The organism is Frankia sp. QA3 (genome assembly GCF_000262465.1).
Taxonomy (GTDB): domain Bacteria; phylum Actinomycetota; class Actinomycetes; order Frankiales; family Frankiaceae; genus Frankia.
This window is the reverse complement of the sequence record NZ_CM001489.1, coordinates 6449222-6505098: the sequence shown is the minus strand read 5'-3', so window position 1 is coordinate 6505098 and position 55877 is coordinate 6449222. Positions and strand designations below refer to the sequence as shown.

The window sequence follows — 55877 nt, the reverse complement described above, 5'->3', positions numbered from 1 at the left end:
GCCACCGGCAGGCACAGGATCTGGACGACGAGCGTGGGCGACCGGTAGGACGCGCCGCGCCGCAGCACTCCCGCGGCCAGCACCGCCACGCCCGCGGCACCGAGGATCGCGAGCACCCCGCCGGTCTCGGCGCGCCCGACGTCATCGATGTCGGAGCCGAATCCGCGCAGCACCTGCAGGACGCCCAGCGCCAGCAGGACGAGCGCCTCGGCGGCGAGCAGGACGCTGGCCACCCAGGCCGGCACGGACGCCGTGCGCGCGGCCTCGCGCAGCCCGTCGAACCGGCCGCCGGCCGGCCGCTCGGGACGGCTCGTGGATCCCATGGTCCTGACACTACGTCCCCGAAAGGTCAGACCGGTCTCCCGAAAGGTCAGACCGGTCCCCCTAAGCGCCAGAACGGTCCCCCTAAGCGCCAGACCGGTCCCCCTAAGCGCCAGACCGGTCCCTCCAAGGCCGGCGGGCGGGGCACCTCGCCGTTCGCGTCACGCGACTCCCCCGCACGCCCGATCAGGACGATTGATACCGATCGGTGGCCGGGACCGGGATCCGGCGGTCGCGATGGCGCGGGCGCCCAGACCCCCCGGTTTCACCGATGTGAGAGTTTTCCCAGCCGCCGCCCGGGATGGGCGGGCGGACTACGGTAGAGGCATGCGAGGGCTGCTGGTCGTCAACCCCGTCGCCACCACCACAACCGAACGTGTTCGTGACGTCCTCGCCAGCGCGCTTGCGGCGGACGTTGCCATGGAGACCGTGTTCACCAAGGGCCGGGGCCACGGGGTCGAGCTGGGGGCGCGGGCCGTCGAACTCGGCGTCGACGTGGTGATCGCGCTCGGCGGGGACGGCACCGTCAATGAGATCACCAACGGGCTGCTCCAGAACGGCCCGCTCCAGGACGGGCCGGCGCTCGCGGTGGTGCCGGGCGGCAGCACGAACGTGTTCGCCCGCGCCCTGGGATATTCGGCCTCGCCGGTCGAGGCAACCGGCGAGCTGCTGGACGCGCTGCGCGAGGGGCGCAGCCGTCGGATCAGCCTCGGCCAGGCCGAGTACGGCGGCGAGAGCCGCTGGTTCACGTTCTGCTTCGGCATCGGCCTGGACGCGCGGGTGGTCGCGCGGGCCGAGGAGAAGCGGCGCAAGGGCCGGCGTAACACCGCCGGTCTGTTCCTGCGGACGGCGGCGGGCCAGGTGACCCGCGGCGCCGACCGGGGCGCCTCGCCCATCACCTTGGAGACGACCGACGCCCACAGCCTTCCCACCGGGGCCGTGGCTGGCGGGAATGCGGCTGACGGCGAGGCAGCCGAGAGCGCCGAGGAGCGCATCGCCCTCGGCATCGTCTGCAACACCCGCCCGTGGACCTACCTGAACTCCCGCCCCGTGCTGGCCTGCCCGGAGGCGTCGTTCGACACCGGGCTGGACCTGCTGGCGCTGCGCCGGGTGCGGCTGTCCAGCGTGCTGCGCACGGCCTCGCAGATCCTGGGGGACGGGCGCGGCCCGCGCGGGCGCAACGTCGTGCGCCGCCACGACGCGGCCACGATGCGGTTCCTCGCGGATCACCCGCTGCCGCTGCAGATGGACGGCGAGTATCTCGGCGAATACGCCGAGGTCGCGCTCACCCACCACCCGCACGCCCTGCGCGTCATCGCCTGACCGCCCGGCTTTCCGCCTGACCGCTCGGCTCCGGCCCACCGTGGGTCGGCCGTACCCGGTCCACCGCGTTCCTCCCGTGATCGTTCGTGTACGGAGTCGTGCCGAGATCCGGGTACGGCTTGTGCCCGAAATGCTGTATTTATCCCTCTGCACGATCTGCGCGCTGCCTGGCCGGCGGCGGCCCGTCTCGACTCAGCCGTCCTGCGTCGCACCCGCGCCGGGCGAGGCGTCCGGGGCACCGAGGGCTCGGCGGACCTCGGCCGGGTCGTCGCAGATCGCCCCGGCAACCCCTGCGTCCCGTAGCTGGCGCGCGGCGTCGACGGCGGTGACCGTCCACGTCACCAGGCGCACGCCGGCCTGCCGGGCGCGGGCGCCCGCGTCCGGCGAGCCGAGCACGGCGCTGGTGTGGGCGTGCAGCTCGGCGTGGCCCGCGGACCGGGCGTAGGCGAGGCCGCCGCTGACGGACATCCGCGGCATCGTCAGGAACGCCGTCGTGACCGCCAGCTCCGCGTCGCGCAGGGCCTCGATGGCGAACCAGTCGAACGACGACACGGTGATGCCGCCGGCGCCGGCGTCGAGGTCGGCCACGGTGGGCCGAGGGCCCGTCCAGCCCCGGGCACGCAGCCGCTCGGCGAGGGCCCGCGCCGTGCGCTCCCGCGGGGCGTCGAAGTCGGGCTGGCCGGGCTGGTTCTTGATCTCGCAGATCAGCCGGCCGCGACCGGCCCAGACCTCGAGGATCTCGTCGAGCAGCGGGATGCCCCGGGCGCGCAGCGCCTCGGTGGATTGGCGGACGACCGCCCGCCCGGCGGGCCGGGACAGCCGGGCGTCGTGCACGCACATCAGGTCCCCGTCGGCGCTGCGGCGGACGTCGATCTCGACGCCGTCCGCGCCGGCCCGCAGCGCCGCGTCCACCGCCTCGACCGTGTTCTCCGGGCCGGGGATCCTGCTACCGCGATGACCGAGAACCTCCATGACCCAACCCTGCCATCTCCGGCGGGCCGAGCGTGTCATGGCAGGCGGGGAGGACGCCGCCCAGCGCGGCCGGAGTAACCCGGATGCGCGCAGAGGAACACCGATGCCCAGATGGCATGACCCCGGTCGCTTGATCGGGAAGAACCCGCCGTGCGCCTTGCGGACGGCCCCGACGGCGGTCGGGTCATGCCACCGCATCCCCTGTCAACCAGGACTTCTGTGGCGCTTCAGCAACCGTCGGAGACGGTCGCACCCCGTGGCCCATCTGTGTCCCTGCCGGACAAGTGCAGGCCAGACAGGGTGTGAAGACGGTTGCAGGTTCTTGCGCCCCTGCCCGTTCCGGTGGGAGGGTGGCGAATGTCCGAGGTGGATGCACGTGCACCCGGGCTCACCGACAGCCAGGAACCCGCTCCACGGCCCGCCGCCGGGGCCGAGCAGACATCCTGCTCATTTAATTTTCATCCGCGGCACAACCGTAGCGGCTCGCAAAGCGTCTCATGTGCAGTGTGGCCCGAGACGAGAGAGGGAGTTGGACGCATGGACTGGCGCCACAGAGCGCTCTGCCGTGACGAGGATCCCGAGCTCTTCTTCCCGATCGGTACTACCGGTCCGGCGGAACGCCAGGTCGAAGAGGCAAAGGCCGTTTGCGCGCGGTGCGCAGTCACTAGTGACTGCCTGAACTGGGCACTGGACACCGGGCAGGACTCCGGCGTCTGGGGCGGATTGAGCGAGGACGAACGCCGGGCGCTCAAGCGCCAGGTCCGTCTGCGGGTGCGAACCGCCTGAGTGCTCGACCCCCGGTGGCCGAGCGCCAAGGACCGGGGAGCACGAAGGACGTGCCACGTCCGCATCACCACAACCACCCGCGGTAGATCCTGCCCGCCGGACCTCGCACCATCGGCGGACCACAGCGGTCCCCGCACGACGCCACGCCATGACCCGTGCCCTGGCACGGGGGTGGCGGGCAGCAGCATCGGCCGTTCTGTCCGCGCGTCCGCCGCAGCGATGCGGCGCGACGCGGACGGGGCGGCCGTAATGTTTTCGGCCCCCGCCGCGGCGCCCGGGCGGCCGGCCGCGAGCCCCACCCACGGGCGCGGCGCATCGCCACACCGACCGCGAACGAGGGACACATCCTGGGGGATACCCCCGCGCGCGCACCTTAAACACTCAACTTTCAGAAAGTGGGATGGACAGGAGCGCCTCGGTCCCTCGCTCCGGACCGGCCTGCAACCGGATGGTGCCGTGCATCTCACCGAGCACGAGCTGGCGGACGATCTGCAGCCCCAGCCGGGGCGAGTGCTCGAGCTGGAAGTCCTCCGGCAGGCCGGCCCCGTCGTCGGCGACGACGACGTCGAGCCGGTCCACCGCACGCTGCACGCGGATCTCGATCGAGCCCGCCGAGCCATCGAACGCATGTTCTACAGCATTCTGCAGAAGCTCCGAAAGCACAAGGGCCAGCGGGGTGGCGAGTTCGCCGGGCAGCCGCCCGAAGGACCCCGACCGGCGGGTGTTCGCCCGCGCGCCGGTGGACGCCAGGTCGACGGTCACCGACGTGATCTGGTCGGCGATCTCGTCGAACGGCACGCTCTCTCCCAGGCTCTGCGACAGCGTCTCGTGCACGACCGCGATCGAGGTCACCCGCCGCACCGACTCCCGCAGGGCCGACCGCGCCTCGTCGACCTTGGTACGGCGCATCTGCAGCCGCAGCAGGGCGGCCACCGTCTGGAGATTGTTCTTGACCCTGTGATGGATCTCACGGATCGTGGCATCCTTGCTCAGCAGCAGCGCCTCCCGCCGGCGCAGGTCCGAGACGTCCCGGACGAGGACGAGCACCTCCCGCGTGGCGCCGGGGAACAGCGGGATCGCCCGCAGCATCACCACCGTGCTGCCGACCGCGGCCTCGACCTCCACCGGTCGGCGCCGGCCGATCGCGTGCCAGACGGCGGGCGTGGTCGCGGGCAGGTTCAGCGCCCGGTGCACCGTGCGCAGGTCCTCACCGGTGACGTTGCCGGTGTATCCGAGCCGGCGGTACGCCGACAGCGCGTTCGGGCTGGCGAAGATCACTTTGCCGGCGCCGTCCAGCCGCATCATCCCGTCGCCGACCCGGGGCGACTCGGGCAGCTCGGCCGAGCTCCCGCGGAACGGGAAGGCGCCCTCGGCGACCATCAGGGCCAGGTTGTTCGCGCCCTGTAGGTAGGAGGACTCCAGGTCGCTGGGGGTGCGAGGATTGACCAGGTTGGTGTCCCGGGCGAGCACGGCGATGACCTCGTCACCGTGGCGGACCGGGATCGCCTCCGTGCGCACCGGCACCCCGCCGTCCCACTCGGGTTCGCCCTCGCGGGCGATGCGGTGTTCCCGCCAGGCGTTCTGGACCACCCACCGGTTGATGACGACGCTGCCGACCTCGTCGTTGTGGTACGCGGTCGGGCCGGTCGTGGGTCGGACCTGGGCCACGACGAGGAACTCGGTCCCGCTGGTATGGCCCCGGCCCGAGCCCGAACCGGAACGGACGGGCACGAGGAGCAGCAGGTCAGCGAAGGAGAGGTCGGCGAGCAGAGCCCAGTCCGCGACGAGCGCGTGCAGGTGGTCGATGTCGTCGTCGCTGAGATCCGTGCTCGCGCGCAGCATGTCGGCGAGGGTTCCCACGGGTCGCAGACTGCCAGACGGACCGGGGCTGTGAGCTGGCGGGCACCCCCGCGGTACCGTCCGGACCCGTACGCTCGCCGTCGTGACCGTCGACAACGCCACCGCGGCCGTGGTTCCCGATACGCGCATGGAGTCGCAAACCGCCACGAGCGTAGCGAATACCACCACGGAGCCCACCGGCGGGCCGCCCACCGCCGATCCGCTCGCCTGGCTCGCCGATCATGCCCGGGCCCGGGAGGACGCCGGCCTGCGCCGCCGGCTGCACCCACGCACCCTGGCGCCGGCCGCGGGCGACTCCCGGCTACGCGTCGACCTCGCCGGCAACGACTACCTCGGTCTCGGCGGCCATCCCGCGGTCGTCGAGGGGGCTGCGCGCGCCCTGCGGGCGTGGGGCACGGGGTCCACCGGCAGCCGGCTGGTGACCGGGTCGACCGCCCTGCACGGCGAGCTGGAGGCGGCCCTCGCCGAGCACGTGGGCTTTGCCGAGGCGCTGGTCTTCTCCTCCGGCTACACGGCGAACCTGGGCTGCCTGACCGGGCTGGCCGGCCCCGGTGACCTGATCGTCTCTGACGCGCTCAACCACGCCTCGATCGTCGACGCCTGCCGGCTGTCCCGGGCGCGGGTGGCCGTCACCCCGCACGGCGACGTCGCCGCCGTGGCCGCCGCCCTCGCCGCCGGCGGCTGGCGCCGCGCGCTCGTGGTGACCGAGTCGGTGTTCTCCGCCGACGGCGACGCCGCCCCCCTGGCCGAGCTGCACGCCACGGCCCGCGCGCACGGCGCGGTCCTCGTCGTCGACGAGGCGCACGGGCTCGGCGTGGTCGGCCCGGGCGGGCGCGGCGCGCTGGCCGCCGCCGGGCTCGCCGGCCAGCCGGACGTGGTGGCCACGGTCACCCTGTCGAAGGCGCTCGGCGGACAGGGTGGCGCGGTTCTCGGCACGACGGCCGTCCGCGAGCATCTCATCGACACGGCCCGCACCTTCATCTTCGACACCGGCCTCGCCCCGGCGAGCGCCGGCGGGGCGCTGGCGGCGCTGGTGCACCTGCGGGCCCATCCGGAGCTGCCCGCCGCGGTCCGGCGCCGGGCCGGCGAGCTCGCCGCGCTCACCGGGGCACCGCGCCCGGCCGGCGCGGTCGTCTCGGTCGTCGTCGGCGAGCCGGAGCCCGCGGTGGCCGCGGCGGCGACCTGCCTGGCGCACGGGGTGGCCGTCGGCTGCTTCCGGCCGCCGACGGTGCCCGCGGGCACGAGCCGGCTGCGGCTGGCCGCCCGCGCCGACCTCAGCGACGCCGACCTGGCAGTCGCGACCGAGGCGTTCGCCGCCGCCGGGGTGCTCGCCCGATGACGCTGCTGGTGGTCACCGGCACCGGCACCGAGGTCGGCAAGACGGTGGTGACCGCGGCGCTCGCCGCGCTCGCCCACGACCGGGGCCACGCCGTCGCGGTGGTCAAGCCGGCGCAGACCGGGGTGCGGCCGGACGAGCTGGGAGACGTCGATCTGGTCGCCAGCCTTGCCGGGATCAGCGACGTCCACGAGCTGGCCCGCTACCCCGACCCGCTCGCCCCGGCGGCCGCCGCCCGCCGAGCCGGGCGGCCCGCCGTCGACCTCGGCGATCTGGCGGCCCGGATCGGCAAGCTCGCCACCGACCACGACCTCGTCCTCGTCGAGGGGGCCGGCGGGCTGCTGGTGCGCTACGACGACAACGGCGCCACCCTGGCCGATCTCGCCCGGCTGCTCTCGGCGCCGGTGCTCGTCGTGACGACGGCGGGTCTCGGCGCGCTGAACGCGACCGCGCTGACCCTGGAGGCGCTGGCCCACCGCGGCCTCGACCTCGCCGGCGTCGTGATCGGATCCTGGCCGCGCGAGCCGGATCTGGCCTGCCGCAGCAACCTGGCCGACCTGGCCGAGCTGGCCGGCCGGCCGCTGGCCGGGGCCCTGCCGGCGGGCGCCGCCCTGCTGGGCCGGCCCGAGTTCCTCGCGACGGCCCGGCAGTCACTCGAACCCGCCCTCGGCGGTACCTTCCGTGCACAGCAGTTCCGTGAACGCCACCCCGTGTGAGGCCGTTTCCTTGCCTTTCCACAGCCCTGCGCGCCCGAATTGTCCCTATGGAAAGGCGAGGGAGTCGGGGCGGCGGCGGGAGACGGTGGCCGGTGACGGGGCGGCGCAGGGCGGCCTGCTCAGCGCGCCAGGGGCCGGACGGGTGACGAACGTGCCCGACGTCGCGCGGGAAAACAAGGCGGCGGAACGGGCCCGGGTTCGACAATGGATGCGCACTCCGACCGATCTGACGACACGCTGACCCGAGAAGACCCGACAAGCCGACCCGAGAAGACCCGACAAGCCGACCCGAGAAGACCCGACAAGCCGACCCGAGAGGCTGGTTCGACCAGCCCACCCGACGACGAGTCAACCCCGCACCGAGCGCATTTCCCCTGCCGACGTCCCGCCTGGAGGCCCCCTGTGACCGCACCCGTGACCGCGCACCCCGTTTCGGCGACGGTGTCCCCGCAGGCGCCGGCCGCCGCCGGGCCGGACCCGGCCGCCCTGCTCGCCCACGCCCGGCGTGAGGTGCTCGAGGGCGGGCGGGGACTCGACGAGGCGGGCGTGCTCGCCGTCCTGCGGCTGCCGGACGAGTACCTCAACGAGGCGCTGGCGCTCGCGCACGAGGTCCGGATGCGCTGGTGCGGGCCGGAGGTCGAGGTCGAGGGCATCATCAGCCTGAAGACGGGCGGCTGCCCGGAGGACTGCCACTTCTGCTCGCAGTCGGGCAAGTTCGACTCGCCGGTGCGCTCGGCGTGGCTCGACGTGCCCTCGCTGGTCGAGGCGGCCCGCCAGACCGCGGCGACCGGCGCCACCGAGTTCTGCATCGTCGCGGCCGTTCGCGGGCCCGACGCCCGGCTCATGTCCCAGGTCCGCGAGGGGGTCGCGGCCATCCGCGCGGCCGTCGAGATCAACATTGCCTGTTCGCTGGGCATGCTGACCCAGGAACAGGTCGACGAGCTCACCGAGCTCGGGGTGCACCGGTACAACCACAATCTCGAGACGTCCCGCTCGCACTTCCCCAAGGTCGTCACCACCCACAGCTGGGAGGAGCGCTGGGAGACCTGCGAGATGGTGCGCGCGGCCGGCATGGAGCTGTGCTGCGGCGCGATCCTGGGAGTCGGGGAGTCGCTGGAGCAGCGGGCCGAGCTCGCCGCCCAGCTCGCCGTCCTGGAGCCCGACGAGGTGCCGCTGAACTTTCTCAACCCGCGGCCGGGCACGCCCTTCGGCGACTACCCGCCGGTCGAGCCGCGCGACGCGCTGCGCGCCATCGCCGCGTTCCGCCTGGCCCTGCCCCGGACGATCCTGCGCTACTCGGGCGGCCGGGAGATCACCCTGGGCGACCTGGAGGCGCAGGGGATGCTCGGTGGCATCAACGCGGTGATCGTCGGGAACTACCTGACGACGCTGGGCCGGCCGGCCGAGTCCGACCTGAAGATGCTCGCCGACCTGAGCATGCCGATCAAGTCTCTGCAGGCCACCCTGTAGGACGCTGCCCGCCCCCGGCCGGCCCGCGCGCGGCGCGCGGGCTCTGGCCGGGGGCTGCGCGGATTCAGGCGTTGGTGGCCGTCATGAGGCCGTGCTCGGTGCAGCGCGCCGACCAGCCCGCCGGGGTCACCTGCACCACCATCCGCCGCCGGCAGACCCGGCAGTAACGCGGTGGTTCGAGCTCACGGGCCCGCGCGCACGCCTCATGACTGCCCACACTGGCCAACTGACCGCAACGGTCACAGAACGAAGCGTCCACGAACGTCAGCTTAGGGCATGGCGCGACCCAGCCCACAGCGGACAGCGGGGCCGGGCATCAAGCGGCTCGCGGCGGACCCCGGCGGGGTCGGCGACCGGGCCGAGTGGAGTGGGCCGAGCGGGGCTTCAGCCGGCGGCGACCGGCTCGACCACGGCGATCAGGTCGCCGTCCTGGACGACGTCGCCCTCCTGGACCGCGATCCGGGCGACCGTGCCGCCGTCCTCGCTGATCACCGGGATCTCCATCTTCATGGAGTCGAGGATGACGAGGGCGTCGCCGGCGGCCACCGGGTCACCCACACCGACGACGACCTTCCAGACGTTGGCCACCATCTCCGCGCGGACTTCCTCGACCATCGGGCTCCCTTCAGCGGCGGTTCGAACCTGCCAAGAGCCTAGTGCCACCGGTCACCCTGACCAATGCCCCTCGCCCACAGGTGTGTTCGCACCACAGCGCAGAGGCGACTCGACCGCCCGGTGTTGGGACTGTTTGCCGTAACCCCGCAGACTACGCATGTGCTCGTACTTCTCGTGCTGACCCTGGTGTGCGGGCTGGGCGTCGGCCTGGCCCGCGGCGGAACCCTCGGCGCCCTCGCCCGCGTCCATGTCCTGCGCCCGTGGTTGTTCGCCGCGGTGATCCTGGTACTGGCGGTGGGCGGGCTCGTCCCGGCTCTGCACAGCCCCGCCTGGATCGTGGCGGCGGTGCTCGCCGCGCTGTTCGCCGGGATGAACAACCGGCTGCCCGGACTCGGGCTGCTGGTGACCGGCATCATCGCCAACGCTGCCGTCATCACCGCGAACGGCGGGCAGATGCCGGTGTCGCTGTGGGGGGCCGACCGGGCCGGCGTCCCGATCGACGACATCCTTGCCTCGGCCTTTCACTCCCCCGCCGGGGATGGCACGAGCCTGCGGCTGCTCAGCGACATCATCCCGTTGCCCTTCCCGGGAGTGCCGGCGGTGGTGAGCATCGGCGACGTGGCGATCGCCGCGGCGCTCGGGCTGTTCGGGGCGGTGACCCCGGTGCGGGCGTGGCGCACGCTGCAGGCCCGGCGTCAGGGGGCGCTGACCGGCGCACCGCCGCCGGGATATGGCGGCGCGGACGGGCTGACCGGCTACGACGGGCACGCCGGTTGGGATGATCCCGACGACGATCCCTACACCAACGACCTGTTCGACGGCGACCCACCGGACAGCGATCCCGTGGCCGCCGCGGACGGGCAGGTCGGGCAGGTCGGGCAGGTCGACCGTGACGGGGACGACGGGGACGACGAGGGCGGGGGCGGCCACGCGGGCAGGTCGGTCACCACCCGCCGGCCCGGGCTGGCACGATGACTCCACATCCGACTGATGGAGGGGAGGACGCCATGGCGAAGAAGAAGCGCAAGCGGCGCGCGCGGGCCAAGAGCAAGGCCAACCACGGCAAGCGCCCGAACACCTGAGCAGCCCGGCGGGCCGTGTGGACACGGCCCGCCGCCAGGCGCCGCTCAGGCCGCGGCGACGATCTGCTGGCGCAGCCAGGCGATGGTGCGCGCCAGCCCCTCGTCGAGATCGACCGTGGGTCGCCAGCCCACCAGCCGCTCGGCCAGGCGCACGGCCAGGGCGATGCGGGCCAGCTCGCCGGGGCGCGCCGGAGCCGCCAGCGGGGTGTCGGGCACGCCGACGATCGCGGCGATCCGGCTGTGCAGCTCCCGCACGGTGGTCTCGACGCCGGTGCCGATGTTGAGCCGGACGCCGCTGGCGACGTCCACCGGCAGCACCCGGGCGAACGCCTCGGCCACGTCGCCCACGAACACGTAGTCCCGGCTCGCGGTGCCGTCACCGAAGATCTTCGCCTGACGCCCGGCCAGCATGGCCGTCCCGAAGATGGCCACGACGCCCGCCTCGCCGTGCGGGTCCTGCCGCGGCCCGTAGACGTTGGCCAGCGCCAGGGCGGTCGAGGCCAGGCCATGGGTCGCCCGGTAGACGCTGAGATACAGCTCGCCGGCGGCCTTGCCCGCGGCGTACGGCGACTCGGGCACGACCGGCGCGGTCTCGTCGACCGGCAGCCGCGCGGGCGAGCCGTAGATCGACCCGCCGGACGAGGTATGGATGACCTTGGATGTGCCGGCGAGGCGGCTGGCCTCGAGGACGTTGATCGTGCCGAGGACGTTCTGCCGGGCGTCGCGCAGCGGGTCGGCGACGCTGACCCGGACGTCGATCTGGGCCGCCAGGTGCGCGACCACCTCGGGTTGCACCCGGCCGACGAGGGCGGGCAGCTCGGGCGAGGTGACGTCGAGCTGCTCGAAGGAGAAGCGGGGCTCCGCCGCCGCGGCGGTGAGGTTGGCCAGCCGGCCGGTGGACAGGTCGTCGACGCCGACGACGCTGTGACCGTCGGCCAGCAGCCGGTCGGTGACGGTGGAACCGATGAAGCCGGCCGCGCCGGTGACGAGGATGCGCACGACGCAGGACACTAGCCCGCAGGCCTGGGCGCTTCCTGTACCCCGCGGGACCGCTGGGCGTGACCGCGGGACGCCGAGCGTCGAGCGGAGCGGGCCCCGCTGCGGGGCCCGCTCCCGGGCGCCGAGCCGCTACTCGGGTCGGAACTCGGTGGCGTCCGCCTCGACCCGGGCCGAGCGGAGCCGGGCCAGGACGCTGCTCCGCAGCGAGTCCGGCGCCCGCTCCCCCCCGCACTTGCGGGCGACGAGCATCTTCACCTCGTGTTCCACGCCGAACTCGCGCAGGCACGGGGAGCACTCGTCGAGATGGGCCCGAATGAGAGTGTGCTGCCCCCCGTCGCACTCGCCGTCGAGGTACAGGAAGACCGCGTCCAGAACCTTCCGGCAGTCGATCTCGTGCTCACCACCGCAGCTCACGACGCTCCACCCTCGCCGTCAGCGGACCCGGCCCCCACCAGCCCGCGATCCGCCGCGTACTTCTCCAGGGACTTGCGCAGACCTCGGCGGCCACGGTGCAGCCGGGACATCACGGTCCCGATCGGCGTGCCCATGATCTCCGCGATCTCCTTGTACGCGAAGCCCTCGACGTCGGCGAGGTACACCGCCATCCGGAAGTCCTCCGGCAACGCCTGCAACGCGTCCTTGATGTCGCTGTCGGGCAGATGCTCCAGCGCCTCGGTCTCGGCGCTCTTCAGGCCACTGGACGTGTGCGACTCGGCCTCGGCGAGCTGCCAGTCCTCGACCTGTTCGGTCGGGCTCTGCAACGGCTGCCGCTGCCGCTTGCGGTAGGTGTTGATGAAGGTGTTGGTCAGGATCCGGTAGAGCCACGCCTTGAGGTTCGTGCCCTCCTGGAACTGGTGGAAGGCCGCGAACGCCTTGACGAAGGTCTCCTGGACGAGGTCCTCCGCGTCGGCCGGATTGCGGGTCATCCGCAGGGCGGCCGCATACAGCTGGTCGAGGTACGGGAGGGCGTCGCGCTCGAACCGCGCGCCCCGCTCCTCGGTGGTCTCGTCGACCAGGATCACTCCCTCACCGTCATGCTCCCCGACGGCCCGCTCCGCGCTCCGGGTGCCGGACCGGACGGAACCGGACCGTCTCTCCGGAGCGGACGATACCCCGGCCACGGCCTCAGCGCGCATCGGCACGACGGCCGCAGGGGGCCATTGTGGAACATGTCCCGGCTGCGCCGACGGCCGCCTGTACACGGCGTTCGCAGGAGTCATGAGACCTCCGTGACCTCGTCTGACATGGGACCCAACGCCGATCACCCCGCCGCTGATTCCCGCGCCGGGGCCGGCGGGCCCAACCGGTCGAGCAGGAACGCGGCGCCCACCCGGGCGGCCTCGGCGACGGCCTCGCCGGCCGGCCGGCCGTCCCGCACCCGGGTGCGGAAGGAATGGTCACCGCCCGCGACGAGGCTCACCCGTCGATCGAGCGCCGGATCCGGCGCCGGGCGGCCGAACGAATCCCGGTCACCCTGGACGACGAGGACGGGCACACCGGCGCCGTCGAGCTCCTCCTGCCGGGACGGCTTCGGCCGGCCCGCCGCGGTGGTGCCCGGCGGCTGCAGCGGGAAGCCCAGGGCGAGCACCCCGCGGGCGCCGGTCCCCGCGGCGACCCGGACGGCCACCCGCGAACCCATCGACACCCCGGCGAGGGCCAGCGGGCGCGGCGTCCCGAGCGCCTCGACCGCGGCGATGGCCACCGCGTCGAGGCGGGCCGGCCGGTCCGGGGCGCGGCGCCCGGCCACCCGGTAGGGCATCTCCAAGCGGGCCACCCCCACCCCGGCGGCACCCAGCCGGGCGGCCAGGGCGTCGAACAGGGGCGTGTCGACGCCGCTGCCGGCGCCGTGCAGGAACATCACGATCGACGCGCCGGTCCCGGGAACCACCCGCAGCCGCCCACCGTCCACAGCTATGCAGGCACCGTCGACCGGCGCCGGCTCGGCGCCGGCGTCGGGCGGTGGCGGGGCCGGCGTGCATCGATCCGACACAGCAGGGAAGGACACAGCGTGGTCGAGCGTGGAATCTGTCAGACTTCCACCTCGAGTGTGTGACTTGCCTCGCATCATCGCCTCCCGAAGGGTAGGAAAGCTTCATGCTGCCTGGCCCCGACGCCGACCCGGGCCCGCCTCGTGGACGAGCGAACACCCTGGTCTGCGAGGCTCCAGCAGACAGTGATGATCCGTACTGGGCCTTCTACGAGGAGGTCGCGTCGGCCCAGCTGCGGGAGTGGCTGCCGGCGCAGCCGGCACGGGTGCTCGACGTCTCCGGCCCACGGGCCCGCTTCGCCCGCCAGATGGTGACCGCCGGTCACCAGGTCGTGCGGGTGGTGGCCCAGGCCGAGCCGGCCGACCCGGCCGTCGGTCCGGGCGCGCTGCTGCCGGTCGTGGGCGACGCCCGCTCGCTGGACTGGTTCTCCCCCGGCTCGTTCGACGCGGTGCTCGCCGAGGCGCGGGCGCTGTCGTTCTGCCTGGCCACGGAGACGACCCTCGACGAGATCCACAGCATGCTGCGCCCGGGCGGGCGGCTGCTGCTCTGCGTCGACTCGCTCCTGCTCGGCCTCGCCCGCCTCGCCGAGCAGCATCGCTGGGCGGAACTGTCCGACGTGCCTCGCGCCGACGTCGTGCTCGTGCCCGCCGAGGACGCACGATCACCCGGTGTTTCTGGCCGGAGGAACTGCGGGCCCTGCTGACCAGCGCCGGCTTCGACGTCCAGTGGATCCGTCCGCGCACGGTGCTGTCCGCCGAGGCGGTCAAGCGGGCCGTGGCCGAGGACGTCTCCTGCTTTCCCACCCTCGTGCGCACGGAGGTGGAGCTCTCCGCCGAACGCGAGGGCGAGTCCATCGGCATCCACCTGATCGCCTCGGCTCGCCGGCCCGCCTAACCGGCCCACCGGTCCCGCCCCGGCGACGGCCAGGGGGCGAGGAGTTCGAGCGCGGCGACGAGGCGCAGCAGACGGCTCTCCTCGCCATGACGGCCGACGATCTGGAGTCCGACCGGGCAGCCGTCGGCGGTGAAGCCCGCGGGCACGCTCACCGCCGGCTGCCCGCTGAGGTTGAACGCCCACGTCAGGCTCACGCTGCGGACCGTGCCGGGACCCGCGTGCGGATGCGGCCGGTTGGGCGTGGTCGGCGTGAGCAGCACGTCCGCCCGAGCCAGCACGGCCGAGAGGCATCGATCGTTGTGCGCGCGCACGGCCGCGACGGCCGCGGTCGAGGCAGGCGCCGTCCCAGCGGCGGACGCTGTCCCAGGGGCTGCCGGCACCGTCCGCAGCGCCGTCCACGCCTCCTCCGGGTCGAGCAGCTCGACGGGCACCTCCGCCCAGCTCAGCACGCCGGCGGCGGCAAGCCGGTCGGCGGCGGCCCGGCTCACGGCGGCCACCTCGGGCTCGGGACTGGCAAAGCCAAGCGTCGCCGACCAGACGGCGATTCCGAGCCGCCCACCGTCCTGCCCGTGGCTGCCGGCGTCCTGCCCGTGGCTGCCGGCGTCCTGCCCGTGGCTGCCGGCTTTGCGCAGGCCGCCGCCGCGCGCCCGAGCGCCCCCGGCCGCGTCGACCGGCAGCGGATCAAATGGATCAAATGGATCGAGCGGATTGAGCGGATTGAGCGGATCGACGCCAAGCGGGGGATAAAGGCCGGGAACCGGCTCGCCTCCCGCCGCCGACGACTTCCCGCCAGCCGACTCCCCGCCGACCAGCCCACTGCCAGCCAGCCCACTGCCCGCGGCAGGCAGCGCAGTCGGCAACTCGCGGGCGCCGGCGACGACCGCCCACCAGGCGGCCGCGTCGGCGCCGCGGCGGACGATCGGGCCGGGGACGGTCAGGCCGGCGCGGTCGGGGCCGGGGAAGCGGCCGCTGGTCGGCTTGAGCCCGACCACCCCGCACCAGGCCGCGGGGATGCGGGTGGAGCCGGCGCCGTCACCAGCGGTGGCAAGGGGGACGACCCCGCTTGCGACGGCGACCGCCGAGCCGGCCGACGAGCCGCCGGGCACCCGATCGGGCCGCCACGGGTTCACCGTCGGGCCCCGGGTGGTGTGACCCCAGGTCTGCCAGGGATGCGCGGCACGGACCGGCACCGCCGTCGTCCCGATCACGATGGCCCCCGCGGCGAGCAGCCGACGGGTCGTGGGCGCCGTGACGCCGCTGCCCGACTTGACCGCGATCGGCACACCGGCCAGCGGCAGCTCGGCGCCGCGGGCGAGCGCCCGGCCGACCAGGCCGGCCCGGTGCGCGGCCCAGTCCGGCCAGCAGGAGGTGAAGGCCCGCAGCGCGCCGTCGGTCTCCCGCAGCCGGGCCAGGGCCACCTCGACCGGGGCCTGCGGGGCGATCAGCCCGGCGCGGACCAGCGCGGCCAGCTCGGTGGCGCCGAGCGCCGGGTAGTCACGGCGCAAACGATTCACCGGCCCATGCGGTACGGACACGCCGGGGGCGGCCGCCAATCCGGCATGCTGTCATGGTGAGCATCCTGACCGGCACTGAGGCCACGGGCACGCAGTCCGACCCGTGGCCGGCCCCGACCGCGCAGCGCCCCGTGACGGCCGTCGTCCCGGTGCCGGGCGCGAAGTCCGGCACGAACCGGGCGCTCGTCCTCGCCGCCCTGGCGAACGGGACGTCCCGGCTGCGCGGCGCCCTGCGCTCGCGGGACACCCTGCTGATGGCCGGGGTGCTGCGCGCGCTGGGTGCCGAGATCGACACCGACGGCCCGGACTGGGTCGTGCGGCCCGCGCCGTCGCCGCGGGTCGCCGCCGGCGCGCGGGCCGAGTGCGGCAACGCGGGCACCGTCGCCCGGTTCACCCCGGCCCTGGCGACCCTGCGCGAGGGGGACGTCGTGTTCGACGGCGACGCCCGCATGCGCGACCGGCCGCTCACTCCGCTGCTCGGCGCGCTGCGCCGGCTCGGCGCCGACATCGACGGCGACCGGATGCCCTTCACCGTGCGCGGCTGCGGCCGGCTGCCCGGCGGCGAGGTCACCGTGGACGCCTCCGACTCCAGCCAGCTCGTCTCCGGGCTGCTGCTCGCCGCCCCCCGCTACGACGCCGGGGTCACGGTCGTCCACCGCGGGGCGCGCCTGCCGTCGGGCCCCTATCTGGACATGACGGTCGCGGACCTGCGGGCGGCCGGCGCGTTGGTCGAGGTCGCGCCGCCCGGCGCCGACGGCAGCCGGCGCTGGCGGGTCGAGCCGGGCGAACTCGTCGCCGCCGACCGGGCCATCGAGCCGGACATGAACAGCGCCGCGGCCTTCCTCGCGGCGGCGCTCGCCACCGGCGGACGGGTGGTGGTGCCGGACTGGCCCGAGGCGACCGAGCAGCCCGGTCGGATGCTCCCCACGCTGCTGGCGGCGATGGGCGCCACGACCGAGCGCACGCCGCAGGGGCTGGCGGTCAGCGGCGGCGGCGGGATCCACGGGATCGACGTCGACCTCGGCGACTTCGGGGAGGCCGCGCCCGTCCTGACCGCGCTCGCCGTCCTCGCCGACTCGCCCTCCCGGCTGCGCGGCATCGGGCACCTGCGGCTGCAGGAGACCGACCGGCTCCTCGCCCTCGCCCAGGAGCTCGGCAGTCTCGGCGCGCGGATCGCGGTGACGGACGACGGGCTGGCGATCGAGCCGGCGCCCCTGCGCGGCGCGCGGCTCGACCCGCGCGCCGACCACCGGCTGGCGATGGCGTACGCGGTGGTGGGCCTGGTCGTGCCGGGGATCGTCATCGACGACATCGCGACGACCGGCAAGACGGTGCCGGACTTCCCCCTCATGTGGACGGCGATGCTGGCCGGATGAGGGGCGCGGATGGCCGGATGAGCGGCGCGACGTACCGGGCCGCGGGCTAGCCGATGGCCCGCGAACTGGACGAGGACGACGTCCGGGTGCGACCAGGACGCAGCTCGCGTCCCCGGACCCGGGAGCGGCCCGAGCATGCCGAGGCGGTGCCGGCGGTGGTGGTCGGGGTCGACCGCGGCCGCTACACCTGCCGGCCGGACCCGACGCCGCAGCGGCTGGTCGCCGCCGTGCGCGGCGGGTCGATGCGCCGCACGTCGGTGGTCGTCGGGGACCGGGTCGCGCTGGTCGGCGACGTCTCGGGGACGTCCGGGGCGCTGGCACGGCTGGTGCGCCGCGAGGAACGCACGAGCGTCCTGCGGCGCACCCCCGACGACAGCGACCCGGCGGAGCGGCCGATCGTCGCGAACGCCGACATCCTGGTCATCGTCTGTTCGGTGACCGATCCGGTGCCGCGGCCGGGCCTGATCGACCGCTGCCTGGTCGCCGCCTACGACGGCGGGCTGTCCCCGGCGCTGTGCCTGACCAAGACCGACCTGGCCGACCCCGCGCCGCTGATCGAGCTGTACCGGCCGCTGGGGTTCCCGGTGCTGACGACCCACCCGGACAGCGACCTCGACCCGCTGCTGGCGCTGCTGACCGACCGGGTCAGTGTGTTCTTCGGCCACAGCGGGGTCGGGAAGTCCAGCCTGGTCAACCGGCTGGTGCCGGCTGCGGACCTGGCGATCGGCGAGGTCAACGCGGTGACGGGCCGCGGGCGGCACACGTCGTCGGCGGCGGTGGCGCTGCTGCTCCCGGGGGACGGAACGGTGATCGACACCCCGGGGGTACGGTCGTTCGGCCTCGGCGCGGTGACGCCGAACCGGGTGCTGCGCGCCTTCTCCGACCTCGCCGCCGCGGCCGAGCACTGCCAGCCCGGCTGCGAGCATTTCGCCCCGTCGCCCGACTGCGCCCTGGACTCGGCGGTTCGCGACGGTGACGCCGACGCCGCCCGGCTCGCGAGCCTTCGCCGGTTGCTGGGCGCCCGCGGAACCCCGATATGAGAAAGCGCATCGGGAGATTGGTCACACTCTTCCCGCCACGTGGGCCCCGCCGTCCGCGTCACCGACGCGTGAGTGGGCTCGACTCGTAGTCTCGCAGGCGTGACCCCGCCTAACCCCACCTCCGTGGGCACCGAATCGACCGAGGACATCGACGCCGTCGCCGTCGCCGACGATCTCGCGCTCGCGCTGAGTCTCGCGGACGCTGCCGATCGGATTACTCTTTCCCGCTTCCAAGCCGTTGACCTGCACGTCGAATCCAAGCCGGACAACACGCCGGTCTCCGACGCCGACACCGCCGTCGAATCCATGATCCGGGAGCGGCTCGCCGTCGCCCGGCCGGGGGACGCCGTCCTCGGCGAGGAGGAGGGGCTCGTCGGCGCGGGCGCCCGGCGGCGCTGGATCCTCGACCCGGTCGACGGCACGAAGAACTTCGTGCGCGGCGTGCCGGTCTGGGGCACTCTGCTCGGCCTGGAGGTGGACGGCCAGATGGTCGTCGGCGTGGCAAGCGCACCCGCGATGAGCCGGCGCTGGTGGGGGGCCCGGGGCACCGGAGCGTTCACCCGGGACGCCACCGGTGACACCCGGGGGCTCAAGGTCTCCTCGGTCAGCCGGCTGGGGGACGCGTTCATGTCCTTCGCCTCGGTGGAGGGCTGGCGGACCGCGGACCGGCTCGACCAGTTCCTGCACCTGGCCGACCAGGTCTGGCGGACCCGGGCCTACGGCGACTTCTGGTCGCACATGATGGTCGCCGAGGGCGCGGTGGACCTGGCCTGCGAACCCGAGGTGTCCCTGTGGGACATGGCGGCGCTTCAGGTCATCGTCGAGGAGGCCGGCGGCCGGTTCACCGACCTGACGGGCCGGCGGGGGCCGGGCCACGGCACCGTGCTGACGACGAACGGCCACCTGCACGACGTGGCGCTGCGTTCCTTCACCCGCTGAGGTTCCACCCGCGCGGTACCCGCCGAGTTTCACCGGACGGTCTTGACATTCGGATGACGGGAAAGAGTGATGGCCGGTGATCGGCTTCGCGCACCGCGGGGCGCCGGCCCCGCACCAACGGGAGAACACCCTGCCCGCGTTCCGGCGTGCGTTGGCCGGCGGGGCAAGCGGGTTGGAGTCGGATGCCTGGCTGACCGCGGACGGGATGCCGGTGCTGCACCACGACGGGGTTCTCGGACCGCCCGGCCGGCGGCGGCGGATCAGTGATCTGACCGCCGACCGGCTGCCCGGTTGGCTGCCGACGCTGGCCGCGTTCTACGCGGAGCTCGGCACGTCGTTCGAGTTCAGTCTGGATCTGAAGGGTCCGCCCGGTGGCTGGGCGACCGCGGCGGACGCCGTGGTCGCCGTCACCCGGCAGGCGGGTGGCAGCGCGGCGGCCCAGCGGTTATGGCTGTGCGGGAACCTCCCGGAGCTCGCCGCCTTCCGGGCCCGGGATCCGGACGTGCGCCTGGTGAACTCCACGTCGGTGCGCAACGTGATGGATGGAGGCGGGGTCAGCGCATACGGCGGGCGGCTGCGCGCCGCCGGTGTGGCCGCGCTGAACCTGCGGACTCGGGAATGGACGCCGCCGCGGGCCGGGATCGTCGGCGTTCTGCATGATCTCGGTATCGCCGCGTTCGGGTGGGATGCGCAGAGCACAAGCACTCTGACCCGCTTGGCCGGATACGGGCTCGACGCGGTCTACAGCGACCATCTCGCGCGGCTGGTGCGGGTCACCGGTTCCGCCGCAGCATAGCCCCGGGCCAGCGGGTGAGTCGGAACCCACGCAGGCGGCACACCGCCGGCAATTGGTTGGCGAAGCGAACGAAGCGAGCCATTGCGTTGTGCGCAGCGTGACCCGGCTCCGGCGCACTGTCATATCGTCAGCGGTTAGGTTAGCTTCAGGTAGCTATAGCAACCACCGACGGAGAGTGGCCGCGAAAGATCCGCCGACCGAACCGGCGATTGGCCGGTGGAAGCGATAACCTCGTGGCCGGCGACGGTGAGCGACCATGGCTCCCCGTGGCACTTTCCTGACACGGGGATGACAGCCGGCTCCGCTCAGTCCTCCTCAGCGACTTTCAGCATCTGCTCCGGAAACCCGGTGCGTTCCGCGACATGCTCGACCGAGTAACCCTGTCGCACCAGGTCACGAGCCTGCTCCAGCGTCCAGCCCCGCCCGGGGTCAACCCGGCTGACAACCACTTCACTCGCCTGGCGCCGTTCCTGCGGCCAGCTGAGTCGTGCACGGCGTGCCAAGGGTCGACCTCCGAGATTTGAGGACTTTGGTGTTACGCAACCAAGGATAGGCCATATTGACGCCGGCCTGCCCGTTGAACTCCACGATAGCGGGTGGCGACCTGTTAATGCAGACCCGCGCCGAAGACTGTGCATCATCCGAACGCCGGCTGGCCCGAACAGGCGGCCATGCACAAGGTACGAGTGAGCATGATCTCCGTCGACCCCGGGAACTTCCCGGTGACGAAGAGCGTCGAGGAGAGCGGTTCAGCCGAGAAGAGCATGACCGCATCTGTCGGAGGGAGTTCCGGCCCGCCCGCCGCTAAGCCGTCCATCTCGAGGCCGCGAGGGCATAGGCCCGAACCTCGCCGCGCCGCCGGCGCGCCGCCCACGCCGGACCCGAAATGACCTGATACCGGGCCTGCGGCGGGTATCAGCCGAGGGGCGCGCCCGGATCGTGCGGTCCGCCCCGGCCGGTGCCCCGCGATTGCCGCTCCCCCGCCCTGGGTGCCCCCGCCCTGGGTGTCCCCGAACGGGGGGCCGCGGCGGCGGCGTTCTCGGCGGCGGCGGGGGCGGCCAGCGGCGGTGTGCCGGGCTGGTCCGCCGGGCGGGTGGCCCGCACCTCCCGGGCATGCTCGCGCAGTAGCATCCGCCACTGGCGCGGCGAGTGGCTCGCCGGCCTGGTCGTGGCCAAAAAATCCTCGAGAACCCGCCGGAAGCGCGCAGGATCGCTGTGATGGGGGAAATGCCCCGCGCCGGAAAAGATCTCCAGGCGGCTTCCAGGCATGGCCGCATGCGCGATCCGAGCGTGTTCGATCGGGATCACCGCGTCCCGATCGCCCCAGACGATCAGCGACGGCATCCCGGCGGCCAGATAACAGCGGTCGAGCATCGTGATGGCCTGCCCGCGCGCGTCGACCACGGAACGCAGCGTCCGCAGGAAGGCGGCCCGCGCCGTCGGCACCTCGAGGGAGTCGCAGACATGCAGGATGTCCTCGGCGTCGCGGCCCAGATCGGTGTGCAGCAGCCGCAGCGCCCGCAGCCCGGCCCAGCCGGCGAGGCGCACCGGTGGGACGCCGAGCAGCGACAGCACCGCCCCGGCACCGGGCAGCGCCGCGGCCCGAAGCGCCGGGTGCAGATCCGGCCCGACCCCGCCGGTGGACACGAGGACCAGCCGCTCGCAGCGTTCCGGGAACTGGTAGGCGAACTGCATCGCGACCCCGCCACCGAGCGAATGCCCGACGACCGTCGCCCGCTCGATGCCGAGCACGGTCAGCAGGTCACGCATGCCGCAGGCGTAGCCGGCCACCGAGTAGTCCCCGCGTGGCTTTTCCGACTCTCCGTGCCCGAGCAGGTCGGGGGCTATCACCGTATGGCGCCGGGCGAGCTGGGGAATGATCGGCGCCCAGGTGCGGGCGTTGTCCCCGATGCCGTGGATCAGCAGCAGCACCGGTCCGCGGCCGGCGCGCAGATAGCAGCGCCGGTACCCGTGGACCGTGACAAATCGCGGGGTCAGCCCCCCAGCCCCGACACTCGGCGCATCGACGGTCATCGCCACCCCAGGTCAGAACTCGATGTTGCTCATCACATGCTTGATCCTGGTGTAGTCCTCCAGGCCGTACACGGACAGGTCCTTGCCGTAACCGCTCTTCTTGAATCCGCCGTGCGGCATCTCCGCGACGATCGAGATGTGAGTGTTGATCCATACGCAACCGAAGTCCAGGCGACGCGCGACCCGCATGGCCCGGCCGTGGTCGCGCGTCCAGACGCTGGAGGCCAGGCCGTACTCCACACCGTTCGCCCAGGCCACCGCGGTGTCCTCGGAATCGAACCGCTGCATCGTGATGACCGGGCCGAAGATCTCCGACTGGATGAGTTCGTCGTCCTGGCGCAGGCCGGCGACGACCGTCGCGGGGTAGAAGTAGCCGGGCCGGTCGAGGGCCGCGCCGCCGGCGAGCACCTCGGCATGCTCCGGCGCCCGCTGGACGAACCCGCCCACCCGGTCGAGCTGGCCGGCGCTGTTCAGCGGGCCGTAGTCCACGTCGGTCTCGTCCGGGGAGCCGGTCGCGGTGCCCCGGGCCGCCTCGGCCAGCGCGGCGGCGAGATCGTCGTGGATCCCGGGCGCGGCCAGCACCCTCGTGGCCGCCGTGCAGTCCTGGCCGGCGTTGAAGTAGGCGGCGCCGGCGATCTCGGCGGCGACGGCGGCCGGGTCCACATCGTCGAAGACGATGACCGGCGCCTTGCCGCCGAGCTCCAGATGCACCCGCTTGAGCGAGTCGGCCGCCGCCCGCGCCACCTCCATGCCGGCCCGCACGCTGCCGGTCACCGACACCATCGCCGGCCCCGGGTGCGCGACCAGCGCCCGCCCGGTGTCCCGGTCGCCGCACACGACGTTGAGCACGCCGGGCGGGAGGAACTCCGCGGCGATCTCGGCGAGCAGCAGGCTGGACGCCGGGGTCGTGTCCGACGGCTTGAGGATGACCGTGTTGCCCGCCGCGATCGCCGGGGCGATCTTCCACACCGCCATCATCAGCGGGTAGTTCCACGGCGTGACCTGCGCGCAGACCCCGACCGGCTCGCGGCGGACGTAGCTGGTATGCCCGGCCAGGTACTCCCCGGCGGCCCGGCCCTCCAGCAGGCGCGCGGCCCCGGCAAAGAAGCGGATCTGGTCGGCGGACGGCCCGATCTCCTCGTCCACGGTGAGCTGCAGCGGCTTGCCCGTGTTGGTGCTCTCCACCGCGGCGACCTCGTCGGCCCGTTCCTCCAACGCGTCCGCGAGGCGCAGCAGCGCCCGGGAGCGCTCGGACGGGGTGGTGTCGCGCCAGGTCTCGAATGCCGTCGACGCGGCGTGGACGGCCGCGTCGACGTCGGCGGCGCCCGAACGCGGGGCCTGGGCGAACAGCTCTCCGGTCGAGGGGTTCAGAATCGACATCGTCTCGCCGTCGGCGGCCTGGCGGGAGACGCCGCCGATGAAGTTGGCGAGGATCGCATCCATACATCTCTCCTAGCGCTGATCGTCTCCCGACCGCCCGGCCGCCGGACATGTCGCCACAACGTTTACGATGCTTCCACGAACTTCAGGCCACGGATAGCGTGAACAAACGAGCGTGACGCCACGGAAACACGCTACCCGCGCCCGGTCCAGCCGACGGCGCACGGCCCCTTCGAAAGGCAGGTCGAAACGATGCCGGGCCGCCGCCGTCCCGCCGCCGCCGTACCGTCCCTGTGGCTGGACACCGCCGGCCCCGCTCCGGCACCCCGGCCCCGGCTGCTGGGCAGGCTCACCGCCGACGTCTGCATCGTCGGCGCCGGCTTCACCGGCCTGTGGACCGCCTACCATCTGCGCCGAGACGACCCGAACCTGCGGGTGGCCGTCGTCGAGCGGGAGACCGCCGGATTCGGCGCGTCCGGGCGCAACGGCGGCTGGTGCTCGGCGCTGTTCCCCGTCCAGTCGATGGCGGAGGCGATGCGAGAGCCACTCGCGGCCACCATCGACGCCATCGACGCCGTCTGCCGCACCGAGGGCATCGACTGCGACCTCGTCAAGGACGGCTTCCTCGAACTCGCCACCACCCCCGCCCAGCTCACCCGCCTGCGCGCGACCCTCCCCGCCGCGACATCTCGCCCCGCCGCCGCAGCCCGCCCCGCCGCCGCATCCGGCCCTGGCGCCGCAGCCCGCCCCGCCGCCGCAGCCCGCCCTGGCGCCGCAGCCCGGACCCCTGCCGCGACCGGGCCGCACGCCTCGACGGCCGCCGTCACCGGTCCGCCCGCGCCCACCGTCGACTCCGCGCCCCGTTGGCTGGACGCCGACCAGGCCGCACGCCTCGTCCGGGTGCCCGGCGCGCTCGGCGGGATCCTCGACCCGCAGTGCGCCGCGTTGCACCCGCTCAAGCTCGTCCGCGGCCTCGCGGCGGCGGTACAGCGCCACGGCGCCGAGCTGTTCGAGCACTCCCCCGCCCAGCGCCTCGAGCCGGGCCGGGTCGTGCTGGCCGACGGCGAGATCCAGGCCGGCGTCGTCGTGCGGGCCACCGAGGGCTACACCGCCACCCTGCCCGGCCTGCGCCGCGACCTCGCCCCCGTCTACTCGCTGATCATCGCCACGGAGCCGCTACCGGAGTCGGTCTGGACGGAAATCGGCTGGAACCGCCGAGTCACCCTGTCCGACGGGCGCCGGCTGCTCATCTACGCCCAGCGCAGCGCCGACGGCCGGATCGTCCTCGGCGGCCGCGGCGCGCCCTACCACTTCGGCTCGCGCACCAGCCCCGCGTTCGACTCCTCCCCCGCCGTCTTCGAGCACCTCCGCCGCACCCTGGCCACCCTGTTCCCCGCCGCCGCGAGCGCCCGGATCACCCACCGCTGGGGCGGCCCCCTAGGCGTCCCCCGCGACTGGACCCCCGGCGTCTCCTTCGATCCCGACACGGGCCTGGCCTGGGCGGGCGGCTACGTCGGCGACGGCGTGGCCGCCGCCGCCCTGGCCGGACGAACCCTCGCCGACCTGATCCGCGGCCACCGCTCACCCCGCACGGAACTCCCCTGGGTCGTCGACCACCGCCGCCCCTGGGAACCCGAACCGGCCCGCTGGCTCGGCATCAACGCCGGCCGCCTGCTCGCCGCCGCCACCGACACCCGGGAGAACCGCACCGGCCGTCCTTCCCGCCTCGGCCCCGCCCTGGACCACCTAACCGGCCACTGACCCTCCCCGTCGGCCGCGATCCAGCCAGGGGATCAGATGCAGGAGAGCGCTCGCCTTACAAGCGAGCGGTCGCACAATGACGATCCCCCGATGATCATCAGCGCTCCCGTGCCCGGCCCTCGGACCCCGGTCTGGTGCGCTTCGGTGACCCCTCGAAAGAGAGAGCGCCCAGCCGCGTTGATCTCGAGGGCGTCCGGTCACGTCTCAGGCCGTGAGGTCGTGAGCGAGGTGGTCGAGGCTGTCGAGGTAGCGGTCGACGTCGGCATCGGTGTGCTGCACCGACAGGGTCCACTCCTCCTCGCGGCCGGGCGCCATCAGGACGCCGCGGTTGGCGTTGTAGAGCCAGGCGAGCTCGGGCAGCTCGGCGTTCTGGTGTGCCATGAAGGACGTGTAGTCGCGGATGGGTGCGTCGGTGAAGTGCACGCATCCCTTGGAGCTGATCCCGACGGTGTAGCCGGGGATGCCGTGGCGGGCGAGGATCTCGTCGCAGCCGGCGATCAGGCGGTCGTTGAGGCGATCGAGGTGGGCGTAGGAGTCGGGGGTGAGCACCTCGAACAGGCTCGCTCGGGCGGCGGCCATGGTCAGCGGGTTGCCGTTGTACGTGCCGACCTGCTTGACCTTGTCCGAGGCGACGACCTCCATGATCTCGACGGTCGCGCCGATGGCGCCCGACGGCAGGCCGCCGCCGAGCGCCTTGGCCAGCGTGATCATGTCGGGACGCACGCCGAAGCGCTCGGTGGCACCGCCGGCCGCGACGCACAGGCCGGTCTTGACCTCGTCGAAGATCAGGATGATGCCATGCCGGGCGGTGATCTCCCGGACCGCCTCCAGGTAGCCGGGCTCTGGCAGGACGACGCCCAGGTTCATCATCGCCGCCTCCATGATCACGCAGGCGGGGAGGCGGCCCTCGGCGGCGAGCGCCTCGATCCGACGTTCCATCGCGGGGGCGTCGTTGAACGGGACCGGCACGGTGAGGTCGATGACGGCCTGCGGGATGCCCGCGCCGTAGCCGAGGGAGTTCATGTTGTCGGCCGGGCCGATGTCGTCGTAGGGCGCACCGATCGACACCATCACGTAGTCGTGGTGGCCGTGGTAAGAGCCGAAGATCTTGATGATCGTGTCGCGGCCGGTGACCCCGCGGGCGATGCGGATGGCGTCCATCGTCGCCTCGGAGCCGGAGTTGACGTAGCGCCACTGCGGCAGCCCGAACCGGCGGGCGAGCTCCTCGCTGACCACGACCGAGTCCTCGGTCGGCATCGCGAAGTGGGTGCCGAGGGCGACCCGCTCGGTCACCGCCCGCACGATCGCGGGGTGGGCGTGGCCCTGGACCATCGACCCGAAGCCGTTGTGGAAGTCGGCGTACTCGTTGCCGTCGACGTCCCACACCAGCGAGCCCTGGCCCCGGGTGAGGTAGATCGGCCACGGGTCGCGGATCTGGTACGACGACGGCACTCCCGACGTCATCGACCGCGCCGCCCGCGCGTGCAGCCGTTCGGAACCCCGGGTACGGGCCTGCAGACGGGCCTCCTCCCGTTCGGTGAGCTCCGCCGCCCTGGCATGAAGTGCGGCCTGGGTCACACTTGCCTCGGAAACGATCAGATTCGACACCGTCCACGCATCCCTTCAGCCAAGCGCCTACCGAAAGCGTAGCTCGACCGGCCATTGAGCGAGGGAATCCGTAGACAAAAGCCGATTTGGGTATCGCTTCCCCGTTCGTTCACTCGTAGCCATACGATGACAGCAGACGCCATCCGAAGGGTCCGAGCCGGCGCGGCCCGGCGCCCCGGCCGGCGATCGGACCGGCGCGCCGCCGGGCGAGACGAGGAGGATGCCGGGTGCAGTCTCGACGGACACCCGGCCAGCGATCCGCCTCGGACGGGCTGCTAGACGACATCAACAAGGCGATCATCGAGCAGCTCCAGCAGGACGGCCGGCGCTCCTACGCGGCGATGGCGGCGGCCGTCGGGCTGTCCGAGGCGGCGGTGCGGCAGCGGGTCCAGCGGCTGCTCGACGCCGGGGTGATGCAGATCGTCGCCGTCACCGATCCGCTGCGGGTCGGCTTCCACCGGGAAGCCATGATCGGCGTGCGGGTCACCGGTGACACCCGGGTGGTCGCCGACACCATCGCCGAGCTCCCCGAGGTCGACTACGTCGTGCTCACGGCCGGCTCGTTCGACCTCATCGTCGAGATCGTCGCCGAGGACGACGAGCACCTGCTGGATCTGATCAACGCCCGGATCCGCGCCCTGCCCCAGGTGCTCGCCACGGAGACGTTCGTCTACCTGCGTCTGGTGAAGCAGACCTACACCTGGGGAGCGCGCTGACGTGCCAGGTGCGGGATGGGCGGACAGGGGCGGCCCGGGGGCCGGGGGCACGAACGGGACGGCAGCCAGCAGTGGCGAAGCGAGACGACAACGGCGATAAGCCGTGGCCGGACACATGTCCGGGTCCGAACCGGTGGATGCGCACTCGTCGCCACGGGTGAGGCGCCGGCAGAAGGGAACGGACCGCGGAGTCACGCCGCCGACACCGTCCCTCGAACAACCAAGCAGTACCAACAAGAGTCCAACTCGTGCAATGACTGTCAAACAACTCGGCCCAGACACGATGGGGTGAGCATGGCGCTGGTCCACCATGACCCGCAGGACGGCATAATAATTACTCGCATTGGCCAGGCTGAGATCACCGTGCGGCCCGAGCCTCCGGCGAGCGCCGGCACGGCACCGGTGATCCTCCTGCGGCTGGACGCCCCGATGCTGGATACGCTCGCCGCCGCCTATCTCGACCCCGACGAGGCCCGTCACCTCGCCCAGGCCCTGGTCCGCGCCGCCGAGGCGGTCCGTCCCGCCAGCCCCTGGCGCACGCCCCGCGGTCGCTGACCGGGCCAGCGACGATCGGCCAGCCAGCAAGGCCGGCCCCCGCGCCGAGCTGGCCGGCCGTCCCCTGGCTCCAGCCTGGTCGTCGACTGTCGACGCTCACTGCGCCGTGCCGGCGCGCAGCCGATCATCCCTGGAGAGATCGCAACGCGATTGCAATGGTGCAGGACCAGCGCGACGACGGATCGCTGACCATCCTTTGAGGGGTCGTAACTCGGTCTCGCGCGTCAGCCACGACCTTGCCGCCACTGATCAGTACCGGATCTGGGGCCGCCGACTGCGGTGTCTTTCGGTGATCGGCCGCATACGTAGCTCGTGCCGAGGTCCAGCCACGGTTTTTCGGGCCAGAACCGTGGTTGAGCCTCGGCACGAGCTGGCCGCGAGCTGGCCGGGAAGACAAGGCCGGGCTGGTTGGCGGTGTCGGGCGGGGAGCGTGGCAGGAGAGCGGCGGCGACGTGAGGACGGCCGGGCGGTCGTCCGCAGCGGGTATGCAGGCCAGGACGCCGCGCCCGGCGCGGGTGCGCGGATCTCTACTGGAGCGCGGCAGAGGCAGAGCCTGCGAACGGTGGAATGCGAAGGGGCTCCCGGAGAATTCTCCGGGAGCCCCTTCGGCTGGTAGCGGGGACAGGATTTGAACCTGTGACCTCTGGGTTATGAGCCCAGCGAGCTACCGAGCTGCTCCACCCCGCGTCGGTGTGTCTTTACTATACAGGGCCGCCACCGGCAGATGTCAAACCGATGGCGGCCCTGATTTTGGGAAGTTCCTGGCGAAGATCACAAAGGGGGCGGATCGTCCCGTTCCGGGAGCTTCAGCCGGCTGCGGGCGCCGCCCGGGGCTGCTGCGGTGGGCTGATCGTGGGAGCCGCGGCCGCTTGCGAGGTGGTCGGCGTCGGCGGCGCGGAGCCGGCTGCGGCGGTGCCGCGGGGCGTGGGCGCCGCGGAGCCGCCCGGCGAGGGGCTCGCGGCCGGCGGGGTCGTGGGTGGGCTGGCGAGCGTCCGCAGCCGACCCAGCGCGTTGGCCAGGTCGGTCTGCGCCTGGCCGTAGGCGGTGAAGTCCGGCGGGTTCTTCCGCAGGGCGTCCTGGCCGGCCTTGTACGCGCTGTCGGCGTCGTTGACGGCGTCCCGCAGTCCGGACGTGCCCCGTGGGGCGGCGCCCGATCCACCGCCGCCCTGAGTACCGCCCTGACTGCCACCAGTGATCGTGGTGGCTCCGCTACCGGCGCCGGCCGCGGCCGCACCGGCCCCGGGGCCGAAGACCTTGTCGAGCGCCTCCCCCAGCGAGGTGCCGAAGCCGATGCGCTCCCCGAAGGCGGTGGCAATGCCCTGCAGGGTGGGGTAGCCGGTGCTGCCCCGGGCCTGGACGTAGTAGGGCTCGACGTAGAGCAGCCCGCCCGCGACCGGCAGGGTCAGCAGGTTGCCCTCGATGGTCTGCGAGCCCGCTCCCCGCCACAGGGTGAGCTTGTTGACGACGTCGGCGTTCGCCTCGATCGCGTTCTGCACCTGCACGGGGCCGTTGATCGTGTTCCCCGGCGGGAGTTTGAGCAGGGTGAACTGCCCGTAGTTGGCCGGGTCGCTGGACACCGCCATGTAGGCCGCGAGCTTCGACGACCGGGCCGAGATCAACGGCGAGGTCAGGTTGTACGACGGGCCCGACCGCCCGGGTAGCTGGCTGTAGACGTAGAACGGCGGCTGCGGCTGTCCGCTGCCGTCCGGTGAGTCCGACACCTCCCAGAAGTCCTCCTGCGAGTAGAAGTCCCGCGGGTCGGACACGTGGTACCGGCCGATGAGGTCGCGCTGCACCTTGAACAGGTCCTCGGGGTAGCGCAGGTGCTCCCGCAGCGACGGGGAGATGTCGCGCTTCGGCTTGACCGTGTCCGGGAACGCCTTCATCCACGTCCGCAGCACCGGGTCGGACTCGTCCCAGGCGTAGAGGGTGACAGTGCCGTTGTAGGCGTCGACGGTGGCCTTCACCGAGTTGCGGATGTAGTTGACCTGGTTCGCGGCCTGCCGGGTGCGGTTGCCGCTCTGCGCGGTGACCGAGTCGGCGGTGACGTCGCCCAGGGTCCGCCGGGCGGAGTAGGGATAGCCGTCCGACGTGGTGTAGCCGTCGAGGATCCAGGTGATGCGGCCGTTTACGACCGCGGGGTACGGGTCGCCGTCGAGGGTGAGCCAGGGCGCGGCCTTGCTGACCCGCTCCCGCGGGTTGCGCTCGTAGAGGATCCGGGAGTTCTTGGTGATGTCCCCGGACAGCAGCAGGTTCTTCTCGCCGAAGCGCAGCGCGAACAGGGCCTGCCGCAGCGTCGAGCCGATCGAGACCCCGCCGTCGCCGGTGTAGGTCGTTGTGGCCTGGGTGTCGGCCCCGGGGCCGGGTCCGTCGATCTCCACCTGGCGGGTGCCGACGACGGAGTAGTTCGGCGACAGCTCGCCGAAGTAGACCCGGTTCTCCTTGACCCCGAGGTCGCCCTCCTGAGGCAGGTTCCGCTCGCCCTTGTCGAAGTCGGGCTGGCCCGCATCGACGGTGTTCGACGGCGCGGCGACGAATCCCTTGCCGTGGGTGTAGGTCAGGTGCTCGTTGATCCAGTTGCGCTGGTCGGCGCCGAGCCCGGCCTGGTTGAGCTCCCGCACGGAGACGACGTAGTCGCGGGTGGTCTTCTTCTTGTCGGCGCCGGTCACGGTGTACCGGTCGACGTCGAGGGTCTTGCCGAAGGTGTAGTAACCGCGGATCTGCTGGAGCTGCTGGAAGGTGCGCGACAGCTTGCTCGGGTCGAGCAGGCGGATGTTGGGCACCGTGCCGGTGTCCGCGGCGACCTGCGGGGCGGTGACGTCGGTGCGGGCCTCGTACGGCTGCGGCTTGACGTTCTGGATGCCGTAGGCGGTTCGGGTCGCCGCGATGTTGCGGTCGATGTACGGCTGCTCGCGGGTCGCCTCGTTCGGCCGCACCTGGAACTGCTGGATGAACGCCGGGTAGATGCCGCCGATGACCACCGAGGACAGCACGAGGATCCCCGCGCCCAGCAGCGGCAGCGTCCAGCCGCGCTGGAAGATGTTGTAGATGAACAGCACCGCGCAGGCCAGCGAGATGAACAACAGGATCAGCTTCGCGGGCAGCACCGCGTGGACGTCGGTGTAGGAGGCGCCGGTCCCGACCCCGCGCGAGGAGAACACCGCGCCGAAGCGGTCGAGGTAGTAGGCCCACGCCTTGAGCAGCGCGAGCAGTCCGAGCAGCACGGAGATATGCGCCTTGGCGGCGGGCGTCACCCGCTCCCCCGGCGTCTGCAGCCGGATGCCGCCGAACAGGTAGTGGGTCAGCACGGTGACCAGCAGCGACAGCAGCACGGCGGTCAGCAGGAAGCCGAGCAGGAAGCGCTGGAACGGGTACGTGAAGGTGTAGTAGCTGATGTCCCGGTGGAATTGGGCGTCCGTGGTCCCGAACGACTCGCCGTTCACCCACAGCAGCCAGGTCCGCCACCGACCGGACGCGGACAGCCCCGCGGCCAGGCCGAACACCGCCGCGATGCCGAGCAGGATCAGCTTCATGTACGGCTCGATCGCCGACCGGTAGCGTTCGAGATTCTGCTGTTCGGTGGAGAGCGGGCGCAACTGCGGACGAAACCGGTAACCAAGTACGATATTGGTCCCGATGACGACGGCCATCACCGCACCGAAGATGAGGAACAACAGGATCCGAGTGTAGATGACGGTCGTGAAGACCTTGCTGAAATCGACCGAGCGGTAGAACAGCAGGTCCGTGTAGAGCCGCGTGAAGACGGCGAAGAGCGCGATCACGAGGGCGAGGACCAGCAGCACCGGGACGATCACCTTGGCGCGGGTCAGCACCGGGCGGCGACTGGTCGTTGCCACAGTTCCTCCGTGCGGTCAGGGCGGTCGGGTGTTCATCGGAAGGCCGGGTCTGGGGTTTCCGGGCCTACCAGCCGGGCGGTGCCGACACGAGGGGCGCGTACCGCCCCAGTACGGCAACCTACGCCAGGCACTCAGGGGAGATCGGAGAGGATGGGTTGGTGAGCAACCCGAACATCACGGAGCTGACCTCCGTAGTACTCGAGGTCGAGCGACACGTCGCGGATTCAGGCTGGGACCAGCCCAGCCAGGTCTACGCCCTCGCCGACACCGCCGATCTGCTGGCGCGGGAACCCGCGCTGGCCCCCCACATCGGGGATTCACCGCCCGGTTCGCTGACCCCGGTCGAGCAGGAGCCGTTGCCGGTGGGCCGGCTCGACGAGGTGCTCGCCGGGATCGGGTGGCCCCCTGAGGTACTGGGCTGCGTGCTGGTGACCGAGCTCGTCGTCCTCCCACCGAGCGCGGAGGAGGAGGCGCCGTACTCCGACCACGAGATCGAGTACTGGGCCGCGAACCACCCGGAGCGCCAGGACGTCCGGCTCGCCGTCGGGGTGACCCGCAGCGGGCTGCACGCCTCCTGCCTGCGGGTGCGTGGGGACGACGAGCTCGTCGTCGATCCCGATCTGGCCGACAACCTCGTTGACGGGCTGCTCGCGACATTCCAGTGACTCCAACCGCCGGGTGGGGCGGCCGGCGACCCGCGTGGTCCGGGGGCCGTCCGCACGCCCCACCCGGCCGGCCCAGCCCACCCGGCCAGCCCAGCCCACCCGGCCAGCCCAGCCCACCCGGCCGGCCCCGATGGTCGGACCGCTCAGCAGGACGGCACACTCGCCGCCGGATTCGTCCGCAGGGCGTCGACCGCCTTCAGGGCCCCGGCCAGGGTGTCGACCTTCACCAGGCGCAGCCCGCTGCCGGAGTCCACCGAACGGGCGTCCGCGCAGTTCGCCGCCGGCACAAGGAAGATCGACGCCCCGGACGCCTTCGCACCGAGCACCTTCTGCTGAATGCCGCCGATCGGCCCGACCTCGCCGGCCGCCGTGATCGTCCCGGTACCGGCGATGGTCTTCCCTCCGGTGAGTGCCCCAGGGGTGAGCAGATCCACGATCCCCATCGCGAACATCAGGCCCGCGCTCGGACCGCCGACGTCCGACAGCCGGATGCGGACGGTGAACGGATAGGTCCGCTTCTCGGTCGTGGTGATGCCGATCATGGCGCGGGACGGGTCGTCGGTCGCCGGGCGGGTGATGATGCTGACGGTGGCCGGCTTGCTGCCCCGCTTGTAGGCGACGGTCACGGCCGTCCCCGGGCGGGCCTTGCCGATCTGGGCGCGTAGCTGGTCCTGGGTCGTCACGGCGACTCCGTTGACCTGGGTGACGACGTCGCCGGTCGCGAGCTTGCCGGCGGCGGGCGAACCGTCGGGAACGGTGTAGACCGCGACCGATCGACCCGTCGCCGCGATGCCGAGCTGGGCGAGCGCGGCCGCCGTGGCCTGGTCCTGCGAGTCCAGCATGGCCTGGGCGTTCTCCTGCTGGACCTGCTCCTGGCTGGAGCCGCGGGGACGGATGAGCTCGGTGGGGACGACCGCCCGGTCGTCGTCGATCCAGTCCTGCAGGGCGCTGACCAGATTGAGCTTGGGGGTCTCCTCGACCGTGGTCAGCTCAAGCCGACCGGAGGTCGGGAAGGTGCGGCGCCCCTCGATCGTGATCAGGCGGGTGCCGTCGACAGCGCCGAGCGTGTCGGTGACCGGCCCGGGGGCCAGGGTGACGAACGGTACCGGCATCCACAGGCCCACGACCAAGAGCGCCAACGCCAGTACCGACGCCACCACGAGAGACTGGGTGCGCCGGGCCATGAACGCAGTCTATGTACCGGCCCTCACCCGGACGGGCCGGCGTCCGGGGCACGTGACCGTGCCCCGGACGCCGGATGCCCGACGCGCGTTCAGGATGTTTCGGGCGAGCGACCCTCGGCCGGGTGCCGCAACGACGTCACGTCGATCGGCACGGTGTCGGCGAAGGGTGACACCTGCGCACCGGTCGGAACACCCAGGTCGCGCGGGTCACTCGGAGAGAGCGGGTCATTCAGGGAGAGCGGGTCATCGTCTGGGGGCGGTTCGGGGTAGCCGGAATCGTCGAGGTCGGCGCCGGTCCGCGTGGCGGACTGGGCGGAAATCGGGCGGGCGAGCGCGGCCATGCTGCGCCGGTAGCCCGCGATGGTGATCATGGCTTCGGAGGTGCGGTCCGGCCGGCCGCGCAGGGCGACCCACACGGCCGTCAGGAGCAGGGCGACAGGGGGTATCAACAGGAACCACATGGGAGCCTCGACGTCGAGACGAGTAAGAAGATGACTTATTTCTATCGTAGGTGCCCCGCTCAGCAGGCGCCTACCCATTCAGCCGCGCCGTCCTCAAAAATCTGGTGTTTCCAAATGGGAACCTGCGCCTTGATGTCATCGATCAGACGACGACAGGCGGCAAATGCCTCGGCCCGGTGGGCCGCACCCACCGCCACGACGACCGCGGTCTCACCCACCCGGAGGTGCCCCGTACGGTGGGCCACCGCGATCGCCCGCACCGGCGCGCCGGCGGCCACCTCGGCGGCGACGCGCTCGATCTCGGCGGCCGCCCGCGGATGCGCCTCGTAAGCGAGGTCCGTCACCCCGCGACCGGAGTCGTGATCACGCACGGTGCCCACGAACAGCGCAATCCCGCCCACGTCCGGGAACAGGACGGCGGCCATGCATTCATCCACCGACAGCGGGGTGTCACGAATCTCCGCGAGAACGACCCGGGCCGGGGCCGCGGCATCGGGGCCGCGATCGGGACCGGCGTCCGCGACGGGCTCCCCCGGCGCCGGGGAGGGCCCGCCCGCCCCGGCGGTCGCGCGCACCGGGGCACCGGCCGACGGGACGGGTGCGGGAGAACGCGTCGAGTCCACGTCTACGACCGTAACCGGCCGTGGCGGCCTCCGTTTCGCCCGGCGGGCAGAAAACGCATTACCGTGGGTTCATGTCCCAACCGCGCGTGCGACGTCCCGCTCCCCGATCAGGCCACGTCCGATGAGTGGCGACTTCCCGTTCGGCTTCGCGTCCTCCGGTGGCGGCGGCGAGGAGCCCCGGTCCCCCTTCGGCGGCGGCGCGCCGTTCTTCGCCGAGCTGGAGCGGCTGCTGTCCTGGCAGGGCGGTCCGGTGAACTGGGAGCTGGCCCGGCAGGTGGCGGTCCGCTCCCTGGGGGACGGCGAGTCGAGCGTCCCCATGGGCCAGCAGCACATGGTCGCCGAGGCGCTGCGGATCGCCGACGTCTGGCTCGACCCGATGACGACCCTGCCAGCCGGCGCGACGACCGCCGCCGCCTGGTCGCGAGTGGAGTGGATCGAGAAGACGCTGCCGGTGTGGCGGACGCTGTGCGACCCGATCGCCGCCAAGGTCGTCGAGGCGATGCGCACGGGGATCTCCAGCGGGCTGAGCCAGCTCGGCGGGGGCGGGATCGAGCTGCCCAGCGAGCTGCGCGACGCCCTGCCGCCCGGGGTCGACCTCAGCGCCCTGATGGCCGCCGGCGGGCCGATCATGCAGATGATGAACCAGGTCGGCGGCATGCTCTTCGGCGCGCAGGTGGGGCAGGCGATCGGCACGCTGGCCGCGGAGGTCGTCTCATCGACCGAGGTGGGCCTGCCGCTGGGACCGGCCGGGACCGCCGCGCTGGTCCCGGCGGGGGTCGCCGCGTTCGGGACCGGGCTGGAGATTCCCGAGGACGAGGTGCGCATCTACCTCGCGCTGCGGGAGGCCGCGTCGAACCGGCTGTTCGCGCACGTGCCCTGGCTGCGCGCCCACGTGCTCGGCGCGGTCGAGGAGTACGCCCGCGGCATCGCGGTGGACACCGAGGCCGTTGGCCGGGTGATGCGGATGGTCGACCCGACCGCTCTGATGAACCCGGAGCGGCTGTCCGAGGCGCTCGGGGAGGATGTGTTCAACGACGCGACCACGCCCGAGCAGAAGGCGGCGCTGGCCCGCCTCGAGCTGATCCTCGCCCTCATCGAGGGCTGGGTCGACCACGTGACCGACGCCGCGGCCACCGGTCACCTGCCGGCCGCCGGCCGGCTGCGGGAGATGGTCCGGCGCCGCCGCGCCGAGGGTGGGCCCGGTGAGCAGACCTTCTCCACGCTGGTCGGGCTCTCCCTGCGCCCCCGCAAGCTGCGCGAGGCCGCCGCACTGTGGGCGGCGCTGGCCGAGGCGCGCGGGCGGGAGGGGCGCGACGCGGTGTGGGCGCACCCGGACCTGCTGCCCACGGCGGCCGACCTGGCCGCGCCGGACGGCTTCGTCACCGGCGCGTCGGCCAGCGTCCTGGACGATCCGATCGGCGAGATCGAGAAGCTGCGCGACACGCCACCCGCCGAGGGCGGCGGGAAGTCCCCCGGCGCTCCCACGGACAAGCCGGACACCCCCGGCGGCTCTGCCCCCGACGCCGAGGGCTCACCGTGACCCGGTAAGTCCGTCCGCCAAGTCCGTCCGCGCGCGGGACCGACGCGACCGGGGCCCTGCCAAGCCCGCCCGGACCAGGAATGATCCACAGGACGGTCCACAGGCTCTCCACAGCCGCCGGCGCGGTCTCGCGTTCCGTCGGACCCGCGTGGCACGGTGGGGATCAACCGGCCGGCTGGCCGGTCCATCCTGATCCGTGTCCGGTGGCTCCGGCCGCCGGCGGACCTGCGGGGGATCCATGCGCCCGATCCTCAAGCCGGGCCTTCGTCGGCTCTGGCACAACGGCTCCACCCTGCAACTCGGTATCGACCCGGCCCGAGCCGTCCTCGTCGCCGATCTGGGCCCGCCGCACGCGGCCCTGCTCGATGCCCTCGACGGCCGCCGCACGCTGGAGCAGGTCCGCCTCGACGGCGGCCAGGCCGCGCGGGAGCTGCTCGACCTGCTCGGCGGGGCCGGCCTGCTTGACGATGCGGCGCCAGTCCCGGGCGCGGCGGCGCTGACCTCGACCGACCGCGACCGTCTGTTGCCCGACCTCGCCGCGTTGTCGGTCCGCTCCGCCGATCCGGTCCGTCCCCGCCTGGTGATCGCCGCGCGGCGCACCGCCCGGGTGCTCGTGCGGGGCGCCGGCCGGGTCGGCGCCCAGATCGCGACCCTGCTCGCCGCGGCCGGGGTCGGCCGGGTCGTCGTCGACGACGCGGGGGTGACGATGCCCGCCGACGTTTCCCCGGGCGGGCTGCGCCTCGACGACGTCGGCCGGCCCAGGGCCCTCGCCGCGGGGACGGCGATGACCCGGGTGCGCCGGCAGGTCGACCGGCACCCCGGTCCCGGCGTGGCCGGATCCGCCCGGGCCGCCCGCCTGCCCCCCTCGGGACGCGGCGACGGGCCGGGGGCGGACGTCTTCGACGCGGATCTGATCGTGCTGGCCCCGGTCGGGCCGCCGACCGTCGCGCCCGGTGCCTGCCTCGACCTCGAGCGCGGCGGGACCGCGCATCTGCTGGCGGGAGTGCGCGAGACGACGGGGATCGTCGGCCCGCTCGTCGTGCCGGCCGTGACGGCCTGTCTGCACTGTCAGCACCTGCACCGGCACGCCCGCGACCCGCTCTGGCCGATGCTGGCGATGCAGCTGGTCCGCCCGCGCACCGCCGGCCACGACCCCTGCGAGATCACCCTGGCCAGCCTCGTCGCCGCGCTCGCCGCCATGCAGGCGCTGGCCTTCCTCGACCTCGCCGTCCCGCAGGCCCCCGACCCGGGCCCGGGGATTCACCAGTCCGACAACCTGGACTTCCCTCACCCGGCCGCAAGCACCAAGGATGAGATGTTCGACACACCGACCTTCGCTCCGAAGATCCTTCCAGTAACGGCTGACGGGGCGCTGGAGCTCGCCCAACCGGACTGGCGCATCCGCCGGCGCAGTTGGCCGGTGCACCCCAACTGTCCCTGCCGCACCGCCCGAACCGCGGCGCAGCAGGCCGGGACCGACGACTGAGATCCGCGTGCCGGACGCCCGAGCCCGGCACGCGGCGCCGGGCTCGGCGGTGACAACATCGCCGCGGCTGTTACCCACGGCCAGTGCCCCTCACGCCTCGGAACAGGGCACGATGGAGCAGTGTCCGACATCCCACGGCGGGCCGTCGTCCGCACCGCCAAACTGGCTACGCTTCCGATCGGAATCGCCGGCCGCGCCACGCTCGGCGTCGGCAAGCGCATCGGCGGCCGTCCCGCGGAGGCCGTCGCCTCCGAACTCCAGCAGCGCACCGCCGCGCAGATCTTCCGTGTGCTCGGGGAGCTCAAGGGCGGCGCGATGAAACTGGGCCAGGCGCTGTCCGTGTTCGAGGCGGCGCTGCCCGACGAGGTCGCCGCGCCGTACCGAGCCGCGCTCACCAAGCTCCAGGAGGCGGCGCCCCCGCTGCCGGCGCCCGTGGTGCACCGCGTCCTCGCCGAGGAGCTCGGGGCGGACTGGCGGTCGTTGTTCGTCGAGTTCGACGACACGCCGGCCGCGGCGGCCAGCATCGGCCAGGTCCACCGGGCGGTGTGGTCGGACGGCCGGGCGGTCGCGGTGAAGGTGCAGTACCCGGGGGCCGGCCCGGCCCTGGTCGCCGACCTCACCCAGCTCGGGCGGGCGGCCCGGCTGTTCAGCGCGGTGACCCCGGGGCTGGACATCAAGCCGCTGGTCGAGGAGCTCAAGGCCCGGATCACCGAGGAGCTCGACTACCGGCTGGAGGCGGCGTGGCAGTCGGCCTTCGCGCAGGCATACGCGGACGACCCGGACATCGTCGTTCCGCGGCCGCTCGCCGGCTCCGACCGGGTGCTCGTCAGCGAGTGGATCGACGGAATCCCGCTGTCCGCCATCATCGCGGACGGCTCTGCCGAGCAGCGCGACGCCGCCGGCCTGCTGCTCGTCCGGTTCCTGTACTCGTGTCCCGGGCGGGCCGGCCTGCTGCACGCCGACCCGCATCCGGGCAACTTCCGCCTACTGCCCGACGGCCGGCTCGGCGTGCTGGACTTCGGCGCCGTGAACCGCCTGCCCGGGGGCCTGCCAGCGCCGATCGGCCGGCTGGCCCGCCAGACCCTGGCCGGCGATGCGGAGGCGGTCGCCGCCGGCCTGCGCGCCGAGGGATTCATCCCGCCGTCGGCCGAGATCGACGCCGAGGACCTGCTCGACTACCTCGCGCCGATGCTGGAGCCGATCGCCGACGAGGAGTTCACCTTCTCGCGGGGCTGGTTGCGCAAGGAGGCGGCGCGACTGAGCGACTGGCGTTCCGCCGCGGCGCAGCTCGGCCGCCAGCTCAACCTCCCGCCGTCGTACCTGCTCATCCACCGGGTCACTCTCGGCGCGATCGGGATCCTCTGCCAGCTCGGCAGCACCGGCCACTTCCGCGCCGAGATGGAGCGCTGGCAACCGGGATTCGCCGAACCCGGCTCGGCGGCCGCCCTGGCCGCCGATGAGGCCAACCACCCGGACCGGCCGCTGCCCGTCCTGGCGGTCCGGGACGAGGCCGGGGTCATCCGGCCGATGCCCGGTCCGGTCGTGCTGCCCGGTGCCCCGACCGGCAGCCGTACCCGCCGAGCCACCAAGACCACCAAAACCGCGAAGACCGCGAAGACCGCGAAGCCGGCGCGAGCCGCCAAGGCACGGACCGATCAGCGGATCGAGCAGCCGGCCGACCCGGCGACGAGGCCCGGCAAGACGCCCCGTCGCGCTCCGGCGCCCGCGCGCGCCAGGAAGCCGGCCGGCGAACCGGCGCCCACGCCCGCGACCGGCGCGGTGCCCACTCAGGCCGAACCCGCCGAGGCGAGCCGGCCGCCGCGATCGTCACGGCGCGCCACCCCAGGCCGGACGAGGGCAGCCACCCCTCGCCAGACCCCCCGAGACGAGGCACCGCCCGACCCGATCATCGCCGAGGACTGACCGCGGCCCTCCGACGCCCCTGCTGACCGGCGCCGGGCGGCAGCGGCCGCGCGCAACGGCGCCGAGCGCGGGTGCGTCAGGAGGCGGCGGCCCCGAAGGCGGAGTCCTCCACAGCGGAGTCGTCCGAGGTGAAGCCATCCGAGGTGAAGCCGTCGAAAGCGGACTCGCCGAGGTAGAGGAAGCCGTATCCCTCGTCGCGGAAGCGGACGCCGGCGGCGCGCAGGGCATCGCCCCAGTCGCCGCGGCAGGCCGGGTCCGCCGCCTCCGAGCCGTGGTCGGCGGTCAGCAGGATCGCGGTCTCGGCCAGCAGGTCGCGTTCAGCGAGCAGGTCGAGGAAGCTGCCGAGGCGGGCGTCCGCGTCCCGCAGCGCGGCGCGGGACTGCTCCGAGTAGGGACCGCCGCCGTGATGGCCGGTGTCGGTGACCGTGGTGTTCCACCACATGACATCGGGCGGAGTCGTGCCCGGCGCCCACAGCTGGACGACCTGCGCGAGGCCCAGCGCATCGACCCGGGTGGACCAGGAGTAGTCGGGGTTCTCGCGGATCCAGTGCGCGCTGGCGTGCGGATCGCCCTCCGCCGGCGGCAGGTAGTCGCCCATGTCGCCGGCGCCACCGTCGTTGCCGGCCGCCCGGACCAGGCCAAACGTCGAGTAGTGCGCGCCCCGGTCGACGGGCTCGTTCACGCAGGCGCTCACCGCGCCGGGGCGCTGGCGGGCGACGGCCTCGAAGAGCGTCTCGACGCCGTCGCGGAGCTGCTCGCAGGCGGAATGCCAGGTCTTCACGTCGTTGACGATCACCTGGCGGCCGGTGGCCCGGTCGAAGTAGACGTTGTGCAGGATGCCGTGCCGGCCCGGTCCGACACCCGTCAGCGCGGAGGTGTGGTTGGTCAGCGTGACGCTGGGGAACTCGGCGATCGCCCCGCCGGTCAGTGCGGTCCCCTCGGCCAGCAGCCGGGCGACGTTCGGCAGGTCGCCCGTCTGGGCGAGGTGCAGCAGGTCGTTGCTGTTCGCGCCGTCCCACAGCAGGCCGACGACGTGGCGCGCGCCCGGACCGGCGAGGTGGGTGAGGGCCGTGCCCTCGGCGTCGGGCATGGTCACGCCTGCGAGCGCGGCGAGGGTGGGGGCGACGTCGATGATCCGCGCCGCGCCGGGCCGCAGCCCCCGGGCCCGCACGCCGGGGCCGGAGAGCACCAGCGGGGCGCGGGACTGCCCGGCGTTGAGCGAGCCGTGCTCGCCGAGGTGCCCGCCGCGTTCGGGCCAGTAATGCCGGGGGGTGTGCACGACGATCAGGTCCGGCGACCGGGTGGGGTCCCCGAAGGCGGACAGCAGCCGGCGGCCGGCGAAGGGGTAGGCGTCGCGTTCGTTCGGCGGCGACGGATCCGCCAGCGCCGCGGCCAGGGGCACCCCGTGCATCGGGTCCTGGCAGGCCAGCGGGTGCCGCCCGTAACGGACCTCCCAGGGGCCGTCCGGGTCGGTCACCGGCAGCCGAGCCGAGCCGTCGGCGTTGGCCACGTAAAGCCAGCCGGCGTCCACCCAGGCGACGAGATCCACGATCTCGGCCAGTTCGGGGCTGGTGAGGGCGGCGACGGCGAGAGACAGGTCGTCGACCCCGGCCGATCCCGGCGCCACGCCCGGCGCCGTTCCCGTTCCGGTCGACATCGGATAGACACGCTCGCTGCTGGGCACGCCGGAACAGTACCGGTGCCGACGGGAGCACTGGAAGAAATCAACGGCCAACGGCGGCGGGCGGGACGCCGACGAATCGGTGTCCCGCCCGCCGCGCCCGTCAGGCTGCGACCTCCTCAGGGCGCACCTTGCGCGGCCGGCCGCGGGGCCGCTTGTGGGGGACGACGGTGCCGGTCACGACCAGCTCGCCGCCCCACACCCCCCACGGCTCGGCCCGGTCGAGGGCCGCGGTCAGGCACGCCACTCGGACCGGGCAGGTACGGCAGACCGCCTTGGCGGTCTCCACGTCCGCCGGGGACTCAGCGAAGAACATCTCAGGATCGACGTCCCAGCAGGGCAGGACGAGCCGATCCCGCTCGATCCGGGAGACGATCGAGTGATCGAACACCGGTGTCACCTCCGACACGGGTAGGTCTTCGAGCGGATGGAAGGAGCGAAACGACAAAGGCCGCGATCCCCATGGGGATCGCGGCCTCGGCGTCGGCTCCGCGGAACTAGTCCGGGAGCGGATCGCGAGCGGATCCCGAGATGAGGTGACGGTCTGCGTGCTCGGACGCCTGGACCTCGGCGGACGCCGGGTTCCAGGACATGGCGAGCCGACGCGTCGGCTCGCCGGCCGGACGCTCGGCGATCGCGGTGAACCCGACTTGGCCGAGGACCGTGCCCGAGATGGCGGCGGCGGGCGCACCCGTCCCCTGGCCCTGGACCTCGATGCCATGGCAGACCGCCAGCACACGGACGTCCGCCACGAAGGGGGCGCCGACCGTGCTGACCACACCGGACCGGCCGAGACGGCCGACCGTGCCGAGAGCACCTATGCCGAGGGCGGGGCTGCCGAGGGCGGCTCTGCCGAGAACGACGGACGCCTCGACGGCGGCCGGCACGGGCGCGACGGCACGCAAAGCCGCCGGGCCGGGCCGATATCCCCACGGGCGGGCGATCTCGGTGCCGGCTTTGTCCATCAGAATGCTGATCACGGCGAGATCACCTCCTTGTCGGGGAGCCTTGGAGCGCAGCCGTTCCAGGGCCTGCGTCGGGCGTCGTGGGTAACGGTAGAAGGTCGCCACGCGAACCTCAACGTATTTTCTGTGTCGCGTATCAGACACAGATGGTTACGAGGGGTCGCGTGTGGGCACGGTCGGCGGGGTGCGCCCGGCGACGAGGTCGAACACGGCCTGCCCGTAGCGGTCGAGCTTGGCCTGGCCGATCCCGGGAATCCGGACGAGCTCGGCGACCGAGCGGGGCCGGCATTCGGCGATCGCCTGCAGGGTCGCATCGGTGAAGATCACGAAGACGGGCATGTGCAGTTCCCGCGCGGTCGCCGCCCGCCACGCCCGCAGCCGCTCGTACAGCGCGGCGTCGACGTCGCCGGGGCAGTCCTCGCAGCGTCCGACCCTGGCCTGGGCGCCGGTCAGGGCCCGCCCGCAGACCCGGCAGCGCACCGCCGAGCGCCCTCGGCCCGGCCCGCCGCCGGCGCCGGCCGCATCCGCCGCCCCCTGGCGCCCCGCCGTGCCCCCACGCCCCGCCTCGGGACCGGGCCCCGGTGTGCCGACCCGCCCCGCCGTGCCGCCCTGCCCCGCTGTGCCCCCGCCCGCCGGCAGCCGGGCCGAGGCCACGACGCACCGGCCGCAGATCATCGAGGAAGCGGGACGGGCGCCGTGAACGCCGGCCGCCGTCGGCGCGGGCCAGGGCCCAGGACAGGACGAGGTGGGTACGGGCCCGGGTCACTCCCACGTAGAGCAGGCGGCGTTCCTCGGCGATCTGCTCGGCGGTCTTCGCGTGGACGAGCGGCAGCGTGCCGTCGGCCAGGCCCACGAGGAAAACCGCGTCCCATTCCAGGCCCTTCGCGGCGTGCAGCGTGGACAGCGTCACCCCCTCCACGGTGGGCTGGTGCTCGTGGGTGACGCGATCGCCGAGCTCGGCGACGAACTCGGCGAGGCCCGCCTGCGGGGTACGGGCGGCGAGGTCGGCGGCCAGGCGGTGCAGGGCGGCGAGGTTCTCCCACTGCTCCCGCTCGGCGCCGGACCCCGCCGACGGCCGGTCCGCCCGCCAGTTCAGTGCGCCGAGAATGTCCGCGACCGTGTCTGCGAGCCCCTCGGGCCGGTCGGTGTCGGCCGAGCGCAAGGCGGCCCGCAGCAGCCGCAACGCCGCGACGACCTCGGTTCGGGCGAAGAACTTCTCGCCGCCGCGGACGAGATAGGCGATGCCGGCCGCGCCGATCTCAGCCTCGTAGGCCTCGGACTGGGCGTTGATCCGATACAGCACGGCGATGCGGCTGGCCGGCGTCCCCCGGGCGATCAGCGTGCGTATTCGGCTGGCGACGGCGGCGGCCTCGTCCGCCTCGCTGTCGCACTCCAGCCAGACCGGCGGCGGGCCGTCCGGCGCCGCAGCGATCAGCCGGGTGCCGGGCGCGGCCTGCACGAGCCGGTTCGCCAGCCCCACGACCTGCGGGGTCGACCGGTAGTCCCGCACGAGCCGGACGACCGCGGCGTCGGGGTGGCGCCGCGGGAAGTCGAGCAGGTAGTGAGGCGTGGCGCCGGCGAACGAGTAGATGGTCTGGTGCGGGTCGCCGACGACGCAGAGGCTGTCGCGCTCGCCGAGCCACGCCTCGAGCACGCGTTGCTGCAACGCGTTGACGTCCTGGTACTCGTCGACGACGAGATGGCGGTAGCGGGAGCGGACCTCGGTGGCGACCCAGCCGTGTTCCTCGATCATGGCCGCGGTGAGCAGCAGCAGGTCCTCCATGTCGACGACGCCGGCCTCCCGCTTGACCTCCTCATACGCGGCGTAGAGCCGGGCGACGGTCTCCGCCGGGGTGGCGGTCTCCCGGCCGCTCGCCGCCGCCATCCGGGCGTAGTCGGCAGGCGCGACGAGGGTGGCCTTCGCCCACTCGACCTCGGCGGTCAGGTCCCGCAGCTCGGCGCGGTCCGGCCGCAGCCGCAGGCGCCCCGCGGCACGCATCATGTTGGGGATCTTGCTGGACTCGGGGCGGGGCAGCGGCCCGCCGGCCACGGCCGGCCAGAAGTGCTGCAACTGCCGCAACGCCGCCGAATGGAATGTTCGTGCCTGCACGCCGGGCACGCCCATGGCCCGCAACCGGCCGCGCAGCTCCCCCGCCGCCCTGGTCGTGAAGCTCACGGCGAGGATCTGGCCCGAGCCCACTCCCCGGTCCACGACCATGTGGGCGATTCTGTGCGTGATGGTGCGCGTCTTGCCCGTACCAGCACCGGCGAGGATGCAGACCGGCCCGAGGGGGGCGCCGGCCGCGGCCCGCTGCTCGGGATCGAGCTCGGCGAGCAGGTCCCCGGCCGCGGGGGAGGCGGCGGCCCGCGCGGCGGGGCCAGGCGATCCGGACATCCCCCGACACGGTAGTCCCCACGCGCGCCGGGAAGCGGCGCAGGCGCGACGCTGTTACACCAACCGTTGCGTCCCAGTGGCTTGGAGGCCCATTCGTGCTCACGATCTACACGACTTCCTGGTGCGGCTACTGCGTTCGGCTGAAGAGCCAACTCGACCGGGCCGGGGTCGAGTACAAGACCGTTGATATCGAGAACGACCCGACAGCAGAGCAACTTGTCCGCGATGCTAACAACGGGAACGCGACCGTACCGACCGTGCTCTTTCCCGATGGCACTGTGATGACGAACCCGAGCGTCCGCCAGGTCACCGAGAAGGTCACTTCTGCCGCATAACGGATACGTAGAGCAACGACATCCCGGGAGTTCTTACCTTCCCACCGCACACGCGGCCGGCTCGTGGGACGGTGTCCGTCACTGCCCGTGAAGTTTGTGGGAGAGTTCGGCCTGTGTCGTCAGTACCTTCAGAACAGGCGTGGAGCACCGTCGATGCCGCGCTGCGGGCCGTTCGCGCCCTGGACCGGATGGAGACGGCCTGTTTCGTCGTGGTATCTGCGACGACTGCGAGCTATCTCCGTGTGACCGGAACCTTCGCCGATCTCGACGAGGGAACCCACTATCCCCGGGCGGACAGCATCATCGCCCGGATGCTCGACGGTGCGCCCGCGGCGGCGGCCGGGGTCGGCGCGGGGCATCCCGCGGCCGACACGGCCGAGCATCGCCAGCTGGGGGTGCGCAGCTATCTCGCGATGCCGGTGATCCCGCCGGACGGCCGACTGCTCGGCTTTCTCGTCGGTCTGGACCACGGTGAGGTGACCGTGTCCGCCGACACACTAGCCCTGGTCCGGGGGATCGCGGACGCACTCGCGGCCACGGGTGACATCCCCGCGCCGCCCCCGCCGACGGTGTCGCTCAACGGACCGCGCCCCGGCAACCGCCGGGAGGCGGCCGGCGGTCCCGTCGGCTCCGGCGACCAGGCCCCGGCCGGCCCGCTGGCCGCGGAACGTCCCTCTCAGGAGAAACGTCCCTCCCAGGAGGAGCGTGCGGCCCAGGAGGAGACGCCCTCGCGACCCGGCCCGGCGCCGGGCGGCGAGCAGCGGCCGACCCCCGCCGCTCCCACGGCCCCGTCGCCGGGCGCCACGCCCACCCCGGACGGTGACGCGGCACCGAGCGGGGAAGCGGCACCGAGCGGGGAAGCGGCGCAGGGTGTTGCCGCCGCAGCCCCGCCACCGCCACCGCCACTCCCCGGCATACCCCGGGTACCTGGGAGTGGCGCGCCGGGGCCCCAGGGCAGGCCGGAGGCGGGTGCCCCGGCCGCCCCGCATCCGCTCGGCCGGACGCCAACGCCCACGCCACATACCGTCGCGCGGGCTGCCCGCCCCGGACCGCCCGGTCGCGCCGGGCCGCCGCGACCGGCTCCACAGCTCACTCACGGCGGCGGCACCGGCCCCGTGGGGACCGGCGGCGCCAAGCCGGCTCCGGCCGTCTCCCGGCGCTCCACCTCGGACATGCGGCTGCGGCGAACGCCCGCAGGCTGGGTCGTGGAGGGCCCGGGGCCGGAGGTCCGCCCGGTCGGTGATCTGATCTCCGCGATGGTGCTCGCCGACCTGCTGGCCGAGGACCTCGCCCCACCGGGGCGCCCGCGCCGAGCAGAGCGTGACCTTGGCGAGATCGAGCAGCTGCGGCTGTCCGTCGTCCAGCTCGAGCACGCCCTGGCGTCCCGAGTGATCGTCGAGCAGGCCATCGGCGTACTGGCGGAACGCAATCAGATCCGGCCGCGGGAGGCGTTCGAGCGGTTGCGGCGAACGGCTCGAGGCATGGGCCGTCGCGTCCACGACCTGGCCCGGCAGGTCGTGGACTCGGTCGGCGACCCGCGTGCGGTCCTCCCGGGCGAGCTCGGTGGCCGGGGCGGCCCGGCCGGCGGTCCCCCCGGCGGCGGGGCAGGCACCGGCGGCGGGGGCCCCGCAGGCGCGACGCCGGGGCCGGGTCCAGGCGGGGGTGCGCCTCGCCCGGCACCGCCGCGGTCCGCCTCCGGCCGGCGCTGACCGACCGCCGGACCCCGCGGGCGCACGTCGATCAACCGGCCGCGACACCCGCCGGGCGAGCGCTCATCGCCGCCCGGCGGGCTGGCACGCACGCCTCGCCCGGCCGGGCGGGCCGCGTCAGGACTCGATCAGCCCGAGCGCCCCCACCGCGCGGGTGATCTTGGCCTTGTCGCCGACGAGCACCGTGACCAGCCCGGTGGGCGCCAGCAGGTCGGCCGCGACGGCCTGGACGTCGGCGGCCGTCACCTCGGCCAGCGCCCGCGGGTGGTCGCGCAGGTACTCCACACCGATGCCGACGCCGGCCAGCGCGGACAGCGTCGAGGCAAGCCCCGCGGCGGTGGCGCTGCCGATGGCGAGCGTGCCGACGGCGTACTGGCGGGCCGCGTCGAGCTCGTCCTGAGTCGGCGGGAGCACCGCCAGCCGGCCGAGCTCGTAGAGGATCTCCAGCAGGGCCGGGCCGGTCACCTCGGTGGCGACGTCCGCGGCGACGGTGAAGCGCGATCCGACCTGGTAGTGGTCGATCGAGCTGCGCGGCGAATAGGTGTAGCCCTTGTCCTCGCGGATGTTGTTGACCAGCCGGGAGCTGAAGTACCCCCCGAAGATCGTGCTGGCCAGCCGCTGCGCCGGGTAGCCGGGGAGGGAACGGTCCAGGGCCGCCCCGCCGAGGCGGATGTTCGTCTGCACGGCGCCGGGGCGGTCCACGATGACGATCGGGCCGGTGCGCAGCTCGGGCAGCGGCGGCGCGCTCGGCGCGGGCCGCCCCGACCAGTCGCCGAGCGCCGCGGTGACCGCGGCCAGCGCCCGCTCGGGCGACACGTCGCCGACGAGGGTGAGGATGGCCCCGGCCGGCGAGACCCGCTCGGCGTGCAGAGCGCGCACGTCCGCCGGGCCGACCTGCCCGACCACGTCCGGGTCGGGGATGGCGGTGGCGTAGGGGTGGTCGCCGAACAGCCGCCCGAGCAGGGCCTCGCGGGCGATCACGGCGGGCTGGCTACGGGCGACCGCGGTGTCCTCGACGATCCGGTCGCGCTCGCCGGCGACCTCGTCGTCAGGGTAGGTGGCGCCGAGCAGCACGTCGGCCATGATCTCCAGCAGCGGCTCGAGGTTCACCGCGAGCGCGGAGCCGACGACGGCGAGCCGGTCGCTGTCGACCCCCGTGGACAGCGAGCCGCCGAGGCGCTGGACCTCGGTGGCGAGCCCCACCCGGTCGAGCCGGCGCGACCCGGTGAACAGGGTCTCCGCCAGCACCTCCGCCCGAGCCTGGTGCACGGGGCCGAGCCCGGCGAACGGGATGCGAAGGCGCACCTCGACGATCGGCACGCTGCCCCGTTGCACCACCAGCACCCGCAGCCCGTTGTCGAGGGTGTGGTCGGTGACGGCGGGCAGCGCCGCCGGCTCGGTCGGCCGGACGGCGGGGATCACGCCCGCCGGGGCGGCCGGGATGGCGGTCGCCGCCGGCGGCACCGGGCTCGCGGAGTTCGTCGAAGTCGAGGTCACAGCACTCCCGATCATGAGGCGGCGCCGGCGTGCAGCTCCAGGACCGAACGGCCCTGTTCGAGCAGGGACCCGGCGGCGGCGGCGACCGCCTCGCCGGTGACGGCGGACAGCTCCGCCGGCAGTTCGTTCACCAGCTCGGGCCGGCCGCGGTGCAGCTCGTGCACGGCCATGGCCAGCGCGCGGCCGAGCGCGTCGTCGGCCTCGCGCAGCAGCGAGGAGGCCACCCGGGCCTGAACCCGCTCCAGCTCGCCGTCCTCCAGGCCGTCCCCCGCGAGCCGGGCGAGCTCCTCGTCGACGGCCGCGAGGACCACGTCGGCGCTGGACTCCTCGGACTGGCGGGCCTCCAGGGTGAGCAGCAGCGGGTCGCGCTGCTCGAACGGGTTGCCGAACGTGCCCAGGTAGGTGCTGACCCCGATGACCGAGCGGTCCTTCTGGACCAGCCGGCGCTCCAGGCGGCTGGCGTCGCCGTCGCTGAGCACCTCGGTCAGCAGGTAGTAGGCGAGGTAGGTGGGCAGGTCGGCGATCGGGTCGGGGACGCGGTAGCCGACCGCGAGCGCCGCGCGGGGGGCGAGCGGATCGGTGAGCACCGCCCGGCGCTCCGCCGTGGGCACCGGCTCCGCGAAGCTTGCCCGCGGCGGCACAGTGCGGGCGGGGATGTCGCCGAAGTAGCGGTCGACGAACGTCAGCGCCTCGCCGGGGTCGAAGTCGCCGACGATGGTGAGCACGGCGTTGCCGGGGGCGTAGTACTTGTCGAAGAAGTCCTCCGCGTCGTCGAGGCTGGCCGCCTCCAACTCGGAGAAATCCCCGTAACCGTTGTGTGCGTTGGGAAAGGTGTCGAACGCCACCGGCGGCAGTTTGATCCAGGGAAATCCGCCGTACGGCCGGTTCAGGACGTTGACCCGGATCTCCTCCTGCACCACGGCGATCTGGTTGTCGAGGTTCTGCCGGGTGATCTTCGGCGCCCGCATCCGGTCCGCCTCGAGGAACAGGGCCAGTTCGAGCGCCCCGGCCGGCAGCAGCTCGAAATAGTCCGTGTAGTCGGGGTGCGTAGAGCCGTTGAAGATTCCACCGGCGGCCTGGACGTGCTTGGGATGTTCCGCCTTCCCCACGTTCGCACTGCCCTGGAACATCAGGTGCTCGAACAGGTGGGCGAAACCTGTGCGGCCTTCGGGCTCGGACCGGAAGCCCACGTCGTAGTGCACGGAGACGGCCACCACCGGCGCCGTGCGGTCGGGAGCGAGCAGGACCCGCAGGCCGTTGTCGAGCCGGGTCCGCTCGATCGGATAGGAGGATGCCGGCAGGGCCGACCTCACCGCGGCGGTGCCGACCGGACCGGGTTCTCTAGGCGAGGACACAGTTGCCCACGCTACTGCCCGCCGACCCGGCCCGGTGGCGAAGAAGGCCACCAGCCGGCTTTGCGCCATCCGCCGACGCATTCCGAGGCGCGCTCGCCGGCGGGGTGACGCGCTCGTCAAAGCGCGCGCGGACCGGGGTACGCCACCGGTGCCGGGCGGTCCCACGAACGGAGGCCCGCATCCGAGCACCCGGCCCCGGCCCGCGAGCCGATACGGGGCCGCGCCGGCCGCCGACCAAGCCGCCCGGCGGCCGGCGCTCACCACCCACGCGCCGCACCCCGACGATCGCGCGCGCGACGCCGACCGCCGGCCCGCGGCGCCGCGCGATCGCGGCCCGGGGCGCCGCGGCGCCGCGCGGCGGAACTCGCCGCCCGGCCGGGCGCGCCGACCGCGGAGACCAGAAAGACCAGCGTGGCGGCGATCGCGACCTGCAGGACCAGGGTCACCAGGGGGCTGGCGTCGATCGCCGCGGCCACCACCAGCCCGAGGGCCGCGCCGAGCAGGCCGAGCAGGATGGTCATCACGCAGCCGATCGGGGCGCGCCGGGACCGGGGAACGACGGCCCGCCCCAGCAACCCTATGATCACGCCAGTAATCAGAGCGCTGATGATGCCGGTCAGAGCGTCCACGGGCCGATTCTGCCGGCTGGGACGATCGACGACCACGAGCGGCCCGGCTCGGGTGACGAGGTGCGGGAAATGGCGACCACCAATCGGCAGACTGTTCCCATGAGACAGTTTCCGGCCGGTCTACCCGAGACCCTCGCCGCGGAAGTTGACTCGCTGGGCGAAGAGATCATGGCGGCGATCGCCCGCGAGGTGCCCGCCTACGCCCGCCCGCTGGAGGGCGGGTTCGGTCGCGGCGTGCGCCGCGGGGTCGCCGAGGCCCTGCACCGCTTCCTCACCGTGGTCGAGGCCGGCCCGCACTGCGCCCCGGACCTCGCCGCCAGCCGTGAGGTGTACGTCCGGCTCGGCCGCGGCGAGGTCCATTCGGGCCGGTCGCTGGACAACCTGCTCAGCGCCTACCGGGTCGGTGCCCGCGTCTCCTGGCGGCGCTTCGGCGAGGCGGCGGTGCGCCATGGCGGCGTCGACGCGGCGGGCCTGGTCTCCCTTGCCGAGATGATGTTCGCCTACATCGACGGCATCTCCGCGGCCTCCGCCGAGGGCTACGCCGCCGAGCAGTTCGCGGCGGGCGGCGAGCGGGAGCGGCTGCTCGACCGCATCGGCGAGATGCTGCTCACCGGTGCTCCCGCGGACGCCGTCGCGCAGGTCGCCGACGCGGCCAGCGTGCGGCTGCCCCGTCGGCTGGCCGCCGTCCTCATCCCGGCACGGCCCGATCCGCAACCAATTGCCGGGCGCGAGCCGACTGTGGCCGTCCCAGCCGGGCACGTCCCAGCCGGGCACGTCCCGACCGGGCACGTCCCGACCGGGCACGTCCCGACCGGGCACGTCCCGACCGGGCACGTCCCGACCGGGCACGTCCCGACCGGGCACGTCCCGACCGGGCACGTCCCGACCGGGCACGTCCCGACCGGGCACGCGCCGACGGCGCCCGCGCCCGGTCGCACCGAGCCGTTCCTGCTGCCCGCGGACTGCCCGCGGGCCGTGCAGGGCCAGGACACCTGGCTGTTCGTGGGCTCGGTGGAACGCGGTCCGGCGCGGGCTGCCCTGGTGAAGCGGCTGGCGGGCCTGGCCGCGGTGGTGGGACCGGCGGTGCCGTGGGGCCAGGCCAAGGCGAGCGCCGCCCGGGCCCGGTTCGCCCGCGACGCGCGCAGCGCCGGCCGGCTCGCCGGCGCGGGCGCCGCCGATCCGCTGTTCACCGACGAGCACCTCAGCGCGCTGGTGCTCGCCCGCGACCCGGGTCTCGTGACGGATCTGGCGGCCCGGCTGCTCGCCCCCCTCGACGGCCTGCCGAGCCGGACCCGGGATCGGCTGGCCGAGACCCTGCTGCACTGGCTGTCACTACGAGGGCAGCGCGGGCTGATCGCCGAGCGGCTGCACATCCATCCACAGACCGTCCGGTACCGGGTCAACCAGCTCCGCGAGCTGTTCGGGCCGTGCCTGGAGGATCCCGACGTCCGCTTCGACCTCGAGCTGGTGCTGCGCGCCGGCGCCACCGCCACCCGCGCCGAACCCGCGGCAGCTTCGGACGGCGGAGCCGGGCTGGACGAGCCGGTCCGGCCGGCCCCACCGGCGGGCGCCGCGGCCAGGCACTGACACCCGGCCGGCCAACCGGCGGCGAGGCCCAGCGCCCTCGCGCCGCCCGGCCGTCCGTGACCGTCCGATCCGGTACGGTCCAGGCGTGCGGCTGGGCTCCTTCAACGTGATGCACGGCCTGTCCCTCGCCGACGGCCGGGTCGAGTCGCAACGCTTCACCACGGCCGTCGCCGGGCTGGGCGCGGACGTGCTCGGGCTGCAGGAGGTCGATCTCGACCAGCCGCGATCCGGCGGAATCGACCTGGCCGCCGAGGCGGCGGCGGCGCTCGGGGCCGCCGACGGGAACTGGCGGTTCGTCCCGACCGTGTTCGGCACGCCGGGGACCGGCTGGCGGCCCGCCGACGGCGCCCGCGTGCCCGGCGAACCGGCCTACGGCATCGCGCTGATCAGCCTGCTGCCGGTCCGCGAGTGGCGAGTGATCGACCTCGGCCGGGCCCCGATCCGCTCCCCCATCGCGATTCCGGGCGGCCCGAACGGACCAGGGCGGCTGATCATGCTGGACGACGAGCCGCGGGTCGCGGTCGCCGCCCGGATCGACGCGCCCGATGGGCCGCTCACCGTCGTGAACACTCACCTGTCGTTCGTCCCCGTGTGGAACGCGATGCAGCTGCTGCGGCTGGCCCGGCGCCTCGCCGACCTCGACGGCCCGCTGATCGTGCTCGGGGACCTGAATCTGCCCGGGCGCCTGCCGGCGACGCTGACCCGCTGGCGACGGCTGGCGGTCACCCCGACGTATCCCGCGCACGCCCCCCGCGTCCAGCTTGATCACGTGTTGTCCCGCGGACCGGTGGGCGACGTCATCGCCGTCCAGTGCCGGCGCGCGGAGATCTCCGACCACCGGGCCCTGCTGGTCGACCTGGCCGACCAGCCGATCTGACCCGGCCGGCCGCGATCGGTGCGGCCGGGCTTGACCTTGCCCCTTGGGCAGGCCGGAGCATGGCCGCTGCCGGGCGCCGTGCCCGGTACGAGGAGGCGGCCGCGATGGCTCTGCTGACGATCGGGGAGTTCGCCCGGCGCAGCCGGCTGTCCCCGAAGGCGCTTCGGCTCTACGACGAGCTCGGGTTGCTTCGTCCACGGCAGGTCGACCCGGTGACGGGCTACCGCCGCTACGCCCCGGAGCAGCTCGAACAGGCCCGGCTGGTGGCCTGGCTGCGCCGGCTGGGGATGCCGCTCGCGCGCATCCGACGGGTCTGCGAACTCGACGGGCCCGCCGCGGCCCGCGAGGTGGGTGCGTTCTGGGCCGAGACCGAGGCCGACACCGCCGCCCGCCGCGACCTGGCCGCCGTCCTCGTCGAACACCTTTCCCGAAGGGCTGTCGACATGTCCGACCCGCACCCGATCACCCCACCCGCGACCGTAGCCCCCACCCCCGTCCCGGCCTCCCTGCTGACGCTGCGGCACGCCGCGCTGACGGACCGGGGCCTCGTCCGCCCGAGCAACCAGGATGCGGTGCACGCCGGCTCCACCGTGCTCGCCGTCGCCGACGGCTTCGGTGCCGGCGGCGCCGCGGCCGGTGCGGCGGCCGTCGACGCCCTGGCGCGGCTGGAGGCCGCCCCCATCCCGCCCGGGGAGCTGCTCGGCTTCCTCGCCGACGCGGTCGCGCGGGCGAACCGGGCCGTCCAGGAGCTCGTCCACCCCGATTCCGCCGCGGCCTCGCACGCGGTCGGGACGACGCTGACCGCCATGTTGTGGACCGGATCGGCCCTGGCGCTCGTCCACATCGGCGACTCGCGCGCCTACCTGTTGCGCGGCGGCGAGCTGCGGCAGATCACCCACGACCACACGTTCGTCCGGTCGATGGTGGAGGACGGGCGCCTTCGCCCGGAGGAGGCGGCAACCCACCCGCAGCGGCTCCTCCTGCTGCGCGCGCTGGACGGCAGCGCAGCGACCTTCCCCGACATCGGGCTGCACGAGGTGCGCCGCGGCGACCGCTACCTGCTGTGCTCCGACGGGCTGTCCGGTGCCGTGCCGGCGGCGGCGCTGCGCCGGGTGCTGGTCACGGCGGCGGAGCCGGAGCAGGCGGTCCGCGAGCTCGTCGCCCTGGCGAACGGCTCCGGGGGCGCGGACAACGTCAGCTGCGTGGTGGCCGACGTCGTCCCGGCGAACGCTACGCCCGTGGTTGCGGTGGGGTAGGTGGGTGGGCGGGCGGAGCGAGCAGCGCGGCGAGTTCGTCCTCGGTGACCAGGTGCGGGCGGACGACGGCGCCGGTGCGGACGTAGAGGAAGGCGGCGTCGACGGCGCTCGGGTCGACGCCGCGCAGCCGAGCCCAGGCCAGCCGGTAGACGGCGAGCTGGAGCTCGTCGGCGGGCGACTGGCCGGTCTTCCAGTCGATCACCTCCCACCGACCGCCACCGAGGTCGTAGACGGCGTCGATGCGGCCGCGCACGATCCGCCCGGCGAGGGGGAGCTCGAAGGGCTCCTCGATCGCGGCGGGCCGGCGCGAGCCGTACGGGGTTCGCAGGAACGCCTCCTGCAGCGAGCGCAGGTCGTCGTCGGTGAGCTCGGCGTCCTGGGCGCCGGGCAGGTCGTCGGCGTCGATCAGCGCCCGGTGGTCGAACAGTTCCTCCACCCAGGCGTGGAAACGGCTGCCGCGGCGGGCTGCCGCGACCGGCTGGCGCGGCAGCGGGCGGACGAGCTCCCGGGCGAACGCCGCCGGATCGGCCTGGAGCCGGACGATCTCGGACGCGGTGAGGTTCGCCGGCATCGGCACGTCGAGCTGCGGGACGCGGGCGGCCCGCTCCTCGGCGAGCAGCAGCTCCGCCTCGCGGTCCAGCTCGGCGAGCAGCGCCCCCTCGGCCGCGGTCAGCCCGGGCGGATCGGCGCCGCCGAGGACCGCCGATGCGGCGTCGCGGGAGGGTGTCGGCGCCGGCGGACCGGCCGGGGCCGTGGGGTCCGCCGGGACGCCGACGCCGAGCGGGGGCGGGGTGAGCGCCGCCTCGAGCCGGGCGAGGACGTCGCGGGCCGCCTCGACGCGGCGGGCGAAGGGCTCCGGTTCGTAGGGGATCGGCCAGGCGAAACGGCGCGGGGTGGCCAGGGCCGGGTTCGACTTCTCCTCGGGCCGTGGGGCCCAGACGTCGACCCGCCCGCCGCCGCCGCGGGCGTGCTCGGCGAGCTCCGCCAGGAAGACCGACGCGCCGCGCGGACGCTTCTGCGCCGGCCCCCACCAGTGCCCGCTGGCGAACAGCAGCGACTTCGCCCGGGTCACCGCGACGTAGGCAAGCCGGCGCTCCTCCCGCTCGGCGTAGGCGCGGACCTCGGCCGCGAAGGCGTCGAGGTCCGCCTTCTGGTCGGAGACCTCGAAGGCGGGCAGGTCCGCGGCGTCGCCCCGCAGCGGCACGGGCAGCACGCCGGGCGAGGTCGTCCACTGGTCCCGGACGGTGACGTCGGGGAAGACCCGCTCGCTGAGGTTCGGCACGGCGACGACCTCCCATTCCAGGCCCTTGGAACGGTGCATCGTCATCAGGGCGATCGCGTCCGCCCCGGACGGGCCGGTGACGTCGAGGCCCCGCTCGTGCTCCCGGGCGGCCCGCAGGAAGCCGAGGAAGGCGTGCAGCGAGGTCGTCCCGTCCGGGTCGGTGAAGTCGGCGGCGACGTCGAGGAAGGCCGCGACGTTCTCCTGACGGCGGGCGCGCACGGCCGCCTCGGTGGCGGTGAGCTCCACGTCCAGCCCGATCGTGGCGACGACGCGGTGCAGCAGGTCGAGCAGGCCCTCGCCGACGTGGCCGCGCAGCTCGGCGATCTCCGCGGCCAGTCGGCGCACCCGCACGCGGCCCTCGGCGGACATCTCCGGGCCGGGGTCGTCGAGGACGTCGGAGAGGGCGACCACGTCCGCGGGGTCGACGTCGGCCACCGCCGCGGCCAGCGGATCTGCTCGCCCCGGCGGGTCGGGCTCGGCGTCGGCGCC

At 73.6% G+C, this 55877-nt stretch carries 48 protein-coding genes, 1 tRNA gene and 2 pseudogenes (1 of these 51 cut by a window edge); 24 read left to right on the top strand and 27 right to left on the bottom strand.

Translation table 11 applies throughout. The features are described 5' to 3' along the window. On the bottom strand, positions 1–323 hold the 5' portion of the coding sequence (locus FRAQA3DRAFT_RS26690) for a hypothetical protein (RefSeq protein WP_009742169.1). 211 nt of this gene lie to the left of the window's left edge; the window shows 323 of its 534 coding nt (coding positions 1–323); its start codon is at positions 321–323; its stop codon lies off the left edge, out of view. Positions 324–648: 325 nt separating this feature from the next. On the opposite strand from FRAQA3DRAFT_RS26690, the gene FRAQA3DRAFT_RS26685 reads away from it, so the two are divergent. Next, positions 649–1644 carry a diacylglycerol kinase family protein gene (locus FRAQA3DRAFT_RS26685; RefSeq protein ID WP_035921564.1) on the top strand — a complete coding sequence of 332 codons (996 nt, stop codon included), beginning with the start codon at positions 649–651 and terminating at the stop codon, positions 1642–1644. Positions 1645–1836: 192 nt separating this feature from the next. On the opposite strand, the gene FRAQA3DRAFT_RS26680 is transcribed toward FRAQA3DRAFT_RS26685, so the two are convergent. Then, entirely contained in the window at positions 1837–2616 is a 780-nt protein-coding gene (locus FRAQA3DRAFT_RS26680; RefSeq protein WP_009742167.1) for a glycerophosphodiester phosphodiesterase, read from the bottom strand. A gap of 537 nt (positions 2617–3153) precedes the next feature. On the opposite strand from FRAQA3DRAFT_RS26680, the gene FRAQA3DRAFT_RS26675 reads away from it, so the two are divergent. Continuing rightward, positions 3154–3402 (top strand): WhiB family transcriptional regulator, encoded by a 249-nt coding sequence (locus FRAQA3DRAFT_RS26675; RefSeq protein ID WP_009742166.1) that lies wholly within the window; start codon positions 3154–3156, stop codon positions 3400–3402. Between the two features lie 381 nt (positions 3403–3783). Here FRAQA3DRAFT_RS26675 and FRAQA3DRAFT_RS26670 read toward each other — a convergent pair whose 3' ends face one another. Next, a complete protein-coding gene (locus FRAQA3DRAFT_RS26670; protein WP_009742165.1) occupies positions 3784–5244 on the bottom strand; it encodes a sensor histidine kinase in 1461 nt (486 codons plus the stop codon). A 145-nt stretch (positions 5245–5389) separates the two neighbouring features. On the opposite strand from FRAQA3DRAFT_RS26670, the gene FRAQA3DRAFT_RS26665 reads away from it, so the two are divergent. The 3 genes from FRAQA3DRAFT_RS26665 to bioB all read left to right on the top strand — a co-directional run bounded on the left by FRAQA3DRAFT_RS26665 (position 5390) and on the right by bioB (position 8784). Beyond that, a complete protein-coding gene (locus tag FRAQA3DRAFT_RS26665; RefSeq protein WP_051054647.1) occupies positions 5390–6601 on the top strand; it encodes an 8-amino-7-oxononanoate synthase in 1212 nt (403 codons plus the stop codon). Next, positions 6598–7314 (top strand): dethiobiotin synthase, encoded by a 717-nt coding sequence (gene bioD / locus FRAQA3DRAFT_RS26660; protein ID WP_009742163.1) that lies wholly within the window; start codon positions 6598–6600, stop codon positions 7312–7314. The genes FRAQA3DRAFT_RS26665 and bioD overlap by 4 nt, the downstream gene beginning before the upstream one ends. A 402-nt stretch (positions 7315–7716) precedes the next feature. After that, entirely contained in the window at positions 7717–8784 is a 1068-nt protein-coding gene (bioB, locus tag FRAQA3DRAFT_RS26655) for a biotin synthase BioB (RefSeq protein ID WP_009742162.1), read from the top strand. 64 nt (positions 8785–8848) lie between these two features. Here the strand turns inward: bioB and FRAQA3DRAFT_RS38985 are convergent, their stop codons facing one another. Both FRAQA3DRAFT_RS38985 and FRAQA3DRAFT_RS26650 read right to left on the bottom strand, forming a co-directional pair. Beyond that, the gene (locus FRAQA3DRAFT_RS38985; protein ID WP_009742161.1) at positions 8849–9043 is read right to left on the bottom strand and encodes a hypothetical protein; all 195 of its coding nucleotides are present in this window, start codon (positions 9041–9043) and stop codon (positions 8849–8851) included. A gap of 125 nt (positions 9044–9168) precedes the next feature. Continuing rightward, the gene (locus tag FRAQA3DRAFT_RS26650) at positions 9169–9399 is read right to left on the bottom strand and encodes a biotin/lipoyl-binding carrier protein (RefSeq protein WP_009742160.1); all 231 of its coding nucleotides are present in this window, start codon (positions 9397–9399) and stop codon (positions 9169–9171) included. Between the two features lie 159 nt (positions 9400–9558). On the opposite strand from FRAQA3DRAFT_RS26650, the gene FRAQA3DRAFT_RS26645 reads away from it, so the two are divergent. Together FRAQA3DRAFT_RS26645 and FRAQA3DRAFT_RS38980 are read left to right on the top strand one after the other, a co-directional pair. Beyond that, positions 9559–10374: a DUF5317 domain-containing protein gene (locus FRAQA3DRAFT_RS26645; protein WP_232291782.1), complete on the top strand. Its 816-nt coding sequence runs from the start codon at positions 9559–9561 to the stop codon at positions 10372–10374. Between the two features lie 32 nt (positions 10375–10406). Next, positions 10407–10481 carry a 50S ribosomal protein bL37 gene (locus tag FRAQA3DRAFT_RS38980; RefSeq protein ID WP_369299096.1) on the top strand — a complete coding sequence of 25 codons (75 nt, stop codon included), beginning with the start codon at positions 10407–10409 and terminating at the stop codon, positions 10479–10481. Positions 10482–10526: 45 nt separating this feature from the next. On the opposite strand, the gene FRAQA3DRAFT_RS26640 is transcribed toward FRAQA3DRAFT_RS38980, so the two are convergent. From FRAQA3DRAFT_RS26640 to FRAQA3DRAFT_RS26625, 4 genes are all read right to left on the bottom strand, one after another. After that, positions 10527–11480, bottom strand: coding sequence for an NAD-dependent epimerase/dehydratase family protein (locus FRAQA3DRAFT_RS26640; RefSeq protein ID WP_035923566.1), 954 nt, complete (start codon positions 11478–11480; stop codon positions 10527–10529). 129 nt (positions 11481–11609) lie between these two features. After that, positions 11610–11894, bottom strand: a complete 285-nt coding sequence (gene rsrA / locus FRAQA3DRAFT_RS26635; protein WP_009742156.1) for a mycothiol system anti-sigma-R factor — start codon at positions 11892–11894, stop codon at positions 11610–11612. After that, positions 11891–12700 carry a sigma-70 family RNA polymerase sigma factor gene (locus FRAQA3DRAFT_RS26630; protein WP_009742155.1) on the bottom strand — a complete coding sequence of 270 codons (810 nt, stop codon included), beginning with the start codon at positions 12698–12700 and terminating at the stop codon, positions 11891–11893. Before FRAQA3DRAFT_RS26630 ends, rsrA begins: the two co-directional genes overlap by 4 nt. 41 nt (positions 12701–12741) lie before the next feature. Beyond that, on the bottom strand, positions 12742–13545 hold the full coding sequence (locus FRAQA3DRAFT_RS26625; protein ID WP_009742154.1) for an alpha/beta family hydrolase: 804 nt from the start codon (positions 13543–13545) through the stop codon (positions 12742–12744). A gap of 29 nt (positions 13546–13574) precedes the next feature. Between FRAQA3DRAFT_RS26625 and FRAQA3DRAFT_RS26620 the strand changes: the two are divergent. After that, positions 13575–14362: pseudogene (locus tag FRAQA3DRAFT_RS26620) on the top strand (class I SAM-dependent methyltransferase). Here the strand turns inward: FRAQA3DRAFT_RS26620 and FRAQA3DRAFT_RS26615 are convergent. Then, positions 14359–15876 carry an amidase gene (locus FRAQA3DRAFT_RS26615; protein ID WP_009742153.1) on the bottom strand — a complete coding sequence of 506 codons (1518 nt, stop codon included), beginning with the start codon at positions 15874–15876 and terminating at the stop codon, positions 14359–14361. The pseudogene FRAQA3DRAFT_RS26620 and the gene FRAQA3DRAFT_RS26615 sit on opposite strands and share 4 nt — an antisense overlap. A 53-nt stretch (positions 15877–15929) precedes the next feature. Between FRAQA3DRAFT_RS26615 and aroA the strand changes: the two genes are divergently transcribed. The 4 genes from aroA to FRAQA3DRAFT_RS26595 all read left to right on the top strand — a co-directional run bounded on the left by aroA (position 15930) and on the right by FRAQA3DRAFT_RS26595 (position 20027). Then, positions 15930–17252, top strand: a complete 1323-nt coding sequence (aroA, locus tag FRAQA3DRAFT_RS26610) for a 3-phosphoshikimate 1-carboxyvinyltransferase (RefSeq protein WP_009742152.1) — start codon at positions 15930–15932, stop codon at positions 17250–17252. Positions 17253–17305: 53 nt separating this feature from the next. Further along, the gene (gene rsgA / locus FRAQA3DRAFT_RS26605) at positions 17306–18292 is read left to right on the top strand and encodes a ribosome small subunit-dependent GTPase A (protein ID WP_009742151.1); all 987 of its coding nucleotides are present in this window, start codon (positions 17306–17308) and stop codon (positions 18290–18292) included. A 99-nt stretch (positions 18293–18391) separates the two neighbouring features. After that, positions 18392–19231: a histidinol-phosphatase gene (gene hisN / locus FRAQA3DRAFT_RS26600; RefSeq protein WP_009742150.1), complete on the top strand. Its 840-nt coding sequence runs from the start codon at positions 18392–18394 to the stop codon at positions 19229–19231. A gap of 76 nt (positions 19232–19307) precedes the next feature. Next, a complete protein-coding gene (locus FRAQA3DRAFT_RS26595; RefSeq protein ID WP_009742149.1) occupies positions 19308–20027 on the top strand; it encodes a glycerophosphodiester phosphodiesterase in 720 nt (239 codons plus the stop codon). A 915-nt stretch (positions 20028–20942) separates the two neighbouring features. Here FRAQA3DRAFT_RS26595 and FRAQA3DRAFT_RS26580 read toward each other — a convergent pair. Further along, entirely contained in the window at positions 20943–22061 is a 1119-nt protein-coding gene (locus tag FRAQA3DRAFT_RS26580; protein ID WP_009742148.1) for an alpha/beta fold hydrolase, read from the bottom strand. A 12-nt stretch (positions 22062–22073) separates the two neighbouring features. Continuing rightward, a complete protein-coding gene (locus FRAQA3DRAFT_RS26575) occupies positions 22074–23504 on the bottom strand; it encodes a gamma-aminobutyraldehyde dehydrogenase (RefSeq protein ID WP_009742147.1) in 1431 nt (476 codons plus the stop codon). A 189-nt stretch (positions 23505–23693) separates the two neighbouring features. On the opposite strand from FRAQA3DRAFT_RS26575, the gene FRAQA3DRAFT_RS31855 reads away from it, so the two are divergent. Then, positions 23694–25202 (top strand): FAD-binding oxidoreductase, encoded by a 1509-nt coding sequence (locus FRAQA3DRAFT_RS31855; protein WP_009742146.1) that lies wholly within the window; start codon positions 23694–23696, stop codon positions 25200–25202. 204 nt (positions 25203–25406) lie between these two features. Here the strand turns inward: FRAQA3DRAFT_RS31855 and FRAQA3DRAFT_RS26565 are convergent, their stop codons facing one another. Then, positions 25407–26810 (bottom strand): aspartate aminotransferase family protein, encoded by a 1404-nt coding sequence (locus tag FRAQA3DRAFT_RS26565; RefSeq protein ID WP_009742145.1) that lies wholly within the window; start codon positions 26808–26810, stop codon positions 25407–25409. A 227-nt stretch (positions 26811–27037) separates the two neighbouring features. Between FRAQA3DRAFT_RS26565 and FRAQA3DRAFT_RS26560 the strand changes: the two genes are divergently transcribed. Together FRAQA3DRAFT_RS26560 and FRAQA3DRAFT_RS26555 are read left to right on the top strand one after the other, a co-directional pair. Next, the gene (locus tag FRAQA3DRAFT_RS26560) at positions 27038–27526 is read left to right on the top strand and encodes an Lrp/AsnC family transcriptional regulator (protein WP_009742144.1); all 489 of its coding nucleotides are present in this window, start codon (positions 27038–27040) and stop codon (positions 27524–27526) included. 294 nt (positions 27527–27820) lie between these two features. Further along, the gene (locus tag FRAQA3DRAFT_RS26555) at positions 27821–28081 is read left to right on the top strand and encodes a hypothetical protein (protein WP_009742143.1); all 261 of its coding nucleotides are present in this window, start codon (positions 27821–27823) and stop codon (positions 28079–28081) included. A gap of 610 nt (positions 28082–28691) precedes the next feature. On the opposite strand, the gene FRAQA3DRAFT_RS26550 is transcribed toward FRAQA3DRAFT_RS26555, so the two are convergent. After that, a tRNA-Met gene (locus tag FRAQA3DRAFT_RS26550) sits at positions 28692–28768 on the bottom strand. 119 nt (positions 28769–28887) lie between these two features. Further along, a complete protein-coding gene (locus FRAQA3DRAFT_RS26545; RefSeq protein WP_009742142.1) occupies positions 28888–31938 on the bottom strand; it encodes a UPF0182 family protein in 3051 nt (1016 codons plus the stop codon). A 158-nt stretch (positions 31939–32096) separates the two neighbouring features. On the opposite strand from FRAQA3DRAFT_RS26545, the gene FRAQA3DRAFT_RS26540 reads away from it, so the two are divergent. Further along, complete coding sequence (locus tag FRAQA3DRAFT_RS26540; protein ID WP_009742141.1) at positions 32097–32603, top strand: PPA1309 family protein; 507 nt, start codon at positions 32097–32099, stop codon at positions 32601–32603. A 143-nt stretch (positions 32604–32746) separates the two neighbouring features. Here FRAQA3DRAFT_RS26540 and FRAQA3DRAFT_RS26535 read toward each other — a convergent pair whose 3' ends face one another. The 3 genes from FRAQA3DRAFT_RS26535 to FRAQA3DRAFT_RS26525 form a co-directional block, all read right to left on the bottom strand. Continuing rightward, positions 32747–33787 (bottom strand): PDZ domain-containing protein, encoded by a 1041-nt coding sequence (locus FRAQA3DRAFT_RS26535; protein ID WP_009742140.1) that lies wholly within the window; start codon positions 33785–33787, stop codon positions 32747–32749. 89 nt (positions 33788–33876) lie between these two features. Next, positions 33877–34203, bottom strand: a complete 327-nt coding sequence (locus tag FRAQA3DRAFT_RS26530; protein ID WP_232291781.1) for a hypothetical protein — start codon at positions 34201–34203, stop codon at positions 33877–33879. Positions 34204–34307: 104 nt separating this feature from the next. Further along, positions 34308–34823, bottom strand: a complete 516-nt coding sequence (locus FRAQA3DRAFT_RS26525; RefSeq protein ID WP_009742138.1) for a molybdenum cofactor biosynthesis protein MoaE — start codon at positions 34821–34823, stop codon at positions 34308–34310. A gap of 169 nt (positions 34824–34992) precedes the next feature. Between FRAQA3DRAFT_RS26525 and FRAQA3DRAFT_RS26520 the strand changes: the two genes are divergently transcribed. The 3 genes from FRAQA3DRAFT_RS26520 (at position 34993) to FRAQA3DRAFT_RS26510 (ending at position 39820) form a co-directional block, all read left to right on the top strand. Then, positions 34993–36411: a zinc-dependent metalloprotease gene (locus FRAQA3DRAFT_RS26520; protein ID WP_009742137.1), complete on the top strand. Its 1419-nt coding sequence runs from the start codon at positions 34993–34995 to the stop codon at positions 36409–36411. Between the two features lie 238 nt (positions 36412–36649). Next, positions 36650–37897: a ThiF family adenylyltransferase gene (locus FRAQA3DRAFT_RS26515; protein WP_009742136.1), complete on the top strand. Its 1248-nt coding sequence runs from the start codon at positions 36650–36652 to the stop codon at positions 37895–37897. A gap of 120 nt (positions 37898–38017) precedes the next feature. Further along, the gene (locus FRAQA3DRAFT_RS26510; protein ID WP_009742135.1) at positions 38018–39820 is read left to right on the top strand and encodes an AarF/ABC1/UbiB kinase family protein; all 1803 of its coding nucleotides are present in this window, start codon (positions 38018–38020) and stop codon (positions 39818–39820) included. 76 nt (positions 39821–39896) lie between these two features. Here the strand turns inward: FRAQA3DRAFT_RS26510 and FRAQA3DRAFT_RS26505 are convergent, their stop codons facing one another. The 5 genes and pseudogenes from FRAQA3DRAFT_RS26505 to FRAQA3DRAFT_RS26490 all read right to left on the bottom strand — a co-directional run. After that, positions 39897–41477: an alkaline phosphatase family protein gene (locus tag FRAQA3DRAFT_RS26505; protein ID WP_009742134.1), complete on the bottom strand. Its 1581-nt coding sequence runs from the start codon at positions 41475–41477 to the stop codon at positions 39897–39899. A gap of 127 nt (positions 41478–41604) precedes the next feature. Further along, complete coding sequence (locus FRAQA3DRAFT_RS26500) at positions 41605–41892, bottom strand: WhiB family transcriptional regulator (RefSeq protein WP_009742133.1); 288 nt, start codon at positions 41890–41892, stop codon at positions 41605–41607. 106 nt (positions 41893–41998) lie between these two features. Continuing rightward, complete coding sequence (locus FRAQA3DRAFT_RS26495; protein WP_232291780.1) at positions 41999–42571, bottom strand: glycerate kinase; 573 nt, start codon at positions 42569–42571, stop codon at positions 41999–42001. 45 nt (positions 42572–42616) lie between these two features. Then, a complete protein-coding gene (locus tag FRAQA3DRAFT_RS37735) occupies positions 42617–42805 on the bottom strand; it encodes an HRDC domain-containing protein (RefSeq protein ID WP_232292166.1) in 189 nt (62 codons plus the stop codon). A 448-nt stretch (positions 42806–43253) separates the two neighbouring features. Further along, a pseudogene (locus FRAQA3DRAFT_RS26490) lies at positions 43254–44861 on the bottom strand (ATP-dependent helicase); the annotation flags it as partial. A gap of 95 nt (positions 44862–44956) precedes the next feature. Between FRAQA3DRAFT_RS26490 and FRAQA3DRAFT_RS26485 the strand changes: the two are divergent. Both FRAQA3DRAFT_RS26485 and FRAQA3DRAFT_RS37730 read left to right on the top strand, forming a co-directional pair. After that, complete coding sequence (locus FRAQA3DRAFT_RS26485; protein WP_009742130.1) at positions 44957–45196, top strand: mycoredoxin; 240 nt, start codon at positions 44957–44959, stop codon at positions 45194–45196. 242 nt (positions 45197–45438) lie between these two features. Next, a complete protein-coding gene (locus FRAQA3DRAFT_RS37730) occupies positions 45439–46905 on the top strand; it encodes an ANTAR domain-containing protein (RefSeq protein ID WP_369809380.1) in 1467 nt (488 codons plus the stop codon). A 117-nt stretch (positions 46906–47022) separates the two neighbouring features. On the opposite strand, the gene FRAQA3DRAFT_RS26475 is transcribed toward FRAQA3DRAFT_RS37730, so the two are convergent. From FRAQA3DRAFT_RS26475 to FRAQA3DRAFT_RS26465, 3 genes are all read right to left on the bottom strand, one after another. Next, positions 47023–48417 carry a pitrilysin family protein gene (locus FRAQA3DRAFT_RS26475; protein WP_009742128.1) on the bottom strand — a complete coding sequence of 465 codons (1395 nt, stop codon included), beginning with the start codon at positions 48415–48417 and terminating at the stop codon, positions 47023–47025. Further along, entirely contained in the window at positions 48414–49715 is a 1302-nt protein-coding gene (locus FRAQA3DRAFT_RS26470) for a pitrilysin family protein (RefSeq protein WP_035921554.1), read from the bottom strand. The genes FRAQA3DRAFT_RS26475 and FRAQA3DRAFT_RS26470 overlap by 4 nt, the downstream gene beginning before the upstream one ends. A 299-nt stretch (positions 49716–50014) precedes the next feature. Beyond that, positions 50015–50386, bottom strand: a complete 372-nt coding sequence (locus FRAQA3DRAFT_RS26465; protein WP_009742126.1) for a hypothetical protein — start codon at positions 50384–50386, stop codon at positions 50015–50017. Positions 50387–50485: 99 nt separating this feature from the next. On the opposite strand from FRAQA3DRAFT_RS26465, the gene FRAQA3DRAFT_RS33715 reads away from it, so the two are divergent. The 3 genes from FRAQA3DRAFT_RS33715 (at position 50486) to FRAQA3DRAFT_RS26450 (ending at position 54106) form a co-directional block, all read left to right on the top strand. Further along, complete coding sequence (locus FRAQA3DRAFT_RS33715; protein ID WP_232291779.1) at positions 50486–51973, top strand: helix-turn-helix domain-containing protein; 1488 nt, start codon at positions 50486–50488, stop codon at positions 51971–51973. 85 nt (positions 51974–52058) lie between these two features. Further along, positions 52059–52850 (top strand): endonuclease/exonuclease/phosphatase family protein, encoded by a 792-nt coding sequence (locus tag FRAQA3DRAFT_RS26455; protein ID WP_009742124.1) that lies wholly within the window; start codon positions 52059–52061, stop codon positions 52848–52850. Positions 52851–52954: 104 nt separating this feature from the next. Beyond that, positions 52955–54106, top strand: coding sequence for a MerR family transcriptional regulator (locus FRAQA3DRAFT_RS26450; RefSeq protein WP_009742123.1), 1152 nt, complete (start codon positions 52955–52957; stop codon positions 54104–54106). Here the strand turns inward: FRAQA3DRAFT_RS26450 and FRAQA3DRAFT_RS26445 are convergent. Continuing rightward, on the bottom strand, positions 54081–55877 hold a 1797-nt coding region (locus FRAQA3DRAFT_RS26445), incomplete at its 5' end, for a 3'-5' exonuclease (RefSeq protein WP_009742122.1). The genes FRAQA3DRAFT_RS26450 and FRAQA3DRAFT_RS26445 overlap by 26 nt on opposite strands.

Excerpts from the sequence above, each read along its gene's own strand:
- FRAQA3DRAFT_RS31855 (WP_009742146.1), top strand. The coding sequence starts at position 23,694 with ATGCCGGGCCGCCGCCGTCCCGCCGCCGCCGTACCGTCCCTGTGGCTG.
- FRAQA3DRAFT_RS26515 (WP_009742136.1), top strand. The coding sequence starts at position 36,650 with ATGCGCCCGATCCTCAAGCCGGGCCTTCGTCGGCTCTGGCACAACGGC.
- aroA (WP_009742152.1), top strand. The coding sequence starts at position 15,930 with ATGGTGAGCATCCTGACCGGCACTGAGGCCACGGGCACGCAGTCCGAC.
- FRAQA3DRAFT_RS26665 (WP_051054647.1), top strand. The coding sequence starts at position 5,390 with ATGGAGTCGCAAACCGCCACGAGCGTAGCGAATACCACCACGGAGCCC.
- FRAQA3DRAFT_RS26650 (WP_009742160.1), bottom strand. The coding sequence starts at position 9,399 with ATGGTCGAGGAAGTCCGCGCGGAGATGGTGGCCAACGTCTGGAAGGTC.
- FRAQA3DRAFT_RS26625 (WP_009742154.1), bottom strand. The coding sequence starts at position 13,545 with ATGCGAGGCAAGTCACACACTCGAGGTGGAAGTCTGACAGATTCCACG.
- FRAQA3DRAFT_RS26450 (WP_009742123.1), top strand. The coding sequence starts at position 52,955 with ATGGCTCTGCTGACGATCGGGGAGTTCGCCCGGCGCAGCCGGCTGTCC.
- FRAQA3DRAFT_RS26520 (WP_009742137.1), top strand. The coding sequence starts at position 34,993 with ATGAGTGGCGACTTCCCGTTCGGCTTCGCGTCCTCCGGTGGCGGCGGC.
- FRAQA3DRAFT_RS26675 (WP_009742166.1), top strand. The coding sequence starts at position 3,154 with ATGGACTGGCGCCACAGAGCGCTCTGCCGTGACGAGGATCCCGAGCTC.
- FRAQA3DRAFT_RS26475 (WP_009742128.1), bottom strand. The coding sequence starts at position 48,417 with ATGATCGGGAGTGCTGTGACCTCGACTTCGACGAACTCCGCGAGCCCG.
- FRAQA3DRAFT_RS26630 (WP_009742155.1), bottom strand. The coding sequence starts at position 12,700 with ATGACTCCTGCGAACGCCGTGTACAGGCGGCCGTCGGCGCAGCCGGGA.
- FRAQA3DRAFT_RS26505 (WP_009742134.1), bottom strand. The coding sequence starts at position 41,477 with ATGTCGACCGGAACGGGAACGGCGCCGGGCGTGGCGCCGGGATCGGCC.
- FRAQA3DRAFT_RS26555 (WP_009742143.1), top strand. The coding sequence starts at position 27,821 with ATGGCGCTGGTCCACCATGACCCGCAGGACGGCATAATAATTACTCGC.
- bioD (WP_009742163.1), top strand. The coding sequence starts at position 6,598 with ATGACGCTGCTGGTGGTCACCGGCACCGGCACCGAGGTCGGCAAGACG.
- FRAQA3DRAFT_RS26685 (WP_035921564.1), top strand. The coding sequence starts at position 649 with ATGCGAGGGCTGCTGGTCGTCAACCCCGTCGCCACCACCACAACCGAA.
- FRAQA3DRAFT_RS26680 (WP_009742167.1), bottom strand. The coding sequence starts at position 2,616 with ATGGAGGTTCTCGGTCATCGCGGTAGCAGGATCCCCGGCCCGGAGAAC.
- FRAQA3DRAFT_RS26535 (WP_009742140.1), bottom strand. The coding sequence starts at position 33,787 with ATGGCCCGGCGCACCCAGTCTCTCGTGGTGGCGTCGGTACTGGCGTTG.
- FRAQA3DRAFT_RS26670 (WP_009742165.1), bottom strand. The coding sequence starts at position 5,244 with ATGCTGCGCGCGAGCACGGATCTCAGCGACGACGACATCGACCACCTG.
- FRAQA3DRAFT_RS37735 (WP_232292166.1), bottom strand. The coding sequence starts at position 42,805 with ATGCCCGTCTTCGTGATCTTCACCGATGCGACCCTGCAGGCGATCGCC.
- FRAQA3DRAFT_RS33715 (WP_232291779.1), top strand. The coding sequence starts at position 50,486 with ATGAGACAGTTTCCGGCCGGTCTACCCGAGACCCTCGCCGCGGAAGTT.
- FRAQA3DRAFT_RS26575 (WP_009742147.1), bottom strand. The coding sequence starts at position 23,504 with ATGGATGCGATCCTCGCCAACTTCATCGGCGGCGTCTCCCGCCAGGCC.
- rsgA (WP_009742151.1), top strand. The coding sequence starts at position 17,306 with ATGGCCCGCGAACTGGACGAGGACGACGTCCGGGTGCGACCAGGACGC.
- FRAQA3DRAFT_RS26580 (WP_009742148.1), bottom strand. The coding sequence starts at position 22,061 with ATGACCGTCGATGCGCCGAGTGTCGGGGCTGGGGGGCTGACCCCGCGA.